The sequence below is a fragment of the Peribacillus sp. Bi96 genome (assembly GCF_918698115.1).
Taxonomy (GTDB): domain Bacteria; phylum Bacillota; class Bacilli; order Bacillales; family DSM-1321; genus Peribacillus.
On the sequence record NZ_CAKKLV010000004.1, the window covers coordinates 1 to 57,671 of the forward strand.

A 57,671-nucleotide genomic window follows, 5' to 3' on the forward strand; every position below is an offset into this window, starting at 1 on the left:
TGTACAGCGGTCTCGTTGATTGATGCCCCATATTCGTTCATATATTTAAGTACCTCTAGTTTAAAGGGCAGAGTGTAATTTGTATAGGATGAAGCAAGTCCTTCCATCCCATGTTTTAGATAGCGAGCGACCCATCTTTTCAGAGGGGATAAACCTACATTTCTTTCTTGTGCAATGGATTTATAGGATTTTTTCCCTTCTAAGTACTCTAAAACTGCATGTAATTTTTCGTCTATCGTATATTTAGTCAAAAAAACTGCACCTCCAATTGTTAGATGTTGTCTAACAATTGGGGTGCAGTTCATTCATGGGTTCCTTTTTTATTTATAAAGCGATGAAAAGTGAGATTAAAGCAGTCTCCTTTTTTACTTTTTACTTGATTTCGTCTATAGTTTTAGTTAAAGCAACAGGATTCTTTTAGAAGCTTAAGATTCATTGGAAAGTGGGGAAGGCATTGGGATTTAAAGAGGATTATTTGTTTTGGGAGACAGTAAGGGAATTGTCAGCCCATTATGATTATCGAATGATCACTGTCACGGAAAACCATCAGGAGATTTGGCTTGAAAGCGATAAGAATAAGGAATTTCCTGTCATCAGACTCATTCGGCATGATTTGGATTGGGCTAATTGGCTTAAACGTGATATTGACCGAACATTGCAGAATGGGGAAAGGATCAGAAGGAAATTATATAAAAAGCCGATAAACATATTAAGTATCTATGTAAGTAAATTTGCCCCGGTCGATGATTATGACTTTAGTTTGCAGGTGGCTTCTTTTAAAAAAACAAAGGTTAACACGTTTATTCTAACCTGTGAAACCATTCATGATTCGTTGCAAAAGCTTGAGCATGTTTTGAAAAAACCACTTTCAATTCAGGTTCTTCAAGAAGATGAAATAGATGAAGAAAGTATTCTCGCATTAAAGAAGGACGCAATCTCGGAGTCAGTCAAAAAGGCTAAGGCTGAGCAGAAGGTTTTTCAAAATGCCAATAAGCCAATCTTTACATATATATTCATGGCGATACAAATAGCTGTGTTTGTCTTGATGGAGTTTAATGGAGGCAGCACCAATTCCAAGACTTTGATTGAGTTTGGGGCTAAATTTTCTCCTTATATCATTGAAGGGGAATGGTGGAGGTTCTTTACCCCAATGATCGTCCATATCGGGTTCGTTCATTTACTGATGAATACATTTTCATTGTATTTGATCGGTGCTGAAGTAGAAAGGATTTACGGTAATGCCAGGTTCCTTTTCATTTATATATTTGCTGGTTTCGCCGGAACTCTAGGCAGCTTCATCTTGACCCCGAATCTTTCGGCAGGAGCGAGCGGAGCCATTTTTGGCTGTTTTGGGGCACTGCTGTACTTCGGAATTGTATATCCGAAATTATTTATGCGTTCGATGGGCTCTTCGGTCATCGTGTTAATTATCATTAACTTAATATATGGTTTCAGTGTTTCGGGCATCGACAATGCAGGACATATCGGAGGTTTGATAGGAGGGTTCTTGGCCGCTGGGGTGGTCCATCTTCCAAAATCAAAAAACCTCTTGCGTCAGTTGGCTTTTTTAATTGGAACGGCGGTTCTGACCCTATGCCTGCTACAATTCGGCTTCAACCATCAGAGCAGTGCTGCTATAGATGATAATACGATGGCCATGCTAGCCCAAAAGTATATTGATCATGAAGAAGAAGATAAAGCGGAAGAGATGTTATCCAAATATGTGGATGAAAATCCTGACGCACCCCTATCACTTTTTATTTTAGGAAATTTATCTTATGAAAAAAAAGACATCTCCAAAGCTAAGGATTATTATGAAGAAGCAATCGAAAGGAATCCGGATTTACATGGGGCCCATTACAACCTTGCCTTAGTCTACATGAATCTGGGATCATTCGATCAAGCGAAGGAGCAAGCAAAAAAGGCCATTGAGCTTGCCCCGGAGAATAAGTCATATACTAAACTTCTCAAAGAAATTGAAACTCGACTATAGCTTTTGACGTAGCATGATGGGGGTACCGTCTTTCAGTGTAAACATGACAAGTATTTCACTTTGATTCTTCGCCAATAGCAATCGGGGGATGGTGCTACCTTGTGAACTCATAGTGGAACCATCCTCCTTTTTTATTCCTAACACATAATTTTTATAAAGTCCTTCCCATAGCTTTCCAACGACTTCTTCACGCTTGAATTGGGGGAAGGCAGAAAGCCATTGGTTTTTTTTTGATGGCAGGTCGGTTAATGAGATGATTTTGTACTGCTCGAGATTAATGTGAAATGCTTGAGCGGCTTTCTCCAAACCGTTTTGAACCGTTTGATCGGTTAAGCTGTCCAGCGTTTTTTTCCATTGATTATGTTCTTCGGAAAGAGGACGATGGAAATATTGGAAAGATGGTGTCGTTACTATATAAAGTTTATCTTTACTAAGCTGCTGGGCACTGGTGAAAATGGTGTCACTTGGATGAACCTCTGCATAATGAAATGTTACCGCTTCGTAACGTCCACTTTCACTTTCTTTAGATTTCGCTTTTTGAGAAAGCTCTTGTTTATTTTGCCGCCAATTTTTTAAAGCTCCTGTCAATTTTCCATTTTTGTATAAAAGGGATACATCTTGACGTAGGTAGGCAGGCTGGTCTAATGCAGAATTTACCTTCCAAGTGATAGTATAGGTGGAATCCCCGGTTCCCTTTGGTATTAGATGAGTGGAAGCTTGGTCAAAATGGAGCGAGGAATCGATGGGAAAATAAATGATGGTTTCCTCAACCCGTTTATTATTTGAAAAATAAATGATGAAAAATATGGTAAGTAAGACTAAAAAAACGGTATACTTCAATTGTAATTTCATTTTTTCCCTCCGTTTTAAAGCATGATGACTGGTTTAAAAATATTAGGCTATTTCAAATTTTGAAATCAAATCGAAAGAGTCCAAATTTGGCGTTCACTATCCTGTTATTTCATCATATGAATAGAGTTGGACATGTATGAGGGTGGTGGGGAAAAATATCAAGAGAGGAAATGGTCGCTTGGTACAAAGCGGCTGATTCGTTATACTTTCCTTTAGAAAAGAGTAAAGAGGCTTATTATGAAAACATATTATGATCTTCAACAATACTTGAAAAGATTCGGTACATTTATCTATATTGGTGATCGCTTAGCCGAGCTTGAACTGATGGAAGCTGAAATCAGGGAAATCCACAGTATGCAGATGATGGATACGAAAGATTATCAAACGGCGATCCTTTTAATTAGGCAGCAATTGTCTCTTGAAAGGGAGAAACAGAAAAAAATCGATAAAAAAGGTGAGAGATGATGGAAAAGTGGCTGATGGGTGTCGATTTAGGCGGTACAACTACCAAACTAGCTTTGATCAATTCATACGGAGAGATTCTTCATAAATGGGAAATCAGCACGGACATCTCCGAAAAGGGCAAATTCATTACGATTAATATTGCCAAAGCGATTGATGCGAAGCTTGTGGAACTTAATGAACCGAAGAGTAAGATAGTAGGGATAGGAATGGGGGCCCCAGGTCCTGTGAATTTTGTTAATGGTTCCATTTATGAAGCCGTCAATCTAGGGTGGAAAGACTATCCTTTAAAAGATTTATTGGAAGTGGAGACTTCCCTTCCTACGGTAATCGATAATGATGCCAATATGGCCGCTTTGGGAGAGATGTGGAAAGGTGCGGGTTATGGTGCCAAAGACCTCGTTTGTGTAACACTTGGAACGGGTGTAGGCGGCGGGATCATCCATAATGGGCAAATCGTTCATGGAACAAGTGGAGCCGCTGGGGAAATAGGGCATATAACCGTTGTAACGGACGGTGGGGCACCGTGCAATTGCGGCAAGACAGGTTGTTTGGAAACGGTTGCTTCCGCAACGGGAGTCGTTCGTTTGGCTTTAGAGGCCTTGAATACATCCACTGAAACGTCCATGCTTCAGCAGAAAGTCGACGAAGGGATTGTGGTTTCTTCCAAATTGCTATTCCAATGCGCTGAGGCAGGGGATCCCCTGTCAAAAGCTGTGGTTGCTAAGGTAGGCGATTACTTAGGGCTAGCACTATCACATGTTGGGAATGTCATGAATCCAGATAAAATCGTCATTGGAGGGGGCGTTTCACAAGCTGGGGACATATTGCTTGATACTGTCCGTTCGGCTTTTGAAAAGTATGCTTTCAAACGGGTTAGTAAATCGACGAAAATCAGCCTTGCAACATTAGGCAATGATGCAGGGGTAATAGGTGGGGCCTGGCTGATTAAAAGTCATTTGAATACTTGATCCAATCTTGCAGTCTGGGGCAAACAGGGCTGCAAGATTAAATGACGAAATCTTCAAAAAATACCCCGCTTGAAGGGACAGATAGCCATTTGTGCTTTGTTTTTGAATTCAGGGGAGAACTTATGACCCATGATGGAAGCACGCTCTGGATCATGGCTCCAGAGCTTTTTCGATGAGGAGGGACCAGGTTTGAAAGGGGTCTTCAAAAATCAGGGATATTCATTGTTTTGGGTCGTATTTTTATCGCTTTGGCTTAAAACATACATTGCTTATAAAACAAGTTTTGAGATAGATATTGAAAATTGGATCCAGGAATTCATCCTATTGATCAATCCAGTCAGTTTCTTGTTACTTACTCTTGGCATGAATATATTTTTAAAAGAAAATAGACGAAAAGTGTACTTATTGACCATGAGTTTCTTCATCACCCTCGTGCTCTTTGCCAATCTTGTTTTTTACCGCTTTTTTAATGACTTTTTAACCATTCCCGTTCTTTTCCAGACGAGCAATATGAGCGATCTTGGAAGCAGTGTACAAGATTTGATCAATCCGAGTGACCTTTTGTATTTTGCCGATCTTCTGTTCTTGATGTTTCTGACGATATACAAACCAAAAACATTCCATGTACGTTCGTACAATTTGCAGAACCGTAAATTCTTTATCTCAATGGCTTTAGGAGTGACATTTTTTAATTTAGCCTTAGCGGAAGCGGAGCGTCCGGAACTACTGACCCGAACTTTTGACCGCGAAATCCTCGTTAAGAATATTGGTACGTACAATTACCACCTCTATGATGCAATACTACAGACGAAATCATCGGCTCAGCGTGCCCTAGCGGATGGCAGTGAATTGTCGGAAATTGAAAATTATGTCCGTTCCAATCAAAAAAAGGTCAATGATGATTTATATGGTCTAGCAAAGGGCAAGAATGTGATTTTTGTTTCATTGGAATCCACTCAAAGCTTTGTCATCAATAAAACTGTGAACGGAGAAGAAATCACCCCTTTTCTGAATGAATTCATTAAAGACAGCTATTATTTCAATAACTTTTATCACCAAACAGGCCAAGGGAAGACATCTGATTCAGAATTCATCATTGAGAATTCGCTCTATCCATTAGGAAGAGGTGCAGTATTTTTCACACATGCCCAAAATGAATACAAAGCCACCCCTGAAATCTTAACGGAAAATGGCTACTATACAGCCTCTCTGCATGCCAATAATAAAAGCTTTTGGAATCGTGACATGATGTATGATTCTCTTGGGTACCAGCGGTTTTTTAATAGTGATGACTACGAAGTCTCTGAAAAGAATTCCGTCAATTGGGGGTTGAATGATAAATCGTTCTTCCAGCAATCAATCGCTCACCTCGAAGGGATGCCGCAGCCTTTTTATGCCAAATTCATTACGTTAACCAATCATTTCCCATTCACATTGAATGAAGAAGACCGGACATTGGAACCATACGATTCGAATTCCAAAACTTTAAATCAGTATTTTCCGACAGTACGTTATACGGATGAAGCCCTGGAACGATTTATCGCAGATTTGAAACGTGTTGGCCTATATGAGAAATCGATTATTGTAATGTATGGGGACCATTATGGCATTTCGGAAAATCACAATTCTGCCATGAGCCAATTCTTGGGTAAGGAAATCACGCCTTTCGAATCCGTCCAGCTTCAGCGTGTCCCATTGATCATACATGTCCCAGGTCAGAAAGGAAAAACGATTTCCACCGTTTCTGGTCAAATTGATGTAAGGCCAACACTTATGCATTTACTAGGCATAAAAACGGACGATTTTATTGAATTCGGCAAAGATCTGTTTTCGGAAGAGACTATTGAATTCACCGTTCTTCGCGATAGCAGTTTCATCACGAAGGATTATCTCTATACGATGGATACCTGCTACGATAAAAAGACAGGAGCGATGACGGAAAGGGATCCATGTGAGAATTATTTGGAAAAGGCGAAGCAGGAGCTTGAATACTCAGACAAAATCATATACGGGGATTTGCTCCGTTTTTATGAGAAAAAAAAGATGAAAAAAGAAAGAAACTTGGCGCAATTCAGTTTTTAGACTGTAGACAAACTTTGATAATAATGGAGTTTGTCTACAGTTTTTTTAGGTTTTTAAAATTTGACCGTTGATTTCCCCTCCAGGCACTCGCTTTCCGCGGGCGGTCCGGAAGCCCCCTCGGCGCCCTGCGGGGTCTCCCCTTGGACGCGCATTCCTGCAGGAGTCTCGTACACCCGCTCCAATCCACTTTGTCATAAAACTAAAATGGATCCCATTTGCCCAAAGTTTTGTTAAGGTTTTATACTCCATGATTATAAAGAAGATGCCAACTGGACTTGGTGAGTGCCAGAAATGGCCTAAAATCAAAAAGGGTTTCGGACTGAGACCATTCCGGAACCTTTTGTCTACAAACTGGAAACCTGACGCAATCCAGATTTTTTTTGTTTTTTTAGCAGATTTATTTCCATTCAGGTGAAGCGCCATCCAATTATGAAACACGAAACTTCCTGAACATCTTTCTGTTGATCGTTTCATAAAATCAAACAATGAAAGGGGCGGAGGCTTTAATGAAAGTCGTGAGCAGAAACGGGGATAATTTGGCATATTACAGTGAATTGTTCGAAATTCCTAAAATTTTGATCGAGGATGCGAATCCGACCATTACTGGCGGAGTTTTGCCGACCGGCATGGAAGTGCAAATACCGGGGTTCGTTGTTCAGAAAGAGCCTCGGGTAGATAGCACATTAGCCGATATCGCTTTACAGTATCACTTGCCTCTCGATGCGATAATATTAATGAACCAAGTTGAAGAAAAACCCTTTTCCGTACCCGTTCGGGTCATGTACCCTTTCCTTGTCACCGAAAAGCCCTATGATTATCAATCACTACTTGATGACCTTGAAATTCTATCTTTTCATTACCCCTTCATTAAAATCGAATCGATAGGGAAGAGTGTATTAGGAAAAGAGCTCTTAGAAGTAAGAATCGGTCAAGGTGATAAGGTTATACATTATAATGGTTCATTCCATGCAAATGAATGGATCACTTCGGCGGTCTTGATGAAATGGCTGAATGATTTGCTGCTGGCATTAACGAATGATTGTACACTATGCGGGTTGGATTGTATGCCCTACTATCACGATGTGACCATTTCGATGGTTCCGATGGTTAATCCGGATGGAGTCGAGCTAGTCCTAAAGGGGGAGCAGGCAGCAGAGGGGAAAGTCGATGTCCTAAAAATAAATAACGGCAATCCCGCCTTTTATGCTTGGAAAGCCAATATCCGTGGAGTAGATCTGAATAACCAATATCCGGCCAATTGGGAGATCGAAAAGCGAAGAAAGATTCCAAAAGCTCCAGCCCCGAGGGATTTTCCGGGAGAGACCGCTTTATCAGAGCCAGAAGCATTGGCCCTGAAGGAGTTGGCTGAAAAACGGAACTTTGAAAGAGTGCTGGCACTTCATACACAGGGAAAGGAATTCTATTGGGGATATGAAGGACATGAACCCGAACAGGCAGCAAGTATTGCGCGGGAGTTTGAGGAGCGAAGCGGATATCGGGCCGTTCAATACGTTGATAGCCATGCCGGGTATAAAGATTGGTTCATTCAGGAATTCAAGCGGGGTGGATTCACAATCGAGCTGGGAAAGGGAATTAATCCACTTCCATTATCCCATTTACCTGGAATTTATGAAGATTCCATTAAGATTTTGATGGCAGGCTTGTATATGTGACGTCATTTTCATAAGGCATATACTTCCATAAAAATATAAGATAATTATTCGCCACTTTTGCTCTTTTTTACTTTATAATGAAAGTCGTAAGGGTTCGATTGGTTAATCCTTACACTCTTTCTAATGTCTCGCTCACATATGCCAGGCGTTTTAGTTTTGAAGTGGGAGGTGTGTGGAGATTAAAGTATCCAAAGCGGCACTTTGTATGCGGCTTTCCATTTGTAAGATGTTGTGTTTCGTCCCATTATTTATCTCCACTATCCTTCTTATCTCGGCTTGTGAGCCTTCCAAGGACCTTAGTAAACCCGTAAATGATACGGAAAAAGAACACTCCCAATCTACCCTGGAAACTTCAGTAAGTAAATTAAAGGTCCCGACTGCAGAAACGGAAAAAATCGAAGCCATTTATGGATGGCTTGATTCTAAAACCATTTTATATTCTGTAAAGCGGGATGGTAGTGAAATATCCCAGCTGATGGCATGGAATTTGGAAACGAATGAAACCTCCATTTTTTATCAGCCGGCTTTTGCGTTTTCTGAAGTGTCAATCAGTCCGTCTGGTACGCATATATTGGTATCGTCCTTCACTTCTTCTGGTAAAGCATCAATCACAATACTCGATCACACGGGAAATCCACTTTATACTGTAGCGATTCCTGCCTATGAATTATCTTATGTGTGGAATACATATCAAGATGGCGTGTTGTTTTTATCGAGTTTTTATGAAGATTGGACGTATAGCAGTTATGTGTTGAATCCAGATGATCAAACAATGGAAACACTGGACTTTCCACAGCCCTTTGCTCAATGGGCAAGTGAAAAGGAATTGATGTTTCTTGATTGGGATAGGGAAGAACCTGCTTTGACGGCTCCCTTAGAAAGAAAAGCGCTGAATGATGATGGAGCGGATAGCCTTATGCTCGATGTCATTCACTTCAAGAAAATGAAACAAGCGCTGATGACGATTCAAGTGGAGACAGAAAAACAAGATCGGGGTACATACGCATTTTATGATCAAGCAAACCAACCGATCCACTCTTTTTCCGTGCCACTATTGAAAAACTTTACAGATTGGGTGATTCCATCTTACGATTTCAATGAAAAAAACAAGGAATTCATAACGTTTATTCCTAATGAATCAAAAGATGCGGACCAATATGAAGGAAGGTTTACCTTAACTAAATTAAATTGGGAAAAAGGCACACAAGAAGAATTGATGAAGGACATGGAAAATGAACCATTAAGCTGTTCGCTTGATGGCAACCTCTGCTTATATGGATATCAATTTGAGAAAATCATTGATATGAAAACCCATCAAATACAAAGATTATTTAAACAAACATAATGAACTAAAACAAAAGCTCGCCGGTTGGCGAGCTTTTTTCTTTAATGTGCAACAGGAAAACCGCTGTTGATGACAGTCATAACAGTAAACCAGCCAAACACGACTGCACTGCCGGCTGCAAAAATGAATCCTAAGAAGTTTCTCTTTTTTAATGAAGTAAATACAGCGGCTACTCCTAAGATAGCCACAAGTCCGAAAACAACCATTAATATCATAGCAAAACCCCCTTTTTCGTAATGAATACCTCATCTCTAATAATATACCCAGAGAATAAGGCAACTACCAAAAATATGTAGAAAAGATTGCATTTGTTAATATTTTAATATTTTTTCAAATATTTGTCGAGGTTTAAAAGGTGACACTTGTATGGCTTAAGTAAACTGGATTAACATTAGCAGCTTGAATTGGTGTAAGATGGAGATAGAAAATTATATTGGAGTTGATGAAATGAAATGGACACAAATTCCTCTAGGCCCGCTGCAAACGAATTGTTATGTCGTTTCAAATGAAAAGGATTGCATCATTTTCGATCCGGGTGAAGAGCCTCAAAAAATCATTCAGTACATACAAACAAAAAAATTGAGGCCGTTGGCTATTTTATTGACACATGCACATTTTGATCATATTGGTGCTCTGGATGCCATTCGGGATTATTATGAGATACCTGCCTATATCCATGAAAAAGAGGCCAAGTGGCTACTTGATCCCGCTTTAAATGGTTCCCAAAACTGGTTTCCTGAAAACCCAATGCGCATGAAGCCGGCTGATCATATCCTGGCAAATGAGCAGGAACTTATTATTGGTGAGTTCACTTTCGAGGTATTTGAAACCCCTGGACACTCACCAGGCAGCGTTTCGTATTATGCAAAGGAAGAACGTCTCCTCTTTTCAGGGGATGTCTTGTTCCAGGGAAGCGTTGGCAGAACGGATTTAATAGGCGGGAGCGAGTCCGTGCTGTTAAAAAGCATTGATACGAAACTGCTGACACTTTCTGATGATACTATTGTTTTTCCTGGTCATGGGCCAGTCACGACAATTTTAGATGAAAAGAATACAAATCCCTTTTTGAGATAAGAACCTTTGCAGGTGCCATTTGGCACCTGCTTTATTTTAAGTTCTTTACATGTAAAAATATTGAAAAAAGACATTTTCGCAACTATACTGATTATGCTTCGTAATAAATTGAATGTTTTGTGAACTTTGAAATATAGTTCGTGTTATTTTCTGTAGATTGTCAATAAAAAAACTTATTTTTGACCATGTAGCTAGTACACAAAATTAGGACAAGGATTAATTTCTAAATATGATGGCGGAGGCGGAGGCATTGTGTTGAAAAATCACTTGATTGAATTGATTGAAAGCAGCTCCCAAAAGAGAATTTCCTATCATGACTATATGGATGCTGTTTTATATGCGCCAAATATTGGTTACTATGTAAGGGAAAAAGAGAAAATCGGCTCAAGAGGGGATTTTTATACGTCTGGAAATGTTGGGGATGCATTTGGGAGGACACTTGCCAGATGGTTCATTTATTTGATAAAAGTGTGCGGAGTTTCACCGAGAATCGTTGAAATCGGTGCAGGTGACGGCAAGTTGGCTTATGACATCCTCGGTTTCATTAAAGAAACGGAACCGCTGATATGGGACTCTTTAACGTATATTCTTGTGGATAGCAGTCCGTATCACAGAAAGATTCAACAGAAGCGACTAGGGATGTTCAAACAGGCAGTTTTTGCTACCAGTTTAGAAAAATGGAAGAAAATAAATGGAATCGTCTTTTCAAATGAACTATTCGATGCTTTACCTGTACATGTGATTGAAAAGAATAATGGAGCCCTTGTAGAGGTGTTCGTAGCTGTGAAAGAAGGCCATCTGGTAGAAGTGAGGGAACCTTTGGTAAACCCTGACATTCTATCTTATCTAACAGAGAGGGCCATCATAATAAAAGAAAAACAACGATACGAAGTTCCGCTAAAAATGGTTGATGAATATGAGAAAATCGCTTCAAGTATCATATCGGGTATTTTCCTTACAATTGATTATGGTTATACCGAAAAGGAATGGAAGGAGCCAGCTCATCTTCAAGGGAGCTTGAGGGGCTATTATCAGCATGAAATGATTAAAGATGCCCTTATGCATCCTGGTGAAATGGATTTGACGACACATATCCATTTTGACACATTAATCGAAAGTGGAAAAAGAAAGGGTCTTTCCGATGAGGGGCTTTATCCGCAAAATGAATTCCTGCTTAAAACTGGGATACTTGAGGAATTGAAGGAACACCAAGAGACCGATCCATTCTCCAAAACGGCAAAACGCAATCGTGCAGTTCGGGGGTTAATCGTACCAGGGGGATTTAGTGCACATTTTAGAGTGTTGCTTCAATCGAAGAATTTATCTCAAGAAGTAAAGTTCTTTCCTTTATAAGGACAAGTAAAAACCCATGAATCAAAATTCATGGGTTATGTAAATTGCTTGTTCTTAATGCGCAGTACCCGGAGTCATCATAAATACGCTCCAGTAGGAAAATCCTGCAAAGAAAACGGTAAGATAGGCGCCAAAAACATAAATATACATGCGCTCAGATAATTTCAAATAACTTAAAAGTACAAAAAAGATAGTTTGTGCAAAGAAAAGTAAAGAAGTTTGATGCATATGGCCGAGATAAAAGAAAATTGCCATAATTCCTGTCCAAAATCCACATACTCTGAACATTCGTTCCATCCGAATCCCTCCTTATGACTGTCGTGTACATTCCAAATAATTATAAATGAAATTGTAAGGTAATGTAAAGGATGCCTTTTGTTTCTATGTGAGAACAGAAACCTGATAAGAACATGTTGCGCAATTGGACATCATATTTTCTATTTCCACAATATGTACATTGTCAAACAAGGCTTCGAACATCCCTTTTAAAAATGAATTGTGCATGGAACACATTGTATTTGGCTCTACTGCAGTAACTTCCTTAAACGGACAATTGAAGATACGAAAGGAAATTTTATTTTCTACTTCGCTTGCTTGTATTTCAGGTGAGAAGCCTGCAATGGTAGCCGCATTTTTAAGCATGTCGACTTTTTCCGAAAAAGCAAGTCCATCAATCGGTGTTGAGTTCAATGATAGTTGCTCTTTGATCAATTCCTCTCCGAATAATTTTCCCGTTTCATAAAGAGCCTGTTTCCCTTGCTCTCCTAATGTCATCATCGTCTGGATTGCAATCCTTGATAGCAGCTGATAGTCCCTATATGGAAAATGAAGCTGAATGACTTTATTAGACAATCGATAAAGCCTGCTGGGCCGTCCGCCTTTCCCCGTTTTGCGAGCATCCGAAGTGAGCATATCAACATCCTCAAGTTTTGATAAATGTAAACGGGCAACATTTGGATGGATTTTAAAAGATTCGGCGATTTGCTGTACAGATACATCTCCATGGTTGTTCATAATAAATTGATAAATATAAAATCGGGTTGGATCTGCTAACACGTTTGTTATTCTTAAAGTTTGTTCCATTTATACCCTCCTGCTGTAACATAGTTAATTATACCCATTATAATACAGGCAGAAAAAAATGGAATAACAGAAAGGGCAAACTCCCTTTAGTTTAAAAAAAGTTCACATTTTAAACAGTTTTATAGTGCAAAAAGATATACAACTATTATACAAATGTTATACAATCATTACATAGAGTATATATATACAAAATGTGAACAGGGGAGTGTTTGTATGGAACATTTAACTTTCTTTTCGTACCCAAGTTGTACATCTTGCCGAAAAACAAAAAAATGGTTAAAAGCCAATCATATTTCCTTCGATGAGCGACATTTATTCAGAGAAACTCCAACTGAAGTAGAGTTAAAAAGAATTCTTGCATTGACAACGGAAGGCCTTGATGAAGTTTTAGCAACAAGAAGTGAAGCATACAAAGGCTTACATGTTAATATTGACGAAATGTTGCTTTCTGATGTCATCCAATTATTGACAAGAGAACCGAAGTTATTAAGAAGGCCCATCCTTATTGATGGGGAAAAATTAGTGATTGGTCACAATGAAGATGCATTAAGAAATTTGGTCTCACAAAAGTTGGCTTTGAAAATGAGTATGTAAGTTGATTCTCGAAATTTTTTTCGGGGATTTTTTTAATTTGAAGCAGGAATTTGTCGTGAGTTGTCGAATTTCTACTAACAAGAATCATAGGAGGTGATGAATGATTTGATATCGATTGAAAAGACAGCAGAAAAAATACTTACCCGGGCCATTCAGGTATCGGCATCGGATATCCACATTTTTTTTCGTAAGGAGGGGCCTCTCATCCAATTCAGGGTAGACAATAAGCTCGTTCCTCAGGAAACATTAACGCTCTTCGAAGCTGAAAGGCTCATAGCCCATTTGAAGTTCCTTGCCGCTATGGATATAGGGGAGAAAAGGAGACCGCAGAGTGGCGCAATCACCATCAATTTAGCTAACCAAGTGGTTGGTCTCCGTCTCTCCACATTACCCACTGCCCATCTCGAAAGTTTGGTCATCCGCTTAATACCCCAACAGAATATCCTTCCTCTAGAACAGTTATCCTTATTTCCAAACACCATTCAAAAATTGATTGCACTTCTGAAGCACTCCCATGGCATGCTCATATTTACTGGTCCTACTGGTAGTGGGAAAACCACGACACTATATTCCCTCCTTCATCATGCGCATGAGTTGATCAATCGAAATATCATTACACTTGAAGATCCCATTGAAAATGTATCCGAAAAGGTTCTGCAAGTCCAAATCAATGAAAAGGCGGGCATTACGTATTCTGTCGGATTAAAAGCAGTGCTAAGGCATGATCCCGATGTGATTATGGTTGGGGAAATCAGGGATTCCGAAACGGCGAAAATTGCAGTGCGTGCCGCATTGACCGGTCATTTGATCCTTACGACCATGCATACTAGGGATGCACGAGGAGCCATCTCCAGGTTACTTGAATTCGGTGTCAGCATGCTAGAGATAGAACAGAGTTTGATTGGCGTGACAGCACAACGGCTGGTTGAGTTGAGATGTGTTCCCTGTAAAGGTGACTGTGCGCGAGCTTGCCAGATGACTGTAAGGAATAAAAGGGCTAGTGTGTATGAATTGCTATATGGAAAAAGCTTGGCTGAGGTTCTCCAGATGTTGGGGGGAAAAAGAAAGACTTCAATAGACTACCGTCAATTAAAGGATGAAATAGGAAAAGCGGTTGTATTGGGCTATGTGGATTCACATGAATTTGAACGGTTGGTATACCATGAAGCTAAAGAGTAAATGGAAGATAAAAGAACAAGCAGTCTTTATTTCGAAGTTAGGGGAATTATTGAGTCATGGCTATCCCTTGGCAGATGCTTTACATTTTCTCGAGTTTCAGGAATCAAAGAAGAAAGCGGCGGATTTCACTAAGGCTATACAGGATTTAAGGAACGGATATCCGTTGCATCAAGTATTGACCCATCTTTATTTTCATCCACAACTTGTAAGTTATATTTTTTATGGAGAGCAATATGGCGACCTGGATCGGGCGTTGAAAGAAGGAGGGCGATATTGGAAGAAAAGAACGGAAGATATGGAAAAAGTAAAAAAGTTAATGGTGTATCCCTTGTTTTTGATGTTTTTTATAAGTATCGTGTTTTATATTCTGCAGAGTGTCCTCCTTCCTGAATTTCAGACCATTTTTTTCACGATGGATGTTGATCAGAATATCTTCCTCAAAATATTGTCAGCTTCTTCGTTCATTCTCCCTGTTATCCCCTTCATTTTGCTCGGATTGCTCCTATTCATGTATGTACTCAAACGATTTTGGTTTAACGGATTATGCCCATTAAGACAGAGAAGGATTTTAATGAGCATTCCGATATCAGGGACCTTCATCAAGTTATATGAAACGTATTTTTTTGCAAGCCAATTAAGTGGTTTACTTTCCGGAGGGCTATCCATTAACGAGAGCATTAAATTGTTCTCTAAAAACCAGCAGCAGCCTTTTTATCAAAAACTATGCTCGATCATTAAGGATGATCTTACCGAGGGAAGATCGCTCGAAATGATCTTTCGGGAGCTCCCTTATTTTGATGCGAATTTACCAGTTGTAGCTGCAAATGGCCAAAAATATGGCAGACTTGATGCGGAGCTGCTTCATTACAGTCGTTTTTTGCTGGAGAGAATTGAAGAGAGAATGAATGCAATTTTGAAAACCATCCAGCCTCTTATGTTTTCTTTGATAGGTCTTTTGATCGTTTCCATTTATTTAGCTGTTTTGCTGCCGATGTTCTCTCTGCTAGAAGGTATATAGTTATTAATGAATTCTGGAGGTGAATCTGCTCATGAAACCATCTGGAACCTGATGGTTTCATGGGTAGGGAGATATGAAGAAAGTGATGAATGAAAAAGGTTTTACACTAATTGAGATGCTTATTGTTTTGCTTGTCATATCCATTCTTCTAATTATTACAATCCCCAATATCACAAAGAATCAATCGACGATCCACTCTAGAGGATGTGAAGCATTCGTGAAGATGGCTCAAGCCCAGGTGCAAGCATATGAGATTGACAATGGAAAACTGCCTATAAATATCGATGAATTGGAAAGTCAAGGGTATCTTAAACAGACTTCCTGTCCAAATGGAGATGATATTAGTTTGGATAACAAAGGAAAGATTACGGTTGTTCAGTAGGAGAAACGCGAATGTACAGCATTCCAATGGGGGGTATACCCTGACCGAAACCCTTATTGTCCTCTTCATTTTTGTACTTCTGATTTCCATCAGTCCCAATTTATATCCTAGCTTCACGAAAGGAATGGAAAATAGGCTTTTTCTTTCTCAATTGCATGACGACCTTTTCTATGCACAACAGTATGCCATCAGCCATGAAAGCTTAGTTTACCTCCATTTTGATAATACGAACAAGATTTATACCGTTTCATCATTTTATGATGGAATCGTTCTAGAGAGAAAGATTCCAAAGGATATACACTTTTTAAGTGGCACATTAGGGTTTAGCTTTCATTTCAATCAATATGGAAATGCTTCAAAAGCCGGAACGCTGACGATTGACACTTCAAAAGGAAATTACAAATTGGTGCTCAATATCGGTAAGGGGAGGTTCAGGATTGAGAAATTGTAAGGGATATGTCTACCTTGAGCTGATAGCAGCCTTTTCTGTTTGTATTTTCTTAATCCTTTCCATTTTACCGATTCTTGAGGAGTTAATGATACATCGGGAAAATGTTGTCATAAGGACAGAGGCCCATCATTTACTATATGAAAGATTGACGGCATTCGTGGATGGGGAAATTCAAGCACTTGAACAGGAAATCATTATCCAAAAAAGATCGTATGTATTGATTTGGAAGGACAACGGGGAATTACCGGGAATGATTGAAGGGTGTGTACGTTATGAAGATGCATCAGGTAAAAGTGAATCCATTTGTGATGCTGCGAAAAAATGATGGCTTTACAATGATCGAAATGCTTTTTTCTTTAATGATTTTAATGACGACATCTCTATTTGTCTTACAGCTTTTTTCAATCATTCACACCCAGATTGGGTCAAGCGAGAAATTGCACCCTAAAGAGTGGGAGGTCTTTACTATGCAAATGCAGCAGGAGGTCAGGAGTTCTAAAGTTCAGGATGTAATGGGAAATAAATTATATTTGCTATCGGGCGAACAATTATCATCCATTGAGCAATATGAAGATATGGTCCGCAGGCGTGTGAATGGTATGGGACATGAGGTCATCTTGCAAAATATTTCGGAATTCCAGGTAAAAAAGGATGGCAGTTTCATTGTTATCCATATAACGGATAAAGCAGGGACTACTTTCAGTCGAAGATTTCATCCTTTTCTTAGAAATGAGAAGAAAGTCGATGAATAATCAAAAAGGAGTCGTTTTCCCGATGGTCATGATTGTAGCGAGTGTTTTTATCATGTTCACGATATTAATGATCGATCAATTTATCATCGATAAAAAATTTTATAAAGAAGTGGAAGAATCGTTGGTGGCAGATCATCTTGTCCATCTTGCCGTAAAGGATGTGACAGCAGAGTGGGTAGGAGAAATCCCCAAGATCACTCAAGGGGAGATTTCATACCCAAATGGTGTGGTGCGGTATTCCTTGACGAAACAGGATGGACCTTATGTTTATATTGAATTTACTTCCACAACTATAAATGACCGAGTGGGCAGGGTCATCATTCAGTACGATACAGAAGTGGGGAGAGTGATAGAATGGATAGAAAAACAGGCTGTGTGATGTTCTAGGCCAACAGTCTTAGTTTACTCATATTAAAAGAGCCTGAAGGGTGAGGGATGTGTTTATGAAACACATGAGGGATAAAAGTGGCGTATACCGGGCATACTTTGCATAGGGTGATGTTATATGTCTACAAATGCTTATATTAAATATCTGACTCAACAGCTTGTTGAATATTTCAATCTGACTAAAAAAGAACGTAAAGAAAAGCGCCGACATAGAAAAGAGGATAAAAATCATGGTATATCCCATTGGTTTGGCATTGTCCCTTTCGCTTTGTCGATGTTCGTAAGGAATAATATCAAAAAATAAAACAGATGTCCTGATCCTAGGACATCTGTTTTTTTTATTATGCAACGTTTACCTATCCCAACGCTCTATCTGAAAGGTAAAATAATCCTCCGTTAATGATGGAGATTCTAATGTTCGGTTCATATTGCGCTTTTAATGCCTCTTTTTCGGTATAATAGCTGTCACTTTTTTCATCCATATCTTTGTAAAAATGCTCCAATAAATTCAAGTCATTCTGCCAGCGCAATATGGCTTCTTCCGCCCAAGAATGGTCATCCCCTTCGAAACTTCTTCTGATGTATGTATCCAGTCTTGCCAATCCACTCTTTGGCATGATTAGCGGTGAAAGTGTATAGGAGTAATCCGGTATTTTTGGGGTGACCTTAACCGGTAAAACCCGATGGTGAAAACCTTCCATGATCTCGCCTGAGATTAAATTCAATCCGATCGACATAAAGGTATCTTTTTTACGATCGCATTGATAAGATATCTTCACATTCATGGTTAGCCAGGGGTACAATGGATTATTCCCACCTTTTGATTGAGTTGTATTCTCAAAAAGCCGAGTATACCCTGCAAGCTTTTTTGTTGATTGAATGATCTGATGTAGGCGAGGAGATCCAAAATGAATCATTTCTCCCTTCAAATCTGGTGGAGCTTGTTCTGGATTGGTAATGAAAGTAATCTTGGCTGGATTCGGAATGCCACCTGTTTTTTCTAGATAGTGCCAATAAAAGGGACGGTTCATTAATTCTTTATCCATTTCGATCGTCAATTGGACTGTTAGGTGGGCTGGTGTATTTTCTAGTATTTCACAATCATTGGCATTAAAGTATGTTAGTAAAAAATCATGAATTTCCTGTTGCTGCATGGACCTCACCTTCTTTCATCGATTGAGCGAATTGAATTAACGACGAAAAATTATCCATCTTGATTTTCATTTCGCCCTCTGTCTTGGATTCACCGACCACATCAATTAAATATTCTTCAATGTTGCTAATATCCAGTTTGGTTAGGATATCATCCAATTCACCAATTACTTTTTCAAATAAATTAATTTTTTCGTAAAGTAACTTCATAATATGTTCTTCCACTGTATTTTTCGTGGCAAAGTTATAAATCATCACATCTTCTTCCTGACCAAGCCGATGAATCCGCCCAATTCTTTGCTCAAGTCTCATGGGGTTCCATGGCAGGTCAAAATTAATCAAGTGATGACAAAACTGAAGATTTATTCCTTCCCCGCCAGCTTCTGTTGCAATTAGTACCTGTATATTCTTTTGGAATAATTCTCGCATCCAGTCTTTCTTTCCACGCTTAAAACCGCCTCGGAAAGGGACTGAGGAAATTCCATTTTGTTGTAGATACCATTGCAGATATAGCTGAGTGGCCCGGTATTCGGTAAAGATAATCACTTTGTCATCAATTTTCTTGATCAGTTCCAAGGCTTTTTCAGCCTTGGAATTCTGAACCGTTTCATTCACTTTAGTAAATAAATCATCAAGCTTTGCCAAAAAGTCAGGCGAAGGTTGTTCGTATTTAGCTTTCATATTCTTTAATGTATAAAAAACCGCCTCTCTGCTGCTGCATGCTTCCCTTTGGAGGGTGAGAGCCGAAAAGGCGCTACCTTTTGATCCATCCGAAATCGGCTTGAATTGGGAAACGGCGTCGTACAAGGCCTGTTCAGTTGGGGAAAATTCAATGGTGATCGTTTCCACATGCCTTTTTGTCCATTCAATACCAGTATCGGCCCGCCGATTTCGAATCATAACAGTGTTGACCAGTTCCTTTAGGTGTTCATCTTCAATTATGTTCCTTCCTTTCCCTTTATATTTTTCTGAAAAGAGTGAGGCATTTCCCAAGTGTCCTGGTTTCAATAACGAAACAAGATGAAAAATTTCTTCTACTTTATTTTGAATCGGAGTTGCTGTCAGGAGCAAACAAAATTTCTTTTTCAGATTTTGGACGAACTCATAATTCTTCGTCTTATTATTTTTAAGTTTGTGAGCTTCGTCAATAATGATGAAGTCATATTCCTGATTGAAAATAATATCACGATGTGGAGCGCGTTTCGCTGTATCTATGGATGAAATGACCACATCGCAGGAGTCCCAAACATAACTTTTTCGCTGAACGACTGCTGGAATATGAAACTTGGTATTCAATTCAAAAGCCCATTGTGTCACAAGGGAGGCCGGTACAAGGATCAATACTTTTTTTACAAGGCCTCTAATCATATACTCTTTTAGGATCAAGCCAGCCTCGATTGTTTTTCCGAGCCCTACCTCATCGGCTAATATGGCTTTGCCATTCATCTTTTCCACTACTTGTTTTGCTGCTTCCAATTGGTGGGGAAGCGGGGTTAACTGCGGAAGGTGCTTGGGCGCCTGTAAACCTTCAAAATCTGGGATGATGAGATTTTCCTCCATTTGAACAGCCAGCTTATACAGCTCCCAATTTCCCCATGGACCATCATTCTCAATCTTTTGTAGAAACTCGTCATTCCATTCAGAATTGAAGGATATATTGATTTTCATAGAAATAACTCCCTCTTAAATCATAAATTCCTTAATATAAGGTCAAAATCCGAACATTACATATGTAAAGTAAGAAAAATATTTATCTTCAAAAGATATTGCAGAGATAAGTTTCTTAGGGTAGGATATAAGTATATTTAGAAAATTCTAATTTACAAACGCTAAAAATGAATCGTTTTATCTCGATTTTGCAGTTCGCGTGCTCTTAGTATGAGCTATAGGCTCCTGCTTTATCCATGATAACTGAAGGAGATCATTCAATTGGTTCCGGAAAGTTTTTGGAGTGTGGGGTCTTTAAATGCTTCCGATGCTTTACTAATGGTTGGGAGTGATTCACTTGCTTTCATTGGTAGACATTTATATGCGGGTGAAGATAAGGGGAGAGACTACGGATGTAGCGCCGAAGGAGCAAACTTAGCAGTGAATCTCTCAGGCAAAAGAACTCTTATTGGACGCAACTCTGGAGAGCGCCGCCCGTATTGGGATGGCCACCAAAGGGGAAAACCTATTATATAGGTAAACTTTCAGGTTTCAGGACAGAGAAAAAGCTCAAACGGGCTTTCTCTGTCCTTTTTTGTGCTTTTTTTACATCATGACTCAGGATTTCTGATGGGTATGACAAGAAGCTTTTTGAAGCCGATTTAAATTTTAAAAAATCCGAGGGGGGTCATTTTTTGACCAATTTAAAAAGAACACCACTATTTGAGGTTTATCGTGAATGCGGAGGGAAAACGATTGATTTTGGCGGCTGGGAACTTCCTGTCCAATTTTCGGGTATCAAGGATGAACATGAAGCCGTACGTACTAAAGCGGGTTTATTCGATGTTTCCCATATGGGGGAAGTGGATGTTAAGGGTCCTGGAAGCCTTTCTTTTTTACAGAAGATGATGACCAATGATGTATCAAAGCTGCAACAGGGTGGTGCCCAATATACGGCTATGTGTTATGAAAACGGAGGCACGGTAGACGATCTCATCGTTTATAAAAGGGCTGAGGATGATTACCTGCTAGTAGTCAATGCAGCGAATACAGAAAAAGATTTCAATTGGCTGCAAGCTAATCTTTCGGAAGATGTCCAAATTACGAATGTATCGAGTGACTATACACAGCTAGCACTTCAAGGACCATCTGCAGAAAAGATATTGCAAAAACTATCAGAAAATACTGCCTTAAGTGAAATTGGATTTTTCAAGTTCAAGGAAAATGTCATGATAAATGGTATCTCCACGATGGTATCCCGTACTGGATATACGGGTGAAGATGGTTTTGAAATATATAGCCGCAGTGAAAATGGCCCGGCCCTTTGGAAGGCAATTCTTGATGCTGGCAAGGAAGAGGGGATACAACCGATAGGTTTAGGTGCCCGTGATACCCTGCGTTTTGAAGCAAAACTGCCGCTTTATGGGCAGGAGCTTTCAGCGGACATCACCCCAATAGAGGCCGGGATTGGCTTTGCGGTTAAAGTGGATAAGGAAGCTGACTTTTTCGGAAAAGCAGTTCTTGCTGAGCAAAAGGAGAACGGGACTTCTCGCAAGCTTGTAGGAATTGAAATGATTGACCGTGGCATTCCTCGTCATGGTTATAAGGTTTACAGCGGAGACAAAGTCATTGGCGAGGTCACCACTGGTACCCAATCTCCAACATTGAAGAAAAATGTTGGATTGGTACTTATCGATAAGGAATTTTCGGTACTGGATGCCGAAGTCGAAGTGGAAATCCGTTCCAAACGATTGAAAGCCGTTATCATACAAACACCTTTTTATAAAAAACCACGTAAATAGAGGGGAATGGTCATTAGATGAAACATCGTTATTTACCCATGACAGAGCAAGATAAAAAAGAAATGTTAGAAGTGATAGGGGTACCTACTGTTGAAGACCTTTTCAATGATATCCCTGAAAGTGTTCGCTTTCAAAGAGAATATGACATCAAACAAGCTAAATCAGAGCCTGCACTAATGAAAGAATTATCGAAGCTTGCTGCCAAGAATGCGGATCTTAAAAACTATGCATCATTCCTTGGCGCGGGTGTGTATGACCATTATGCACCAGTCATCGTCGATCATGTTCTTTCACGTTCTGAATTTTATACGGCTTATACACCCTATCAGCCTGAAATTTCACAGGGGGAGCTGCAGGCCATCTTTGAATATCAAACGATGATCTGTGAATTGACGGGAATGGATGTAGCCAATTCCTCCATGTATGACGGAGGAACGGCGCTAGCTGAAGCAGCCATGCTAGCTTCAGGCCATACACGCCGTAAAAAGATTCTCATTTCAGGAGCAGTACACCCTGAATCGAGGGAAGTCGTGAAGACCTATGCAAAAGGCCAACGCGTTGAAGTGATCGAAATTCCTTATAAAGACGGTGTGACGGATATGGCTGCTTTAAGGGAATTGGCCAATGAGGACGTTGCGGGAGTGATTGTGCAATATCCTAACTTTTTTGGACGCATCGAACCATTGAACGAAATGGAAGAAATCATTCATGGCGTTAAGTCCATGTTTATCGTTTCCAGTAACCCGCTTGCACTGGGAGCCTTGACATCACCAGGTACACTCGGCGCAGATATCGTAACAGGAGATGCCCAGCCATTCGGCATTCCAGCTGCTTTTGGTGGCCCCCATTGTGGATATTTTGCAGTCACGAATAAACTTGTTCGCAAAGTGCCGGGCCGTCTCGTCGGTCAAACGGTGGATGAAGATGGAAAAAGGGGATTTGTGCTGACGCTCCAAGCACGTGAACAGCATATTCGCCGTGATAAGGCCACGTCCAATATTTGTTCCAACCAAGCTTTGAATGCCTTGGCAGCTTCTGTTGCAATGACCGCGCTTGGGAAAAAGGGAGTCAAAGAAATGGCCGTGCAAAATATTCAAAAAGCACATTATGCAAAAAAAGCTATTAAGGAAAAAGGGATAGAACTGATGTTTGATGGTCCATCGTTTAATGAATTTGTGATTAAACTTCCTTCTTCGTTTTCAGAAATCAATAAAAACTTATTTGAAAAAGGAATGATCGGCGGCTTTGATTTAGGTACCGTTTATCCTGAGCTGAAAGACCATATGCTTGTCGCAGTAACGGAACTTAGAACAAAAGAAGAAATTGATGCACTTGCGCAGGAATTGGGGGATCAACATGAATAATCAAGATCAAGATCAATCACTCATTTTTGAAATCAGTACATCCGGTCGAATCGGATACAGTCTGCCAGAAATGGATGTGGCAACTATTCCGCTCGAAGAAATTCTTCCTGCCGACTACATCCGTAAAGAAGAGGCACAGCTTCCTGAAGTATCTGAACTGGATATCATGCGTCACTATACGGCACTCTCCAAACGTAATCATGGGGTGGATTCGGGTTTTTATCCGCTTGGTTCATGCACGATGAAATATAATCCGAAAATAAATGAAAATGTGGCCCGTTTTAACGGTTTTGCCCATATCCATCCATATCAAGATCCGACTACTGTTCAGGGAGCTTTGGAGCTTTTGTTTGATTTACAGGAACATTTAACGGAAATCACAGGGATGGATCAAGTGACGCTGCAGCCTGCAGCAGGTGCTCATGGTGAATGGACAGGGCTAATGATGATTCGTGCTTTTCACGAGGCGAATGGTGATACAGCACGGACGAAAGTGATTGTACCTGATTCTGCACATGGTACGAATCCAGCTTCTGCCACTGTTGCCGGACTTGAAACGATAACAGTGAAATCCGATGAAAATGGATTAGTCGACCTTGAAGATTTAAAGCGTGTGGTGGGATCGGATACGGCGGCATTGATGCTGACGAATCCAAATACGCTGGGATTGTTTGAAGAGAACATTTTGGAAATGGCACAACTTGTCCATGATGCTGGTGGGAAGCTTTATTATGACGGAGCCAATCTGAATGCAGTTCTTTCGAAAGCCCGCCCGGGTGACATGGGCTTTGATGTGGTTCACTTAAATCTCCATAAAACGTTCACAGGCCCGCATGGCGGCGGCGGTCCGGGTTCTGGCCCTGTTGGGGTAAAGGCGGATTTGATTCCCTACTTGCCTAAACCACAGGTGGTCAAACAAGATGAGCAATTTGTACTGGATTATGATCGCCCGCAATCCATCGGCAGGGTAAAACCTTATTATGGAAATTTCGGAATAAATGTAAGGGCATATACGTATATTCGTTCAATGGGTCCTGATGGTCTTAAAGCCGTCACCGAGAATGCTGTCATCAATGCCAATTATATGATGCGAAGGTTAGAACCATTTTTTGACTTACCATATAATCGCCATTGTAAGCATGAATTCGTATTAAGCGGACGTCGCCAAAAGAAATTGGGGGTCAGGACTCTCGACATAGCCAAAAGGCTGCTTGATTTCGGTTATCATCCGCCAACCATTTACTTCCCGTTGAACGTGGAAGAAGGAATGATGATAGAACCGACTGAAACGGAGTCAAAAGAAACACTTGACGCTTTCGTCGACGCAATGATCCAGATAGCCAAAGAAGTGGAGGAAACTCCGGAAGTCGTTCAGGAAGCTCCACATACAACCGTTATAAAGCGGCTTGATGAAACTCTAGCAGCAAGAAAACCGGTTCTGCGTTATCAAGTCTAACCTGATAGCCTACATGAAAAAATCCCTGCCTGCCGGCGGGATTTTTTTCATGTTATGTATTTTGTGAAAGAATTCATCAAAGTCGATGAGCTAACTTTCATTTTTTTACATGAAGGCATTTTAATTAAAAAGAGCCCATGCGATGGGGTCTTATTTCTTTGCTTTGATTTTCCCGGTCCACATTTTGAAACCGCCCTTTAGATGAAATAGTTCCCTGTAGCCCTTTTTGTATAGCATGGCTGCAGCTCTTCCGCTGATGATTTCGCTTTGAGCGTACAAGTATACAGGCTTGTCCGGCCTGATTTCGACCAAGCGGGTTTTCATTTGCGTCATAGGGATGTTTCTTGCGCCTAAGATATGACCATTATCAAAATCATTCGGTTCCCGCACATCGATTAGTTGCACTTTTCTGTAGTTAGCGATAAATTCGTCCTGTGATAATGTTTTAACGATTTTACGCTGGCGGTACCAATTAAAAAGTGAATACACAATAACCGCTCCTACGACGATGAGCAGTGTATATAATAGTTCCAAACATAAAAACTCCCTTCTACCTTAACGAATACAGACAATACTTATTATATAATTGCTTTACTTAATAATCAAAAAGAATTTTCATCAAATTCTCTATCGACTTAATAGCACTTTCTTTTTTAGAGTGTTAAAGTCTGTTAAACTACTACATGTGAGTTTTTTTGGGGGAAAAACAGTCTATTTGAAATGAGGGGTAAGGATGACAAAAGTAAAATGGGGATTTATAGATTCTGGGTATTGTTCACCGGCTTTTAATATGGCGCTGGACGAGGCCCTTTTAAATTGGCAAAGCAAAGGGGAAATTCCGCCAATCATACGCTTTTACGGTTGGGATCCAGCGACATTGTCGATTGGTTATTTTCAAAAGGCAGAAGCGGAAATTGATTTGGAAGAGGTCAAAAGGCAGGGCCTTGGTTTTGTTCGCAGGCCAACTGGAGGACGAGCAGTACTGCACGAACATGAATTGACATATAGCGTAATCGTTCCAGAATCCTATCCGGGAATGCCAACTACCGTTACTGAGGCATATCGGGTCATATCGGAAGGAATATTAATGGGGTTCAGGAACCTTGGATTGGATGCTTATTTTGCCGTGCCTCGAACCGAGCAGGAGAAAGCGGCTTTAAAAGCACCCAAATCATCCGTCTGCTTTGACGCTCCAAGCTGGTATGAACTGGTCGTTGAGGGTAGAAAGGTTGCTGGCAGTGCGCAAACCAGGCAAAAGGGCGTCATCCTTCAGCACGGGGCCATTTTACTTGATCTTGATGAGGAAAAGCTATTTAGCGTATTTAAATTCTCGAATGACAGGGTTAAAGAAAGAATGCAAAAAAACTTAAGGAACAAAGCTGTGGCGATAAATGACATTGCCGGTAGAAAGATTTCCATCCCGGAAGCGAAAGCTGCTTTTGAAAAAGGTTTTGCCGATGGACTATCGATCGATTTAGAGCCATATGTCCTCACTGAACAGCAATTGTTGGAAGTGAAAGCCATTGCTGAAAGCAAATATGAAAGCGATGAATGGAATTTCATGAGATAGAAAAAGCAGAGTGATTAGAATGGAAAATAAAAAATTTTTCAGATTTGTTTGACCAATAAGCTATTCCTTGCAGGGATAAGCCCTAAAAGGGATGGGGAAAAAGCAAGGTCCAAATTAGTTGAAATCTGATGAAAAATTATTGTAAATCGACATTTTCCTCCCTTTTGCTAACTATATTAATTGATTTATCGTTTGACAAAATTAAAAGTTATTCAACTCAAACACAATATATAGTGGTTTAAATATTTAAAGTGACACTATATGTTGATTTTTGAGTTTCGCTATGATAAATTTAGGATACTTGTTAAGCGAAACGGACATGTAAGGCTACATATAGATTTTTGCGGCGGCAAGAACGGATCTTGAAACATATAAAGGAGAGGGAATTATGTCGGTTGTAATAAAAGAAGCTTTAAAGGTTGATCTAGAAAGGTTGAATAAGGATATTTCTTTATTTCCCCAGGTACACCCTGTAACGGCTGATATGAAAATGACGCATAAGGGAGTGTCCCGTCTAGTCATGCTTGACCGCTATTCTTTTAAGGATACTGAAAAAGTCACGCTCTCGGCAGGAGATTTCGTCGTGTTGACGATTAAGGAAGATCCGAAATTCCCGGCACGGGGTCTCGGTTACATCGTTGAAATAGATTGGGAAACGAAAAAAGCCAAGGTATTGGTGGATGATGAATTCCGTGGTGTATTGGATAATCCGGAAGAAGTGGAGACGGGGATTATAAACCGCCCGTTGGATATTATCGAAAAGCCGCTTGAAATATACTATGAACAAATTGCGAAACGTAATGCAACCGGATTGGCTTCAGTTGAAACAACGGAAGAAAAAAGAACGGAATGGTTCAATAAATTCTATGAAGAATTAAAGAACCTTAATTTTGTCCCAGCAGGACGCGTATTATATGGGGCAGGTTCCAATACGGATGTTACTTATTTCAACTGCTATGTGATGCCATTCGTACCGGATTCACGTGAAGGGATTTCCGAACATAGGAAACAAGTGATGGAAATCATGAGCCGCGGCGGCGGAGTGGGTACGAACGGATCGACACTGCGTCCAAGAAACACGCTGGCTAAAGGGGTTAATGGAAAATCCTCGGGTTCAGTATCATGGCTTGATGATATTGCGAAATTGACGCATCTTGTTGAACAGGGCGGAAGCAGACGCGGTGCGCAAATGATCATGCTTGCTGATTGGCATCCGGATATTGCAGAATTCATCATTTCCAAAATGCAAAATCCCAGGATTCTGCGTTACCTAGTGGAAAACACTAGAGATGAAGCCATCAAGAAATATGCGATGGATAAATTGAAATTCACGCCGCATACCGAACAGGAATCGGCTATGTATCAAGGAATCATCAATTATAAAGAGATTCCCGGTCTAGGTGGATTTAGCGAGAAAATCATTAAGGATGCAGAAGAAAAGGTACGTACTGGCGGAACGTACAGTGTCCATAATCCAGATTTTCTTACAGGTGCCAATATCTCGATTTGCTTGACCAAGGAATTTATGGAAGCAGCAGAACAAGATGCAGAATACGAATTGCGTTTTCCTGATGTTGAAAGCTATAATGCCGAAGAAATGGCTACTTATAATGAAGAATGGCATAAAGTCGGTGATGTTCGCGAATGGGAGAAGATGGGTCACAAAGTCCGTGTTTACCGTAAAATCCGAGCTAAAGAGCTTTGGAACTTAATAAACATTTGTGCGACATATTCTGCAGAACCTGGTATTTTCTTTATCGATAATGCTAATGAAATGACTAACGCTAAAGCATATGGTCAACAGGTCGTAGCTACGAACCCATGTGGTGAACAGCCATTGGCTCCATATTCAGTATGTAACCTTGCTGCTGTCAATTTAGCGGAAATGGCTGATAAAGACAACAAAACGGTTGATTTCGAGAAGCTTAAAGTTACCGTTGAAGTCGGTGTGCGGATGCAGGACAATGTCATTGACGCAACTCCTTACTTCTTGGATGAAAACAAAAAACAGGCTCTTGGCGAGCGCCGGGTTGGACTTGGTGTAATGGGTCTGCATGACCTGTTAATTTACTGTGAAACGGAATACGGATCTGAAGAAGGAAATATGCTGGTTGACAAGGTGTTTGAAACGATTGCGACTACTGCTTACAGGGCTTCCGTGGAACTTGCTAAAGAAAAAGGCAGTTTCCCGTTCCTGATCGGGTCAACGGATAAAGAAACCGATGAGCTTAGAACACGCTTCACACAAACCGGATTTATGGAAAAAATGCCGGAAGATATCAGGGAGAGTGTTGCTGCACACGGAATCCGCAACTCTCATTTATTGACTGTTGCTCCTACAGGAAGCACAGGAACGATGGTTGGGGTATCAACAGGTCTTGAGCCATATTTCTCCTTCACGTATTTCCGCAGCGGACGACTTGGTAAATTCATTGAAGTTAAGGCTGACATTGTACAGGAATATTTGGACCGTCATCCAGAAGCAGATACAAAAGAGCTTCCAAAATGGTTCATTTCCGCAATGGAATTAGCGCCTGAAGCACATGCTGATGTTCAGTGCATCATTCAACGCTGGATTGACAGCTCGATCAGTAAAACGGTCAATGCTCCTAAAGGATATACTGTTGAACAAGTTGAAAAAGTATATGAACGTCTATATAAAGGCGGAGCAAAAGGTGGTACGGTGTATGTGGATGGCAGCCGTGACAGTCAGGTTCTTACGCTCAAAGCGGAAGAAAACCAAATGGACGAGCAGCTTGAAATGGACGAATTGAATGATGTGGAAGTTAAGAAAAAAGTCGTATTGGTCGATACGATAAATGAACTGCGTTCGACGAATGTTACAATTGGATCGGAAGTAGGCAACACGTGTCCAGTCTGCCGTAAAGGCGAAGTACAGGAAATGGGCGGATGTAACACTTGCACGAATTGTGGAGCACAATTAAAGTGCGGGCTATAAACTGAAAGAACAAAGGTCGTTAAGTGCGCTGGAAAGTTAATCTTAACGGGGTTATATAAAAAATCAAAAGTTCAAGCAAGACAAAAAGTATAGGTAATGAAGAGAAGACCGAATCCTAGGATTCGGTCTTCTCTTTGCATTACTCAACCATTTTCATTTTGCTGGGCTATTTCCTTTTCGGCTAAGTATTGGTTCCCATCTTTCAATACGGAAAATTTATCGACAGAGTCTCCAGGGATATTCCTCGGATTTGGATATTTATTATCGGTTTGGACGGTCATTACTTGTTTTCCCATACCATTTGTCAAGAATTCTTGTTTATTAGCCATTTTGCATCTCCTTCATTTGATTTTCCCAATTAAAAACAATCATGAGGATAACAGAATAAAGAAAAACTATCCTTATTGATTAGATTGTCTAGTTTGATTGAAAATATGACAAATCCACAAAAGAATGGAGAACAAAATGAAGCCTTTTATCCCACAGTTAGTATATATCGAGCCTAGGGCATTGGATTACCCGCTTGGACGGGAATTGAAAAAGAAATTCGAGGATATGAATATTGAAATCCGTGAAACCACATCACATAATCAAATTAGGGATCTTCCTGGAGAAAATGATTTACAAAAATATCGTGTCGCCAAGTCGACTCTTGTGGTCGGGATCAGAAAAACATTGAAATTCGATTCATCTAAGCCCTCTGCTGAATATGCCATCCCGTTGGCTACTGGTTGTATGGGGCATTGTCACTATTGTTATTTACAGACAACACTTGGGTCAAAACCATATATTAGGACATATGTGAATCTTGATGAGATTTTCGAGGCAGCCGAAAAATATATTAATGAGAGAAAGCCTGAAATTACCCGTTTTGAAGCAGCCTGTACATCCGATATCGTCGGAATTGACCATTTGACACATTCATTAAAAAGGGCTATCGAATATTTTGGGAAAAGTGAATATGGAGTTCTCAGGTTCGTAACGAAATTTCATCATGTCGATCACCTTTTGGATGCTGAACATAATGGAAAAACAAGATTTCGGTTCAGTATAAATTCACGTTACGTGATAAAGAATTTCGAGCCCGGCACTTCGAGCTTTGAGGAAAGAATGGAAGCGGCGCGTAAAGTGGCAGGCGCCGGATATCCCTTAGGTTTTATCGTAGCTCCAATTTATCGTCATGAAGAATGGAAGGCAGGCTACCATGAATTATTCGAACGGTTAAGTGATTCATTAAAAGGGGTGGATATTCCGGATTTGACTTTTGAACTAATCCAGCATCGGTTCACTGGTCCAGCAAAAAAAGTGATTCAAAAAAACTATCCGAAAACAAAACTGGAACTGGATGAAACGAAGCGTAAATATAAATGGGGCCGATATGGAATTGGTAAATATGTTTATCAAACCGAAGAAGCCGCAGAACTGGAAACGACCATTCGAGGGTATATAGCGGAATTTTTCCCTAAAGCGGATATTCAGTATTTTACCTGATGAAGGGAATTTCTATATAAAACTGTCATAAATCGCTCTAATCCTGCTTAGAAATGTAAAGACCGGATTAGGGGAGGGCAGCTATGATTATTGACGGCGTTTTTTCCGGAGGCGGGATTAAAGCCTATGGTTTAGTGGGGGGCCTGCAGGAATTAGAGGAACGGGGTTTTGTATTCCATAGGACAGCGGGTACAAGTGCAGGATCCATCATTGCCGCTTTCGTAGCCGCAGGATACACGGGTAAAGAAATGGAAGAGGTTTTTTTTGATATAGATTTAAGCAGCCTGTTGGATAAAAGGCGTGGTCTTTTACCTATCCCGCTTGCCAAATGGCTCCTTGTATACTGGAAACTAGGCCTCTATAAAGGGGATGCTTTGGAAGCATGGATTGCCGGGAAGCTTTCCGAAAGGAATGTAGTCACTTTTAAGGATATCCGACCGAATTCCCTCCGTATCATAACCTCTGATATTACGAATGGTAAATTGGTGGTACTTCCTGATGATTTACCGAACTATGGAATTGATCCGATCACGTTTCCAGTCGCCAAGGCAGTAAGGATGAGTTGCAGCATTCCTTATTTCTTTGAGCCCGTAAAGCTTGATGTTGGGAAAAGCACATTCCTTTTCGTTGATGGCGGTGTGTTAAGTAATTTTCCAATGTGGTTATTCAATTCAGATCATGTAAGAAAGGAACGGCCAGTCATAGGGCTGCGCCTTAGTGTCGATGAGATATGGAAACCTCACGAGGTTGATAATGCGCTTGAATTGTTCTCCGCTCTATTCAAGACGATGAAAGACGCCCATGATGCACGTTATATTTCCAAGAAACACGTACAGAATATTGTGTTTATCCCGATGAAGGGAATTTCAGCATTGGATTTCAATCTGAATGATGAAAAAAAGGGTGAATTGATGAATCGGGGCAGAGAGCGTACGAAAGAATTCCTAAAGCATTGGACATATTGAATAAAAAGAAAAATCGGGCTCTTAAAAAGAAGCCCGATTTTTCTTTTTATTCTTTTTCCCTTCGATGACAGTTAAGTGACTATCGCTTTTCTTTCTCACTTTAAATTTTTTTGATGTTTTTGCTGCTGAGAAGCTAGCCACATTATCCTTTTTCGAAGTTCGGCTTTTTAGCCTTTTTTTCGATTGGAGGGCAGCCTTTCGGAATGCTTGCTGCTCTTTTTTTACTGGTTTTCCCTTTGTTAATCCGGTATAAATCATATAAATAATCCCTGCGACAATGGCTATTATGAGAATGTTTCTAAAAAAGCCAATCGGGTCATTAAATAGTCGGCTCATTAGTCCGAGGACTCCGAGGGCGATGATTCCGTATATCATGAAAGATATGAAACGTTTCAACAAAGACACCTCCTTAAGAGCATCATAAGCATTTTTTGCTTATTTTAAACATTCTTCAAGTGAAATTTTTGAAAAAAACGAAGATCATTCCTTTAGGTAGTATATGCAATTTCATAATCAGAATGTGTATGATGTTTTACACAATTACATCCGATTCTAAACCTTTTTCGGTGTTTTTTTCCATCCTTAACAATTCGCTGAAGGATGCCAATGCGACCTCGACTTGATCGTCGGAAGGAGCTTTGGTTGTCAATAACTGAAGCCAAAGGCCAGGATAGCCAAGGTAACGCAGAACAGGTATATCTCTAACTTTGTTGGTCAACTGCAATACCTCGAAGGCTATGCCGAGAACCACGGGGATAAGCAAAACGCGATCCACGACACGGAGCCATAATGGATCGGTCGGAACAAGCATGTAGACAAACATACCTACAATGACAGTAAATAAAATAAAGCTGCTGCCACAGCGATAATGAAGGCGTGAACTTGCCTGCACATTTGCTACGGTCAATTCTTTTCCGCTTTCAAAGCAATTGATCACCTTATGCTCAGCTCCGTGATATTGAAAGACCCGCTTGATCAAAGGTGTCATGGATACGACGTAAATGTATACGAGCAATAATAACAACTTGAACAAGCTTTCAATTAAAACCTGGGCCATATGGCCACTGAAAACGGGCCTTGTCAATTCGGCAAGAAAGACAGGAATCAAAGTGAAAAGCAACTTCCCAAATAGGAAGGAGAGAACACCGATTACGGCAACTCCCAGCCATACGCTTAATTTAGATGATTCCTTTGTTTCTTTTTTCTCTTCGTCCTGCTTTTCCTCGTTTTCTTGTTCATACTGTTCAGTGGAAAAGTTTAAATGTTTCGAACCGGTAGCACTCGACTGAATCAGTGCTACGATTCCCCGTAGAAACGGGACTTTTTTCAAGCGGTTTACAGCAGGTTTCGATTCACGCGGTAAATGATAATAGACAATCGTTGAATCTTTGCGGCGGACCGCAGTGACTGTGTGATGCTTGCCGCCGAACATGACGCCTTCCACAACAGCCTGCCCTCCATAAACGGGTTTTTGGACCTCAGACATTTCTACACCAACCTAATAGTTATTCACGTAGCTCTCTCATGGGTGCTAACATGTTTATTATCAAGTATCACAAGGGCTAATGACGCGCTTCAAAATGAATCGCACTTTTATCCTTGCAAATACTTTATGAATGTTGAATCACAGGAAGGTAGCATTATCCTGTGTACATTATAAACTTCAACAGAGGATGGATATTTTCCTCTGAAAAAAGCAGATTATTTATGATTTAATCATACAGAATAAATCATAAAACCTCTAGTGATTCTCCTCCTCAAGAATAAAAAAAATAGTTCTATTTAACAGAGGGCATACTATGTAGCGGAGGTGTTTGATATGTCTTCTAATGAAAATGGACAAAATCAACAGGAAAATCAAAACGTGTTAATCTATGATGTATTAGCTATCGGTTTTGTTGGGGGGGCAGCAGCGAGTATAGCCGGAATAATCACGCATTATGTTAATTTTATGGATTTCAGCCCCAAATTCATCCTTACTTCTTGGTCGAATATGACCTGGATTGATCACTGGCTTGGTACGGTCATGACCATACTTGTGTTTGGAATGATATCCGTAGGTATTGCTTTAATATACTATGGTCTCTTTAAAAGGATGAAGAGTATTTTTTCAGGTATTATTTTTGGAGTGGTTTGCTGGGTTTTGCTGATATTTGTCTTAAAACCAATGTTCTCCGATTTGCCAACCGTTTCGAAAATGTCGTCAAATACAATTATAACCAGTATATGCATTTTTATTTTATATGGTCTTTTTGTAGGATATTCAATATCATACGACCACCAGGAATATATACGTCAAAAAAGCAAAGCCGAAAAGCAGTCGGAAAGCTGAATGCTTCTTGGTTGTAAAAAAGTAGTAAGACAATTTGTAATTATGATAGAATGTTCATGGAAAGCATTCTTTTAATTATGAGCAGGTGTTTAGTGATGATAAAAATCTTATTAATCAATGGTCCGAATTTAAATCGCTTAGGGAAGCGGGAACCTGCACATTATGGATCCTCGTCGCTTGCGGATTTGGAAGCTCTATTACAAAAGCAAGCTCAAGGTTTAAATGTGGCATTGACCTCTTTTCAATCCAATCATGAAGGAGCGATTATCGACAAGCTCCATTGGTCGGAAGATCATGGGTTTGACGGGATTATCATTAATCCTGGAGCTTTTACTCATTATAGCTACGCGATTCGTGATGCAATTGCCGGAATTGATGTTCCAGTTGTGGAAGTGCACATTTCGAACATCCATGCCCGTGAAAGCTTTCGGCATGAATCAGTGACCGCGCCTGTATCGGCGGGACAGATTGTCGGCTTGGGGATACACGGATATGAATTGGCGTTGCAGGCGATCACAAAGATTGCAAAGGGGGAGAAATTATATGAATAAACTTACGCGTTTAAGAGCCTCAATGGAAAAGGTGGGCATTGATGGTTTTTTGATTACCAGTACATATAACCGCCGTTTCATGACCAATTTTACGGGAAGTGCAGGTGTTGTCCTGATCTCCCAAAAAGAAGCTAAATTCATCACTGATTTCAGATACGTGGAACAAGCCGGCAAACAGGCGACGGACTATGAAATCGTACAACATAAAGGAACCATCATCGAAGAAGTCGGTAAACAGGCTAAAGAAATGAATATCGGCACACTGGGCTTTGAACAGGAACATCTGACTTTTGCGACATATAAGGCATACGAAACGGGCATTGAAGCCCAACTTAAGCCTGTGTCTGGAATTATTGAGAATTTACGCTTGATAAAGACTTCATCAGAGATTAAGATATTAAAGGAAGCGGCCGCTATTGCCGATGCTGCCTTTACACATATTCTGGATTTCATCCGCCCAGGGGTTACAGAACTGGATGTATCCAATGAACTTGAATTCTTTATGAGGAAACAAGGGGCAACTTCTTCTTCCTTTGATATTATTGTAGCCTCTGGCATAAGGTCTGCTCTTCCACATGGAGTGGCTACGGATAAAATCATTGAAAAAGGCGATTTTGTCACATTGGATTACGGAGCATATTTTAATGGATATGTTTCAGATATAACTAGGACATTAGCAGTTGGCAAGCCGAGTGAAGAACTTATTAACATTTATGACATTGTTTTAGAAGCTCAACTGCGCGGAATGGCTGGGATTAAACCTGGGATGACGGGCAGGGAAGCGGATGCACTAACTCGTAATTTAATTGAAGAAAAGGGATTTGGGCAGTATTTTGGACATTCGACTGGGCATGGAATCGGTCTTGAAGTCCATGAAGGTCCAGCATTATCCTTAAGGTCCGATATCATTTTAGAACCAGGTATGGCCGTGACCGTTGAACCAGGCATTTACTTGCCGGGTGTTGGCGGAGTGCGGATTGAAGATGATACAATCGTTACAATTGAAGGTAACGAATCACTTACTCATTCAACGAAAGAGTTAATCATTCTGTAAACATGTACATGTAGGAGGACAATTTTATGATTTCTGTAAACGATTTTCGCACGGGTGTAACGATTGAAGTAGATAATGGAATTTGGCAGGTTATCGAGTTCCAACATGTTAAACCTGGTAAAGGTGCTGCATTTGTACGTTCTAAACTTCGTAATCTTCGTACAGGTTCAATCCAAGAGAAAACATTCCGTGCAGGTGAAAAAGTTGCGAAAGCACATATCGAAAACCGCAAAATGCAGTACCTTTATGCAAGCGGAGATAGCCATGTATTCATGGATAACGAAACATATGACCAAATCGAGCTACCAGCTTCAAGCATTGAACGTGAATTGAAATTCCTAAAAGAAAATATGGAAGTGCATATCATGACTTTCCAAGCCGAAACACTTGGGGTAGAACTTCCGAACACAGTTGAACTTGAAGTGGCTGAAACTGAGCCGGGAATAAAAGGCGATACATCTTCGGGCGGAACGAAATCAGCCGTACTTGAGACGGGCCTTTCAGTTCAAGTTCCATTCTTCATCAACCAAGGTGACAAATTATTGATCAATACAAATGAAGGTTCATACGTATCACGCGCATAATTGGAAGAAGACCGAGATTAATATCTCGGTCTTTTTTTTTGTTCTTTTTTGGTGCTTGACGTGATAAAAAATCAATAAAAGTCCAGTTTCTTTTTTAGCTTGTCATCATTTCGATCTGATCTGCATATATTTTATTGCAAGTGGTGTATACAGGAGGATTGTCAAAATGGAAACGATTCTTTCTTTTTTACCGAAAAAATTATACGAGCAGCTCCGGGGTATGACACCGATGATGATCGAAAAAATGGAAGAGCTGCGGATTCGAGTCGGAAGACCGCTTGAGGTCATTGTAGGAGGGGAACCTTTCTTCTTTTCCTATCAAGTGAGCCAATCGGATGCAGATCAATTATTGAATCAAATAGGTCAATTTTCGTTATATACGCTGGAGGAAGAATTAAAGCGAGGATATATAACCATAGCGGGCGGACATCGTGTAGGTCTTGCCGGGAAGGTGATTCTGGAAAATGGGTCTGTCAAAGCGATCAGGGATATTTCCTCATTCAATATTCGGATTGCACGTGAAAAAATAGGGGCGGCAGAACCACTCATTCCTTATTTATTCAATGGAGAATGGAAACATACAATGTTGATCGGTGCACCCCAAACAGGAAAAACGACCATATTACGTGATATTGCAAGAATGATATCCAGTGGAAATGAAAAAAGAGGCATTGCCCCTCAAAAGGTGGGAATAGTGGACGAGCGTTCAGAAATTGCCGGATGTGTTCATGGAGTGCCTCAGCTTGAATTTGGAACAAGGGTGGATGTGCTCGATGGATGTCCTAAAGCGGAAGGGATGATGATGATGATCCGTTCGATGTCCCCGGATGTATTGGTCGTTGATGAAATAGGACGCGCTGAGGATACACAAGCTGTGCTAGAAGCAGTAAATGCAGGTATTAAACTCATGATAACTACACATGGCCATACTCTGGATGAAATCAAGAAGCGGCCCTTTATCGCAGAAATATTAAAGCAAAACATCTTTGAACGTTTTATAGAATTGCAAAGAAGTAAATCAGGAAAGAGGAGCTATAAAGTCCTTGATGCAGCGGGAGTTCCTTTATTCTTGAGTGAAAGTGTGAACCCACATGTTTAAGATAATTGGAGCAGCCATCATTATTATAACCACGACATGGGCAGGCTTCGAGGCAGCGAAAAAATTAAGCATGAGGCCACGTCAACTGAGGCAGCTGAAAGTCGCCATGCAATCGCTTGAAGCTGAAATCATGTATGGTCATACACCTTTGAAAGAAGCAGCCAGGAAACTTTCTAAGCAGCTGGCCAAACCTTTATCCATCTTTTTCGAAACATTTGCAAATCGACTCGAATCGGGTGAGACCACCGTCAAAGAAGCATGGGATGAAAGTTTGAAGAAAATATGGCAATCCCTTGCTTTAAAACAGGGAGAGTTCGAGATTCTTTCACAGTTTGGGGAGACGCTTGGAAAAAGTGATAAATATCATCAGCAAAAGCAAATCATGCTAACGATGGCACACTTGGAACGGGAAGAGATCGATGCGCTCGACCGACAGGGGAAATATGAAAAAATGATGAAAAGTCTTGGTTTTTTAACAGGCCTATTATTAATTATTTTGTTGATGTAGGAATATGTGGGGGGAATGAAAATGGGCATTGATGTGGACATCATATTTAAAATAGCGGGTGTGGGGCTTGTTGTTGCATTTCTTCACACGATACTCGATCAGGTTGGGAAGAAGGAATATGCCCAGTGGGTGACACTATTCGGATTCATCTATATTTTATTCATGGTAGCTTCGGTTGTAGAGGATTTATTTCAAAAAATTAAATCTGTATTCCTATTTCAGTAAGGGGGGATTCGCGATTGAAATCATAAAAATCGTGTCCATTGCCCTGGTCGCCACCTTTTTGGCCCTGGTCGTCAAAGAGCAAAAACCAAATTTTGCTTTCCTGCTAGTCGTTTTTGTAGGCTGCTCCATTTTTCTTTTTTTAGCGGATAAAATATATGAAATCATTCTAATGTTAGAAAAAATTGCAGTTAATGCGAATGTAAATTCGGTATATCTAGAGACCATCTTAAAAATAATCGGAATTGCCTATATTGCTGAGTTCGCTTCTCAAATTACAAAAGATGCAGGGCAGGGATCGCTTGCTTCCAAAATAGAATTGAGCGGAAAAATCTTGATTCTGGCGATGGCGATTCCGATTTTGACGGTCATTATCGAAACGATTATACAAATGCTCCCAAGTTAACGGATTATTCCTACTAGTCAATGAGGTGAATGTATGAAGCAGCGGATGCCTTACTTATCCATTCTATTCGTTTTACTCTTTTTTTTGCATACATCTATTGGACAAGCTGCCGAAAATCCTGAAAATGGTGAAATCGATCAAGAACCAATCATGCAGTCTGAACTGGTACAAGCCCAAATAGAAAGACTGGGTGTTGATGAGCTTAAACAATATTGGGATGACATTGTCACGGAATATGGAGGATTCCTACCGGAAAGCCAGAAAGGAAGCTTCATGGATTTTGTAAGTGGTGATAAGAAATTCTCCTTTGACCAATGGATAAAGGGAATTATTAAATTCATTTTTCATGAACTGCTCGTGAATGGCAAACTGCTGGGATCACTCATCTTGTTAACCGTTTTCAGCATGTTCCTGCAGACTTTGCAGAACGCTTTCGAGCAAAGCTCGGTAAGTAAGGTTGCTTATGCAATCGTTTATATGGTGTTGATCATTTTGGCACTTAACAGTTTTCATGTCGCGATTGAGTATACAAAAGACACGATAGATTTGATGATTTCATTTTTAATGGCGCTGATCCCTTTGCTCCTGGCTTTAATAGCTGCTTCAGGTGGACTTGTATCAGCAGCATTCTTTCACCCGGTCTTAATGTTTTTAATGAATACCAGCGGCATCTTGATACAGTATATCGTCCTTCCGTTATTATTCTTTGCAGCGATTTTAAGCATAGTCAGCACACTGACCGAACATTACAAAGTGACACAGCTGGCACAACTTCTCCGTAACTTTGCCATCGGGATACTAGGGGCATTCATGACGATTTTCCTTGGTGTCATTTCCGTTCAGGGAGCATCCTCCGCTGTAGCAGATGGAGTGACGATCAGAACGGCCAAGTTTGTGACGGGTAACTTTATACCGGTAATAGGGCGCATGTTTACTGATGCAACGGATACGGTCATAAGTGCCTCCGTTCTTCTGAAAAATACAGTTGGCTTGTCAGGCGTCATTATTCTCTTGCTCATAACCACATTTCCCGCCATCAAAATCTTAATGATTTCTTTGGTCTATAAATTGGCAGCAAGTCTTTTGCAGCCTCTTGGTGGGGGGCCTGTAATAAAATGCCTTGATATTATAAGTAAAAGCATGATTTATATTTTCGCTGCCTTGGCCATTGTCTCACTCATGTTCTTTTTAAGTATCACCGTAATCATAGCCTCTGGGAACATTACACTGATGGTTCGGTAGAAAGGAGGAGGGCTAGGTGAGTTTTTTAGCTGGCTGGGTATCCAATATTATCGTATTTGTTTTGCTGGCTACTGTTATCGATATGCTTCTTCCCAATTCAGCTTTACAGAAATATGCCAAATTGGTGATCGGGCTTTTACTGATTGCGATCATCATCACTCCTATATTGGGATTATTCAATAAGGATTTCGACGAAATTCTGTCTGTGGCTACAAGTGAATTTGAAAGTCAGAAAAAAAAAGATTTAGGAAATTTGACAGAAATGAAGAAAAAAGAAATACAAGCTACCCAGGGTGCATATATTTTAAAACAAATGGCTGTTGACTTACAGGCAGAAGTAGAAGAGGAGCTGATGGTGGATTATAACATGAAGATTAGTTCTATTGATGTTGGAGTCAAGAATGAGGAAGAACCAAGCGTTGATGATTTGCAAAACATTACGATTTCATTGGAAAAGGCAGAAGTAAAAGAAGACTCGGAGATAGAGGCCGTAGCGAAGGTTGAAATTAATTCAAAGACACCGTCCTCTACCAATGTAGCCAATTTCGATGCTGTCAAAAGGTTTCTCGCAAAAAGTTGGTCTGTCGATGAAGAAATCATTGAAATCGCCGGGGAAAGGAAGTGACTGAGTATTGAACAAAGACAAAGGTCCATTATCCTGGCTGCAAAAACTATTAAATAAAGACCCTGACCAAAAAGAGCCTAAGGAAAAAAAACCTTCCCTGTATGTTTATGCTTTAATAGTAGTCCTTTTGGGAGCGGGAATTATGATGGTCGGGAATTTGTTAACCACCAACCAGACGGGACAAACACCTGAAGCAAAGACGGTTTTCAATAATAAACAGGAAGATGAGGGCAATGATGTAGAAACATTCGGCCAGAAGAATCAATCTGAATTCAAGACGACAAAAGATTATGAGATATATCTTCAGAATGAAATGAAGGAAGCGCTTGAATCCATCGCGGGTGTCAAGGACGTAAAAGTCGTAATCTACGTGGATGCATCCGAGAAAAAAGTATATGAAAGAAATAAAGTCACCCAAAAACAAGTCACCTCAGAAACTGACCAGGAAGGAGGCAAAAGGACGGTAGAAGATACATCGGTCGATGAACAGCTTGTTTTGGTCAAAAGCGGTGAAAAAGAAGGGCCGATCATTTCGGAAACAAAAAAACCTAGTGTGCGAGGAGTCCTGGTAGTCGCTAAAGGAGCCGAAAACATTCAAATAAAGAAGTGGATCGTCGAAGCTGTCACACGATCACTAGATGTACCAAGTCATAGGGTTTCTGTCATGCCTAAAAAATAAGGGGGAAAATCTACATGTTATTAAAAAAACAAACCGTTTGGTTATTGACTATGCTAAGTTTGGTCGTTGTACTTTCAGTCTATTATTTAACCGCTCCTGAAGAAAATGCCGCCGATATGACGGCGACCGAACAGAAGGAACAGGCAGAGAATAAAACAGAAAGTAAAACCGAAAGCAAAGCGGACACAAAAAGTGAAAATAAAAGTGGAAAAGAAACGTCCAAAAATGCAGAAGGTTCTTCTGTAACCATTGCATCAGGGGATGAGTTCGAATCGTTAAGGATGCAGATTGAAGATGAACGGGCAAAGCTGAATGAAGAATTGACAGCAAAGATGGGCAACACAGACCTTTCCGCTGAAGAAAGAGACGAGGCTTATGCGAAAATCGAACAATTAAGTGAAACGAAAGTAAAAGAAAATATCATCGAAAACTTAATTGTGGCCATGGATTATAATGCAGCACTGGTTCGAGTGGATGGAACGGATGTAAAGGTAAGTGTCAAGGCTGATAAACAAACTAAAACAGAGGCCAACAACATTATCCGCCTCGTAAGAAAAGAAGTGAGCGATGCACAAAATGTAGTGGTCGATTTCCAACCTGAAAAGTAAACTCACCTATAGTAAAAAAGAGCTGATACACAACAGATCAGAGCTGAAAAAAACTTGAAGGTCCCTCTTTATAAAAAAAAGGGGTCTTTTTTATTTGTATTTTTTCTAATATCATAAAGGCGGGAAACTTTAGAGGAAAAGTTTTTTTATGCCAAATGATATGGTGAACTCAAATAGAAATGGTGATTACACTTCTCCTTAATATTTCAAAAAAGTAATAATAGTAGGGGTTTTTACTGTTTTTCCAATCGGAATTGGTAAATTTCAAGGCGAAGTGCTATGGGGTACAAGATGAAAAAAATTCACAATATTATAATAAAGGTGTAAGATAGAAGTATGGATATCAAGTTCCAACTAATCTATCATTGAATTTGCATAAGCTAATATTGTATGATGTTAGAAGCTGGTCATAAACTTTTCAATTCTTTAAAGGAAACAATATTTTGATAAAGTGAAATATCTGTTATAATACAGATGAGGTATGCATTCAGTTTATTTGCAATCGTATGGAAAAAGCGGCTCGATTGTGCAGAATTGGACAAGTTATGGATAAGCTACGGGTAAAGGATTACATAAAATATCATTGCCTCAAAAACTCATATTAAATTAGACAAGGGGTGCAACAAAATGAAAGTGCAAGAAATTCGTGAAATTATTAAGCTAGTCGATCAATCCAATATCAGTGAATTCGTTTTTGAAAATGAAGGAACGAAAATTAAATTGAAAAAAACAGAAACGGGTACAGTATTACACCAAGCAGCTGCTCCAGAAGTTGTTCAAGCCAATGCAGCAGTAGAAGTCAAGCCCGCAGCGGCCCCTGCCTCTGTAGTGCCGAAAGCTGTTGAACCTGCTAAACCGGCTGCAGCCGTCACTGAACAGGAAAATTTACATAAAATCACTTCTCCAATGGTAGGGACATTCTACCAATCTCCAGCACCGGATTCACCTGCGTACGTAAAAACAGGTGATAAAGTAACGGGAGATTCAATCGTCTGCATCGTGGAAGCTATGAAACTTTTCAATGAAATCGAGGCTGAAGTAAGCGGTGAAATCGTTGAAGTCCTTGTAAAAGAAGGTCAACTTGTGGAATATGGTCAACCATTATTTTTAGTAAAGCCGGAATGAGGAGCTGTTTCTAAATGATTAAAAAGGTATTAATTGCCAATCGTGGGGAAATTGCTGTCCGAATCATCCGGGCATGCAAGGAATTAGGAATCGAGACTGTTGCGGTCTATTCGGAAGCAGATAAAGAAGCATTACATGTTCAAATTGCGGACGAAGCATATTGCATCGGTCCTAAATTATCAAAAGACAGTTATTTAAATACAACGAACATCATCAGTACAGCCAAGAAAACGGGATCGGATGCGATTCATCCTGGATATGGATTCCTTGCTGAAAATGCCGATTTTGCTGAGCTATGCCGAGAATGTAATATCATTTTCATCGGTCCAAGCCCAGAAGCCATCAATAAAATGGGAACAAAGGACGTAGCAAGGGAAACCATGCGCAAAGCTGATGTACCGATCGTTCCAGGTTCTAAAGGCATAATCAAAGATACGGATGAGGGTGTAGCCCTTGCTAATGAAATGGGCTATCCAGTCATCATCAAAGCAACTGCCGGCGGTGGCGGTAAAGGTATCCGCGTCGCAAGGACCGAAGAAGATCTCATTAAAGGCATAAGCATCACGCAACAGGAAGCCGCGACTGCATTTGGTAATCCAGGTGTGTATATTGAAAAGTTCATCGAGGACTTCCGTCACGTTGAAATTCAAGTCATGGCTGATAATCATGGTAACGCGATCCATTTAGGAGAGCGTGATTGTACGGTTCAACGACGTTTGCAAAAACTTGTTGAAGAAACTCCATCTCCTGCACTTGATGGTGAAATGCGTGCGGAAATGGGACAGGCTGCAGTAACGGCTGCCCTTGCCGTTAACTATTCAGGTGCCGGTACAGTTGAATTTATTTATGATTATGTGAATAGAAAATACTACTTCATGGAAATGAATACACGTATCCAGGTTGAACACCCAGTTACAGAAATGGTAACGGGCGTGGATTTGATTAAAGAACAGATCAAAGTTGCTTCAGGAGAAAAACTATCACTTTCACAAGCAGATGTCACTTTTAATGGCTGGTCTATCGAATGCCGGATCAATGCGGAAAATCCAGAAAAGAATTTTATGCCATCGGCAGGTAAAATTCACATGTATTTACCGCCAGGAGGCTACGGAGTACGCGTAGATTCTGCTGCATACCCTGGGTACTCGATACCGCCGTATTACGATTCCATGATTGCTAAATTGATCGTCCATGCACCGACGAGAGAAGAAGCGATTGAGAAGATGAAACGCGCTTTAGGTGAGTTTGTCATAGAAGGTGTCCATACGACAATTCCTTTCCATATTAAGTTACTTCAGCATGAACAATTTGTTTCCGGAGAATTTAATACCAAATTCCTTGAAATATATGATGTAATGAACTCATAATGTAAAGGAAGACAGGAGGTGCTTTTGAATGAGTGAAATGGAAGGCCAATTACTCGAAATGAATGATTATAATAGTGGACTGGGCAAAGTGGAGATTGCGCCTGAGGTGATAGAAGTAATTGCGGGTATAGCTGCATCGGAAGTTGAAGGTGTTGCACATATGCGCGGGAATTTCGCTACAGGTGTAGTTGAAAAGCTTGGTAAAAAGAACCACGGTAAAGGCGTGAAAGTGGACTTAACGGGAGAATCCATCAAAGTGGAACTTTATTGTGTCATGAAATTTGGTGTCTCAATTCCGAAAGTCGCTCAGGAAGTGCAAGACAACATTCGCGAAGCTTTGTTGAATATGACCGCTATCGACGCGGGTGAAGTGAATATTCATGTAGTGGGCATAGCGTTTGAAAACGCGAAACAAGAAGCGGATTACGAACAAGAAGTGTAAGTGGCATCATTCGATTCACACCTGCAAAAACCCGGCAAAAAGCCGGGTTTTTGTTTTTTTAATGTATACTCGCTGATACACCGCTTTTGGAACCTGCTTATAATATTAAATTTAAATGAACATAATAAGGCGGTGTCTGGAAGTTTCCCTTTAATTCAAGGGTGATTTCTGTTAGAGTGTAAAAGGTGAAATATGAGCATGAAAGCTAGGCATGAGCTTTTTGACACTTTTTTTATTGGCCGTTTAACTAAGAGGAGCATCCTGGGGATTGTTGTCTGCAAAAATCCAGATGTTTGAGGTTTTTGGCCATTGTTTTAATGAGATTGAGCTTGATTATGAAAGAATTCAGCGAAAATCTTAATATTTTCGAAAAAATGTTATTTAATGTTCGTTTGTTCTAGCATTTTCATATATAATAGTAGATGTTAAAGGAGTAAGATTATGAAAAGAAGAGTAGCCCGTGAAAAATCCCTTCAAGCACTATATCAAATAGATATTGCCAAGTCGAATGCAGAAGAAGCAATGGAAAGCGTACTGGATGGTGCTCCTACTGATGAATATTTCAAGAATTTAGTAATGGGGATAACGGAAAATCGTGAACAACTTGATGGAATGATCAGGGACAATTTAGAGAACTGGACGCTGGAAAGACTGGCGAACATTGATCGGAATTTGCTGCGGATCGCGGTTTATGAAATGGTTCACAGTGAAGATGTTCCTGTAAGTGTTGCAATGAATGAAGCTATTGAAATTGCTAAGAAATTCGGTGATGATCAATCGAGCAGCTTTGTAAATGCCGTTTTATCCAAAATAAAGGTGAAAATCGGCAGCTGAAGCTGCAGCCTTGAACTTGGATTCTCTCAGCAATTTCTTTAGCAAAAATCAACTTGGGAGGAATATACACATGTCAGCTCAAATCATTAATGGTAAAGAAATTGCAGAGGCAGTTAGACAGGAAATCAGTAAGGAAGTTCAACAATTACGTGAAAAAAACATCGTTCCGGGTTTGGCTGTAATTCTGGTGGGCGATAACCAAGCATCACAAACTTATGTGCGCAATAAGCAAAAAGCTTGTGAGGATTTGGGCATGCATTCTATATTAATTAAAAAGCCTGCGGAACTCTCTCAGGAGGAATTAATTCAGAACATTGATGAATTAAACCAGGATGACAGCATTCATGGTATATTGGTGCAGTTGCCATTGCCTGGACATATTCAGGAAAAAGCGATCATTGAAGCGATTTCCCCTGAAAAGGATGTTGATGGATTCCATCCGATTAACATCGGGCGGATGATGACGGGCCAGGATGCTTTTTTACCTTGTACGCCTTACGGGGTAATGGTGATGCTAGAGCATATCGATTATGACCTTGAAGGTAAGCATGTGGTCATCGTAGGCAGGAGTAATATCGTCGGAAAACCAGCCGGACAATTGTTTTTGAATGCGAACGCAACCGTAACATATTGCCATTCAAAGACAAGGGACCTTGCTTATTATACCAAGCAAGCAGATGTCGTTGTGGCAGCTGTCGGAAAGAGGGACACGATCACGAGTGACCATATTAAAGAAGGTGCCGTTGTCATTGATGTTGGAATGAACAGGAATGATGAAGGAAAGCTTTGCGGTGATGTGGCGTTTGATGATGTGAAAAATAAGGCTTCATACATTACACCAGTTCCAAAAGGTGTTGGTCCCATGACAATTACAATGCTTATGAAAAATACGGTCAAATCTGCTCAAAAAACATTGAACAGGATTAGCCAGCACTAAAAAGCTGAAAAAACGTTAAATTATTTTAAAGAAGCGGACCTCTTGTTTTATAATAACGGGAGACCGCTTTTTTCCATGCATAGATTTAATCAAGTTTTAAGTGTAACCTATAGGTGAGCTTTCTTTATATCCGATTTCCGTCGGAAGGAGACAATATATGAGCAACCAACAATATTTGAGCGTGTCGGCTTTGACGAAGTACATTAAAAGGAAGTTTGATGCCGACCCCCATTTGCAAAATGTATACATAAAAGGCGAAATATCTAATTTTAAACAACATACAAGCGGACATATGTATTTTACGCTAAAGGACGAGAAGGCCCGCCTCCTCTCCGTTATGTTTGCCGCTAATAACAAAGGGATGAAATTTCAACCCGAAAATGGAATGAAAGTCCTTGTAAAGGGTGATATTTCATTATACGAAGCGGGCGGACAGTATCAGCTTTATGTGAAAAGCATGGCCCCGGATGGTGTGGGGGATTTGTATCTTGCTTATGAACAGTTGAAGAAAAAGCTAGAGGCGGCCGGTTTGTTTTTGTCCGAACATAAGAAAACGATTCCACAGTACCCCAAGACTGTAGGCGTCATTACATCTCCGACCGGAGCTGCACTAAGGGATATCTTGACAACCATTAAGCGGAGATACCCAATTGCCAAAATCATCGTGTACCCAGCTCTTGTACAAGGGAATAATGCCGCTAAATCGATTGCTAAGGCAATATCAAAGGCTAACGCAAGGGCGGAGAGCGATGTACTCATTGTCGGAAGGGGCGGTGGGTCGATCGAGGAGCTATGGGCCTTTAATGAGGAGATAGTGGCTGAATCGATCTATGATTCTGATATACCGATAATTTCTGCTGTCGGACACGAAACCGATTTTACAATTGCTGATTTCGTCGCTGATATGCGTGCTCCGACACCAACTGGGGCAGCAGAGCTAGCGGTTCCTCACCTGAATGAAATACTCGAACGTCTGATGAACCGTAAGAATCGCTTGACCCGCTCCATTCGTGAAGGAGTGAATTTTGAACGGACCCGATTGACAAGGATGGAAAGATCGTATGCTTTCCGCTATCCACATAAAATGTATGAACAGAAGCTTGAGCAACTAGATAAGACGATGGACAGGTTAGGGAAAACAAGCACGCGATATTTCGTGAAAAAGAGAGATGAGCTTAAGCAGCTGAACGATATTCTGAAAAAGCAGCATCCTGAACAAGCGGTGAAAAATTCAAAAGATGAATTGCAGCAGCAGGAAAAAGGTTTGAGGAGGGGCATGGAAGCCATCTATCGGCAGAAATCTCAGCAGTTCGTTCATCTTACTGCCACTTTGTCAGCTCTCAGCCCATTAAAAATCATGGAACGGGGCTATGGATTGGTTTTTGCTGAGGATGAGACGTTAGTGAAAAGTACACAGCAAGTATCAAAAGGGGATAAAATAGCCGTTTCCATAAAAGATGGAACGCTTGAATGTGAAATTAAAGAAATAAAGGAGCGAATTGAACCATGACAAAAAAACAGGAAGCTACATTTGAAGAAGCAATGGAGAATCTTGAGAAAATCGTAGAACAGTTGGAAGAAGGCGATGTGCCCTTGGAAGAAGCCATTTCCATTTATAAACAAGGAATGGATTTATCAAGGCTTTGCCACTCCAAGCTTAAGGCGGTTGAAGATCAGTTGACTCAAATCTTACGCGAAGACGGGGAACTTGAAAACTTCGTTGTACAGGAGGAAGAATAACATGGGTACTGCGTCTTTTGAAATGTTTTCTAAAGAATATAAGGCGATTATAGAACGGGAAATCGTGGAATATGTCAATAAACTTAATGCGCCGGCAGTGGTCAAAGAAGCCATGAACTATTCATTGGAGGCAGGCGGTAAACGGATTCGCCCGTTATTGGTCTTTGCGGTTCTGGAGGCCTTTGGGAAAAACTTGAGGATGGGGATTCCTGCAGCGGCTGCCATTGAAATGATCCATACATATTCTTTGATTCATGATGATCTTCCGGCGATGGATGATGATGATCTCCGCCGCGGAAAACCGACGAACCATAAAGTGTTCGGAGAGGCGATAGCGGTACTGGCAGGTGATGCTCTCCTTACATATAGCTTTCAATTGGTGACGGATATGATTGATCCCGAGGTAACGGCTGAAATGAAACTGGACCTTGTAAGTGAAATTGCTAAGTCTGCCGGAGCCGAAGGGATGGTTGGAGGTCAAGTTGCCGATATGGAAGGTGAAAATAAACAGTTGACCCTTCAGGAATTGGAATATATCCATGAACATAAAACAGGGAAGTTAATGACTGCAAGCATCCTTTCCGGTGCTATATTAGCCGGAGCGAATGAAGAACAGCATCTGCATTTACGGGACTTTGCATACCACCTGGGGCTTGCTTTTCAAATTCGGGATGATATTCTGGATATTGAAGGGTCAGTCGAGTTGATCGGCAAGCCGGTTGGCAGTGATGTAGGAAATCACAAAAGCACATATCCTTCTTTACTTACGCTTCAAGGGGCGAAGGAAAAGTTGGAACATCATGTTGGACTTGCTCATGCCGCGTTAGGAAAAACAAACTTACAAACGGGTTTGTTGAATGAACTAACTGATTTAATAGCGAACCGTAACCATTGATTTGTGGCTAAATTTGTTATCAATTGAGGTTTTATGGTATACTCATTGTGCAAAAATATGTGAAAATCAACATGAATTTTTTTATTGAGATACGTGATAAAATAGGTATATTAAGCCGCCGAAATCACCTGGGTGTTGGCGGCTATTTTTTAACTTAAAACCAATTTTTCGGTCAAGTCTTCCATAGCCCTCTTTCATGAGGCTTTGTCTATGCTTACAACCGAGAATGACAGAAAGTGAGTGGTCCTGTTTGGATCTTCTATCTATAAAAGACCCTTCTTTTTTGAAGAAGATGAATAATGAAGAACTAGTCGAGTTAAGTGCCGACATACGTAAATTCCTTGTGGAAAAATTATCGGTTACCGGTGGGCATATTGGTCCCAATTTAGGTGTAGTTGAATTGACTATAGCCTTGCACAAAGAATTCGACAGTCCGAATGATAAAATTTTATGGGATGTCGGGCATCAATCATATGTCCATAAAATCCTGACTGGCAGAGCTGGAGAGTTTGATACCTTAAAGAAATATAAAGGTCTTTGCGGCTTTCCTAAAATGATTGAAAGCCCTCATGATGTTTGGGAAACCGGTCACAGTTCCACTTCCCTTTCAGCTGCAATGGGAATGGCAGCTGCACGTGATATCAAAGGTGAAAAAAGTTTTATTTTACCTGTAATCGGGGACGGAGCCCTTACAGGTGGAATGGCGCTTGAAGCTTTGAATCATATCGGGGATGAAAAAAAGGATATGATCGTTATCCTGAATGATAATGAAATGTCGATTGCCCCTAACGTAGGTGCCCTGCACACGATTTTGGGAAGATTGAGGACAGCGGGTAAATATAAATGGGCAAAAGATGAGATGGAGTTGCTTTTGAAAAAAATCCCTGCAGTTGGAGGGAAACTTGCGGCTACTGCTGAACGGTTGAAGGACAGCATGAAGTACTTATTGGTCTCGGGGATCTTTTTCGAAGAACTCGGTTTCACATACCTTGGACCAGTCGATGGTCATAATTATGAAGAACTGTTAGAGAATTTAAGATATGCCAAGAAAACGAAGGGGCCCGTTCTGCTGCATGTCATCACGAAAAAAGGAAAGGGCTATTCCCCGGCCGAGTTGGATACAACCGGGAATTGGCATGGGACAGGCCCATACAAAATCGAGACAGGCGATTTCGTGAAATCCCCTAGTAAAGGTCCTGCTTGGAGCGCTCTTGTAAGCGATACGGTCAGCAGACTCGCACGTGAAGATGAGCGGATTGTCGCGATTACCCCTGCAATGCCCGTAGGTTCGAAATTGGTTGGCTTTTCACGAGAGTTCCCGGAGCGTTTCTATGATGTAGGAATTGCCGAGCAGCATGCTGCCACTTTTGCAGCCGGATTGGCAACGCAAAAAATGAAACCATTCCTTGCCATTTATTCAACCTTCCTGCAAAGGGCGTATGACCAAGTGGTGCATGATATATGTCGTCAGAATTTAAACGTATTCATAGGGATTGACCGTGCCGGATTGGTTGGTAACGATGGCGAAACGCATCAAGGCGTTTTTGATATTGCTTTCTTACGCCATATTCCGAATATGGTTTTGATGATGCCGAAGGATGAAAACGAAGGTCAGCATATGGTCAATACGGCCCTAAGCTATAATGATGGCCCGATTGCTATGCGTTTCCCTCGTGGTAATGGTTGGGGAGTGGTAATGGATACCGAATTGCAGCAGATACCAATCGGTTCATGGGAAGTTTTGAAAGAAGGAACGGATGCTGCCATCTTAACTTTCGGCACAACGATTCCAATGGCTCTTGAAGCGGCAAAACAGCTAGAGAAAGAGGATTATTCCGTTAAGGTGATCAATGCCCGGTTCATCAAGCCATTGGATGAGAACATGTTGAGCAGTCTCCTTGGTGAGAAAATGCCTATCTTGACTATAGAAGAAGCGGTTCTTCAAGGTGGCTTTGGCAGTTCTGTACTTGAATATGCTCATGATCAAGGGTTCTATGGGGCTATTATCGATCGCATGGGCATCCCTGATTATTTCATTGAACATGGCAGTGTCGATGAACTTCTTGAAGAAATCGGTTTAACGACTGAGACCGCCATTAAAAAGATTAAAATGATAACACTCAAAAAAGAAAAAAGGGCCTGACAATATGAAAGTAATGAAAGAAAGAGTAGATGTATTACTTGTAGAACAAGGATTGGCCGATACACGTGAAAAAGCGAAGCGTATGGTTATGGCCGGTCTTGTCTACGCGAATGAAGAGAGGTACGAAAAACCGGGGGAAAAAGTTCCGGTCGATCTCGAATTTACGATCAAAGGTAAAGTTATGCCTTACGTTTCAAGAGGTGGACTTAAACTTGAGAAGGCCTTAAAAGAATTCGACTTACAGGTGAACGGGAAAATCCTCCTAGATATCGGATCCTCGACAGGGGGATTCACGGATTGCGCCTTGCAAAATGGTGCCACCATGTCCTATGCACTGGATGTAGGCTATAATCAACTTGCCTGGAAGCTTAGGCAGGATGAGCGGGTAAAAGTAATGGAACGGACCAATTTCCGCTACGTTACACCCGCTGACCTGGATGGGGAGATGCCAAACTTTGCAAGCATTGATGTTTCGTTCATCTCGCTCACATTAATTTTACCGGTGCTAAAAACCCTGCTTGTTCCGAAAAGCGACGTCGTTGCCCTAGTTAAACCGCAATTCGAAGCCGGGAAGGATCAAGTGGGTAAAAAGGGGATTGTTCGCGATCCCAAAATCCATAAACAAGTGTTGGATAAGATCATTTCCTTTGCAAAAAATGAAGGCTACGATATTTTGGATGCCTCCTTCTCACCGATCACCGGCGGCGATGGAAATATTGAATTTTTGCTTCACTTATACTGGGAAGGGTCAAAAGAAGATGGAGCAATATTGCTTTCGAAAACGATTGATGACATCGTTGGAGAAGCCCATGCCCAGTTTAAAAAAGAATAGCTGGAACTTTGTATGGCTCCTTTGGCTGATTGGTTGGCTAAAAGGAGCTTTTTACCTTTAAATGAGGGTTGTAAGCACTCGAATGATTTGAGGAAGCTACACAGGTAGGTAAGAACAAAAAATAGTCTTGTTATGCAAATTAGAGAAAAAGTTGTACAATTGCATAAAAATCCGATAACATTAATATTAACCACTTATGAGAGCGGTCTATTTGCACGTACGGATGAACCGAAGCAATCCCATATTGGTCAGCCTGCCTAAGCATGTTATGAAATGGATAATTTTTATAATTAAATGAGCAACAGTTGAGAAGAGGTGCTTCTACTTATGAATAAAGGACAACGACATATAAAAATAAGAGACATTATAACGAACAACGATATTGAAACCCAGGATGAACTGGTTGAAGAACTGAAATTTGCTGGGTACAATGTAACTCAAGCCACAGTATCAAGGGATATTAAAGAGCTTCACCTTGTAAAGGTTCCGTTAACGGATGGAAGGTATAAATACAGCTTGCCTGCCGACCAACGTTTCAACCCACTTCAAAAATTAAAGAGAATCCTGGTTGATGCTTTTGTACGCATCGATGCGGCCAATAATTTGCTGGTTATGAAAATGCTCCCTGGTAATGCACAGGCGATCTGTGCATTAATTGATAATTTAAATTGGCAAGAAATACTCGGGACGATCGGCGGCGATGATACTTGTTTAATTATCTGCCGTTCTGAGGAAGATGCAAAGATCATTTCCGGCAAATTCTTGGACATGCTCTAATAATTTTGTGAGGTGACCTAGTTTGTTAACAGAACTATCGATTAGGAATTTTGCGATCATAGATAGCCTGTCCGTATCTTTTGAGAAAGGCTTGACTGTCTTGACCGGAGAAACTGGGGCAGGGAAATCAATTATCATAGATGCCGTTCATCTTTTGGTTGGGGGACGTGGCTCGGCAGAGTTCATTCGGCATGGTGAGTCGAAGGCCGAAATAGAAGGATTATTTCAGATTGAAGATGAGTCGCATCCCGTCTTTGCTAAGGCAGTAGAATTTGGCTTGGATATGAATGATGGGATGGCCATTCTTCGAAGGGATATCTCACTCAGCGGCAAAAGTGTATGCAGGGTAAATGGTAAACTTGTAACGATTGCCATTTTACGCGAAATAGGACGGACACTGATTGATATTCATGGTCAGCATGAACATCAGGAATTAATGGATGAACGACTGCATCTTCCGCTGCTGGATCAGTTCGGCGGTGAAAAAATTGCCTCGGCACTCACTGAATACCAAAAACTATATAAACGTTATGAAACCGCTTCTAAACAATTGAATGGTTTAAGCCAAAATGAACAGCAAATGGTCCACCGCCTTGATTTGATTCAATTTCAATTCGATGAAATCCATAAAGCTGATTTGAAACTTCACGAAGATGAAGAATTGATGGAAGAGCGGAAAAAAATTAATAATTTCGAAAAAATCCATGAAGCGCTGCAAACCAGTTATAATGCTTTAAATGGTGAGCAACATGCAATTGATTGGCTTTCCGTAGCCATGAATAACCTGGAGGAAGCGGCAGGGCTTGATGAGGGATTAAAAAACAGCTCCGAGACCGTTTCAAATAGTTACTTCCTTCTTGAAGAGGCAGTGTCGAACATCCGGGATCAATTGGACTCTTTGGATTATGATACCGAACGTGTTGAATTCATTGAAAGTCGCCTTAATGAAATAAATCAATTAAAACGTAAATACGGGAGGACCATCGAGGAAATCCTGGAATATGGTGCTGGTATCGAAGAGGAAGTTGAAAAACTGCAAAATAGGGAAACCCATATTGCGAAGCTTGAAAAGGAAATAAAATCGATTAAGGCTGATTTAATTGTTGAAGCAAAGAATCTGTCTGATCTTCGTCAGACATTCGCTTTGCAGTTAACAAAAAAAATTCATCAGGAATTAAAAGATTTATACATGGAAAAAACAATTTTCGAACCACATTTCCTTCAAACGGCTTATACTTTCGATGAGTTGTCAGATCGGGGCATTAATCAAACAGGCCTGGATAATATGGAATTTTATATTTCCACCAATCCAGGAGAACCGTTGAAACCTCTTTCTAAAATTGCATCGGGTGGAGAGTTGTCGAGGATCATGTTGGCTTTGAAAAGCATTTTCTCCAAGCATCAGGGCATTACGTCCATTATTTTCGATGAAGTGGACACCGGTGTAAGCGGACGGGTTGCGCAATCCATTGCCGAAAAGATCTATAAAGTGGCAACGGGATCTCAAGTGCTGTGCATATCCCATCTACCACAGGTGGCAGCAATGGCGGATACTCACCTTTTCATTGCGAAAAATGTGAAGGCTGGGCGGACGAATACCTCTGTTAAACCACTTATAGAAACGGAAAAAATAAAAGAAATCGGCAGGATGATTTCAGGTGTCGAGATTACGGACTTGACGAAGCAGCATGCCAATGAATTAATTCAGCTGGCCAAAAGGCTGAAGATCACATCTTGATAGGCTCACAAGAAGATTATTTAAACTTCTCATAAGCATTCATTGTAAAGCTATCCAAAAACGGATAGCTTTTATTTTTTGCTCCTGTTATAAATGACTGTCATGAGGGCTAAATTAAAGGTGTAGCCATAAAGTTTCAGAGAGCGAGGAGAGTGAATGGATTGAAATTTTTATGGATAAACAGGATCATCGGTGGAATTCTCCTTGTTTCGCTATTAACATTAGGGTTATACCAGCCATCTCGTGAATATTTTTTAATTCCAAATCATCTTGTACTATTTGAAGGAAGTCAATATAGTATTTCCAAATCATTACCTGTTTCTGCAAAAGCTTCGGGATCAAGTGATGGGATTTCGCTTCATGATGAACAAGCTTCGATAACGCTAGGTGCCGAGAAACCAGGTACGAATGAAGTTTTACTTGATGTAGCAGGCCTGCCTGCCAAAAAGGTTGACATTAGGGTGTTAAAAGACTTTAAAGTCATGCCTGGAGGACAATCCATTGGCGTTAAGCTTAATACTCTCGGAGTGCTCGTAGTAGGTCATCATCTTATTGATACTACACAAGGGAAAAAATCACCAGGAGAGAAAGCGAAAATTGAAATTGGTGATATTATTACAGAAATCAATGGTCAGACGATAAAGAAGATGGGGGATGTAACCCCTTTTGTTCAGCAGGCAGGTGAAAAGGGAGAAGCGTTGAATCTTGTCATCAATCGGGATAATGAAGTGCTTCATAGTACCCTTTTACCTTTAAAAGATAAGAATGAAGGAACATACAAATTAGGTTTGTATATCCGTGATTCGGCAGCTGGTATCGGAACGATGACGTTTTATCACCCGGATTCAAAAAAATATGGGGCATTGGGACATGTCATTTCCGATATGGATACAAAAAAGCCGATTGTTGTAAAGGACGGGCAGATTGTTCAATCGACAGTCACTTCCATTGAAAAGGGAAGCAATGGTGATCCGGGAGAAAAATTGGCACGCTTTTCTTCTAATAAAGAGAAAATAGGAAATATTAATCGCAATAGTCCCTTTGGGATTTTTGGGAAATTAAATCAAGATTTTAAAAACGGGGTTAATGACAAGGCACTCCCCATCACCCTTTCCCATGAGGTAAAGGAAGGACCAGCAAAGATCCTGACAGTGGTGGATGGTTCTAAAGTAGAGGAATTCGATGTGGAAATCGTCAGTTCCATTCCACAAAAGTTTCCTGCGATCAAAGGAATGGTCTTAAAAGTGACGGATAAAGAATTGCTTCAAAAAACGGGTGGGATCGTTCAGGGTATGAGCGGCAGTCCTATCATACAAAATGGGAAATTAATCGGTGCAGTCACCCATGTATTTGTTAATGATCCTACTAGTGGGTATGGAGTCCATATCGAATGGATGTTAAACGAAGCCGGTATTAATATATACGACAAAGATAATTATGAAAAGGCAAGTTGAAGAAACCGGGTATCCCTTTGGATGCCCCTTTTTAATGGGGAGCGGTGATTGGCAATAATAATGTTCTTTTAAGGGTTTGGCAATGGTTTAATAAAAAATAGAGGATTTTTTGAAACGATGTGATAAAATGATAACGAAATGAAGATTTTTCGACAATCGGTTTATTCGAATAGCAAACGAAGTCGAAAACAAGAGATATCCGGAGAATAATATTGAATTCCTTATATTTTTTCAAAAATAAAAGGAATTTAGTTTCCATTGTCGAAAAGTTCAATTACAATAGAATTTAGTCATATAGAAAAAAAGACCAATTGTAGTTGAGGAGGAAATCAAGCGTGAAAAAAATTAAGGTGTGCGTTGTAGACGATAATAGAGAACTTGTTGGCCTTCTGGAAGAATACATTTCAGCACAGGAAGACATGGAAGTGATTGGGGTGGCACATAACGGACAAGATTGCCTGGGGATGCTTGAAAGCGTTGATCCGGATATATTGATCCTCGATATTATCATGCCTCATTTAGATGGGTTAGGTGTACTTGAAAAACTTCGTGAAGTAAAACGGGGTGCTATGCCTAATGTAATTATGCTTACTGCCTTTGGTCAAGAAGATGTCACGAAAAAAGCAGTTGATTTGGGCGCGTCTTATTTTATCCTGAAGCCTTTTGATATGGAGAATCTAGCCAATCATATTCGTCAGGTGAGCAGTAAAGGCCAGGCTGTTTTAAAAAATCATAGTCAATTTAGCTATCGTCCCCAAAATGAACCAAAGCCGAAAAACCTCGATGCCAGCATCACAAGCATCATTCACGAAATTGGAGTGCCTGCACATATTAAGGGCTATTTGTATTTAAGGGAAGCCATATCCATGGTGTACAATGATATTGAACTATTGGGCTCGATCACCAAAGTTTTATATCCGGATATCGCCAAAAAATACAATACAACGGCAAGCCGAGTTGAACGTGCGATCCGACATGCAATTGAAGTGGCCTGGAGCCGTGGCAATATAGAATCCATTTCATCTTTATTCGGTTATACGGTCAGCATGACTAAGGCTAAACCTACAAATTCCGAATTCATAGCAATGGTTGCCGATAAGCTTCGCCTTGAACATAAAGCATCTTGACAGGGGTAGGGGCGTTGATTTGACGGCAATTTGGACGGGAATTTAACCGTGAATTTATCGCCAACTCCGGTAAACCTTGCGGTGGAATACCAATAAAGACTGATCGTATTTGGCGGAAACTCGGCACACTACGAGTCAGTATATAGGAAAATTCCGCAGTCGTCCAAACTGGGCGGCTATTATTTTCGCGTAAGGGGTTGGTACTTATGTCCATCCGTAATCGATTGAATGTATTACGTCATGATCTTCGTATGACCCAAACGGAATTTGCCGCATTTATAGGGCTCTAAGCG

At 40.5% G+C, this 57,671-nt stretch carries 62 protein-coding genes and 1 riboswitch; of the genes, 50 read left to right on the top strand and 12 right to left on the bottom strand.

Annotated features, from left to right (window positions below):
* Positions 1 to 251: transposase (locus LQ203_RS06570; protein WP_230155323.1), on the bottom strand; the 251-nt coding region annotated here is incomplete at its 3' end.
* 203 nt (positions 252 to 454) lie between these two features.
* Here LQ203_RS06570 and LQ203_RS06575 point away from each other — a divergent pair.
* Positions 455 to 1,993, top strand: coding sequence for a rhomboid family intramembrane serine protease (locus LQ203_RS06575; RefSeq protein WP_230156736.1), 1,539 nt, complete (start codon positions 455 to 457; stop codon positions 1,991 to 1,993).
* Here the strand turns inward: LQ203_RS06575 and LQ203_RS06580 are convergent.
* The gene (locus tag LQ203_RS06580) at positions 1,988 to 2,845 is read right to left on the bottom strand and encodes a hypothetical protein (protein WP_230156737.1); all 858 of its coding nucleotides are present in this window, start codon (positions 2,843 to 2,845) and stop codon (positions 1,988 to 1,990) included. The genes LQ203_RS06575 and LQ203_RS06580 overlap by 6 nt on opposite strands.
* Before the next feature lie 237 nt (positions 2,846 to 3,082).
* Between LQ203_RS06580 and LQ203_RS06585 the strand changes: the two genes are divergently transcribed.
* From LQ203_RS06585 to LQ203_RS06595, 3 genes are all read left to right on the top strand, one after another.
* Positions 3,083 to 3,310, top strand: a complete 228-nt coding sequence (locus LQ203_RS06585) for a YqgQ family protein (protein ID WP_230156738.1) — start codon at positions 3,083 to 3,085, stop codon at positions 3,308 to 3,310.
* The gene (locus LQ203_RS06590) at positions 3,307 to 4,278 is read left to right on the top strand and encodes an ROK family glucokinase (protein WP_230156739.1); all 972 of its coding nucleotides are present in this window, start codon (positions 3,307 to 3,309) and stop codon (positions 4,276 to 4,278) included. Before LQ203_RS06585 ends, LQ203_RS06590 begins: the two co-directional genes overlap by 4 nt.
* A 129-nt stretch (positions 4,279 to 4,407) precedes the next feature.
* Positions 4,408 to 6,360, top strand: coding sequence for an LTA synthase family protein (locus LQ203_RS06595; RefSeq protein ID WP_230156740.1), 1,953 nt, complete (start codon positions 4,408 to 4,410; stop codon positions 6,358 to 6,360).
* Positions 6,361 to 6,405: 45 nt separating this feature from the next.
* Here LQ203_RS06595 and LQ203_RS06600 read toward each other — a convergent pair whose 3' ends face one another.
* Positions 6,406 to 6,798: a hypothetical protein gene (locus tag LQ203_RS06600; RefSeq protein WP_230156741.1), complete on the bottom strand. Its 393-nt coding sequence runs from the start codon at positions 6,796 to 6,798 to the stop codon at positions 6,406 to 6,408.
* 68 nt (positions 6,799 to 6,866) lie between these two features.
* Here LQ203_RS06600 and LQ203_RS06605 point away from each other — a divergent pair, with 68 nt between their 5' ends.
* On the top strand, positions 6,867 to 8,033 hold the full coding sequence (locus LQ203_RS06605; protein ID WP_230156742.1) for a M14 family metallocarboxypeptidase: 1,167 nt from the start codon (positions 6,867 to 6,869) through the stop codon (positions 8,031 to 8,033).
* A gap of 172 nt (positions 8,034 to 8,205) precedes the next feature.
* Positions 8,206 to 9,378, top strand: coding sequence for a hypothetical protein (locus LQ203_RS06610; protein ID WP_230156743.1), 1,173 nt, complete (start codon positions 8,206 to 8,208; stop codon positions 9,376 to 9,378).
* A gap of 41 nt (positions 9,379 to 9,419) precedes the next feature.
* Here the strand turns inward: LQ203_RS06610 and LQ203_RS06615 are convergent, their stop codons facing one another.
* Positions 9,420 to 9,593 carry a DUF2759 domain-containing protein gene (locus LQ203_RS06615; RefSeq protein WP_034308396.1) on the bottom strand — a complete coding sequence of 58 codons (174 nt, stop codon included), beginning with the start codon at positions 9,591 to 9,593 and terminating at the stop codon, positions 9,420 to 9,422.
* A 232-nt stretch (positions 9,594 to 9,825) separates the two neighbouring features.
* Between LQ203_RS06615 and LQ203_RS06620 the strand changes: the two genes are divergently transcribed.
* Together LQ203_RS06620 and LQ203_RS06625 are read left to right on the top strand one after the other, a co-directional pair.
* Entirely contained in the window at positions 9,826 to 10,452 is a 627-nt protein-coding gene (locus LQ203_RS06620; protein ID WP_230156744.1) for an MBL fold metallo-hydrolase, read from the top strand.
* A 255-nt stretch (positions 10,453 to 10,707) separates the two neighbouring features.
* On the top strand, positions 10,708 to 11,805 hold the full coding sequence (locus LQ203_RS06625; protein WP_230156745.1) for an SAM-dependent methyltransferase: 1,098 nt from the start codon (positions 10,708 to 10,710) through the stop codon (positions 11,803 to 11,805).
* A 54-nt stretch (positions 11,806 to 11,859) separates the two neighbouring features.
* Here the strand turns inward: LQ203_RS06625 and LQ203_RS06630 are convergent, their stop codons facing one another.
* Positions 11,860 to 12,102 carry a DUF2626 domain-containing protein gene (locus tag LQ203_RS06630; RefSeq protein WP_076365317.1) on the bottom strand — a complete coding sequence of 81 codons (243 nt, stop codon included), beginning with the start codon at positions 12,100 to 12,102 and terminating at the stop codon, positions 11,860 to 11,862.
* Between the two features lie 84 nt (positions 12,103 to 12,186).
* Positions 12,187 to 12,888 carry a helix-turn-helix domain-containing protein gene (locus LQ203_RS06635; protein ID WP_230156746.1) on the bottom strand — a complete coding sequence of 234 codons (702 nt, stop codon included), beginning with the start codon at positions 12,886 to 12,888 and terminating at the stop codon, positions 12,187 to 12,189.
* A 213-nt stretch (positions 12,889 to 13,101) separates the two neighbouring features.
* Between LQ203_RS06635 and LQ203_RS06640 the strand changes: the two genes are divergently transcribed.
* The 9 genes from LQ203_RS06640 (at position 13,102) to LQ203_RS06680 (ending at position 17,955) form a co-directional block, all read left to right on the top strand.
* Positions 13,102 to 13,482, top strand: coding sequence for a Spx/MgsR family RNA polymerase-binding regulatory protein (locus LQ203_RS06640; RefSeq protein WP_230156748.1), 381 nt, complete (start codon positions 13,102 to 13,104; stop codon positions 13,480 to 13,482).
* Positions 13,483 to 13,587: 105 nt separating this feature from the next.
* The gene (gene comGA, locus LQ203_RS06645) at positions 13,588 to 14,661 is read left to right on the top strand and encodes a competence type IV pilus ATPase ComGA (protein ID WP_230157085.1); all 1,074 of its coding nucleotides are present in this window, start codon (positions 13,588 to 13,590) and stop codon (positions 14,659 to 14,661) included.
* Positions 14,645 to 15,679, top strand: coding sequence for a competence type IV pilus assembly protein ComGB (comGB, locus tag LQ203_RS06650; protein WP_230156749.1), 1,035 nt, complete (start codon positions 14,645 to 14,647; stop codon positions 15,677 to 15,679). Before comGA ends, comGB begins: the two co-directional genes overlap by 17 nt.
* Before the next feature lie 73 nt (positions 15,680 to 15,752).
* Positions 15,753 to 16,061 carry a competence type IV pilus major pilin ComGC gene (gene comGC, locus LQ203_RS06655; protein WP_290370539.1) on the top strand — a complete coding sequence of 103 codons (309 nt, stop codon included), beginning with the start codon at positions 15,753 to 15,755 and terminating at the stop codon, positions 16,059 to 16,061.
* Entirely contained in the window at positions 16,051 to 16,512 is a 462-nt protein-coding gene (comGD, locus tag LQ203_RS06660) for a competence type IV pilus minor pilin ComGD (protein ID WP_230156750.1), read from the top strand. The genes comGC and comGD overlap by 11 nt, the downstream gene beginning before the upstream one ends.
* Complete coding sequence (locus tag LQ203_RS06665) at positions 16,499 to 16,837, top strand: hypothetical protein (RefSeq protein ID WP_230156751.1); 339 nt, start codon at positions 16,499 to 16,501, stop codon at positions 16,835 to 16,837. The genes comGD and LQ203_RS06665 overlap by 14 nt, the downstream gene beginning before the upstream one ends.
* Positions 16,785 to 17,264: a competence type IV pilus minor pilin ComGF gene (gene comGF / locus LQ203_RS06670; protein WP_230156752.1), complete on the top strand. Its 480-nt coding sequence runs from the start codon at positions 16,785 to 16,787 to the stop codon at positions 17,262 to 17,264. The genes LQ203_RS06665 and comGF overlap by 53 nt, the downstream gene beginning before the upstream one ends.
* Positions 17,257 to 17,643 (top strand): competence type IV pilus minor pilin ComGG, encoded by a 387-nt coding sequence (comGG, locus tag LQ203_RS06675; RefSeq protein ID WP_230156754.1) that lies wholly within the window; start codon positions 17,257 to 17,259, stop codon positions 17,641 to 17,643. Before comGF ends, comGG begins: the two co-directional genes overlap by 8 nt.
* 126 nt (positions 17,644 to 17,769) lie before the next feature.
* Positions 17,770 to 17,955: a YqzE family protein gene (locus LQ203_RS06680; protein ID WP_230156756.1), complete on the top strand. Its 186-nt coding sequence runs from the start codon at positions 17,770 to 17,772 to the stop codon at positions 17,953 to 17,955.
* A 52-nt stretch (positions 17,956 to 18,007) separates the two neighbouring features.
* On the opposite strand, the gene LQ203_RS06685 is transcribed toward LQ203_RS06680, so the two are convergent.
* Together LQ203_RS06685 and LQ203_RS06690 are read right to left on the bottom strand one after the other, a co-directional pair.
* A complete protein-coding gene (locus tag LQ203_RS06685) occupies positions 18,008 to 18,805 on the bottom strand; it encodes a YqhG family protein (RefSeq protein ID WP_230156758.1) in 798 nt (265 codons plus the stop codon).
* Positions 18,783 to 20,471 (bottom strand): SNF2-related protein, encoded by a 1,689-nt coding sequence (locus tag LQ203_RS06690; protein ID WP_230156760.1) that lies wholly within the window; start codon positions 20,469 to 20,471, stop codon positions 18,783 to 18,785. Before LQ203_RS06690 ends, LQ203_RS06685 begins: the two co-directional genes overlap by 23 nt.
* 367 nt (positions 20,472 to 20,838) lie before the next feature.
* Positions 20,839 to 20,926, top strand: a riboswitch (glycine riboswitch).
* Between the two features lie 219 nt (positions 20,927 to 21,145).
* Here LQ203_RS06690 and gcvT point away from each other — a divergent pair.
* From gcvT to gcvPB, 3 genes are read left to right on the top strand one after another with little or no spacing between them, the layout of a single operon-like run.
* A complete protein-coding gene (gcvT, locus tag LQ203_RS06695) occupies positions 21,146 to 22,252 on the top strand; it encodes a glycine cleavage system aminomethyltransferase GcvT (protein WP_230156762.1) in 1,107 nt (368 codons plus the stop codon).
* A 17-nt stretch (positions 22,253 to 22,269) separates the two neighbouring features.
* Complete coding sequence (gene gcvPA, locus LQ203_RS06700; protein WP_230156764.1) at positions 22,270 to 23,616, top strand: aminomethyl-transferring glycine dehydrogenase subunit GcvPA; 1,347 nt, start codon at positions 22,270 to 22,272, stop codon at positions 23,614 to 23,616.
* A complete protein-coding gene (gene gcvPB / locus LQ203_RS06705) occupies positions 23,609 to 25,072 on the top strand; it encodes an aminomethyl-transferring glycine dehydrogenase subunit GcvPB (RefSeq protein WP_230156766.1) in 1,464 nt (487 codons plus the stop codon). Before gcvPA ends, gcvPB begins: the two co-directional genes overlap by 8 nt.
* A gap of 150 nt (positions 25,073 to 25,222) precedes the next feature.
* On the opposite strand, the gene LQ203_RS06710 is transcribed toward gcvPB, so the two are convergent.
* A complete protein-coding gene (locus LQ203_RS06710; protein WP_230156768.1) occupies positions 25,223 to 25,606 on the bottom strand; it encodes a rhodanese-like domain-containing protein in 384 nt (127 codons plus the stop codon).
* A 199-nt stretch (positions 25,607 to 25,805) separates the two neighbouring features.
* Here LQ203_RS06710 and LQ203_RS06715 point away from each other — a divergent pair, with 199 nt between their 5' ends.
* Positions 25,806 to 26,642 carry a biotin/lipoate A/B protein ligase family protein gene (locus tag LQ203_RS06715; RefSeq protein WP_230156770.1) on the top strand — a complete coding sequence of 279 codons (837 nt, stop codon included), beginning with the start codon at positions 25,806 to 25,808 and terminating at the stop codon, positions 26,640 to 26,642.
* Positions 26,643 to 27,030: 388 nt separating this feature from the next.
* Positions 27,031 to 29,601, top strand: coding sequence for a vitamin B12-dependent ribonucleotide reductase (locus tag LQ203_RS06720; protein ID WP_230156772.1), 2,571 nt, complete (start codon positions 27,031 to 27,033; stop codon positions 29,599 to 29,601).
* 143 nt (positions 29,602 to 29,744) lie between these two features.
* Here LQ203_RS06720 and LQ203_RS06725 read toward each other — a convergent pair whose 3' ends face one another.
* Complete coding sequence (locus LQ203_RS06725; RefSeq protein ID WP_230156774.1) at positions 29,745 to 29,930, bottom strand: hypothetical protein; 186 nt, start codon at positions 29,928 to 29,930, stop codon at positions 29,745 to 29,747.
* A gap of 136 nt (positions 29,931 to 30,066) precedes the next feature.
* Between LQ203_RS06725 and splB the strand changes: the two genes are divergently transcribed.
* Positions 30,067 to 31,092, top strand: coding sequence for a spore photoproduct lyase (gene splB / locus LQ203_RS06730; protein ID WP_230156776.1), 1,026 nt, complete (start codon positions 30,067 to 30,069; stop codon positions 31,090 to 31,092).
* Positions 31,093 to 31,175: 83 nt separating this feature from the next.
* Positions 31,176 to 32,057: a patatin-like phospholipase family protein gene (locus tag LQ203_RS06735; RefSeq protein ID WP_230156778.1), complete on the top strand. Its 882-nt coding sequence runs from the start codon at positions 31,176 to 31,178 to the stop codon at positions 32,055 to 32,057.
* A 21-nt stretch (positions 32,058 to 32,078) separates the two neighbouring features.
* Here LQ203_RS06735 and LQ203_RS06740 read toward each other — a convergent pair whose 3' ends face one another.
* Both LQ203_RS06740 and LQ203_RS06745 read right to left on the bottom strand, forming a co-directional pair.
* Entirely contained in the window at positions 32,079 to 32,453 is a 375-nt protein-coding gene (locus tag LQ203_RS06740; protein ID WP_230156780.1) for an SA1362 family protein, read from the bottom strand.
* A gap of 136 nt (positions 32,454 to 32,589) precedes the next feature.
* Positions 32,590 to 33,543: a DUF1385 domain-containing protein gene (locus LQ203_RS06745; protein WP_230156782.1), complete on the bottom strand. Its 954-nt coding sequence runs from the start codon at positions 33,541 to 33,543 to the stop codon at positions 32,590 to 32,592.
* 333 nt (positions 33,544 to 33,876) lie between these two features.
* On the opposite strand from LQ203_RS06745, the gene LQ203_RS06750 reads away from it, so the two are divergent.
* The 26 genes from LQ203_RS06750 to spo0A all read left to right on the top strand — a co-directional run bounded on the left by LQ203_RS06750 (position 33,877) and on the right by spo0A (position 57,378).
* Positions 33,877 to 34,389 carry a YqhR family membrane protein gene (locus LQ203_RS06750; protein WP_230156784.1) on the top strand — a complete coding sequence of 171 codons (513 nt, stop codon included), beginning with the start codon at positions 33,877 to 33,879 and terminating at the stop codon, positions 34,387 to 34,389.
* Positions 34,390 to 34,484: 95 nt separating this feature from the next.
* Positions 34,485 to 34,940 carry a type II 3-dehydroquinate dehydratase gene (gene aroQ, locus LQ203_RS06755; RefSeq protein ID WP_230156786.1) on the top strand — a complete coding sequence of 152 codons (456 nt, stop codon included), beginning with the start codon at positions 34,485 to 34,487 and terminating at the stop codon, positions 34,938 to 34,940.
* A complete protein-coding gene (locus LQ203_RS06760; RefSeq protein WP_230156787.1) occupies positions 34,933 to 35,994 on the top strand; it encodes a Xaa-Pro peptidase family protein in 1,062 nt (353 codons plus the stop codon). Before aroQ ends, LQ203_RS06760 begins: the two co-directional genes overlap by 8 nt.
* Positions 35,995 to 36,020: 26 nt before the next feature.
* On the top strand, positions 36,021 to 36,578 hold the full coding sequence (gene efp / locus LQ203_RS06765) for an elongation factor P (RefSeq protein WP_034308328.1): 558 nt from the start codon (positions 36,021 to 36,023) through the stop codon (positions 36,576 to 36,578).
* A 166-nt stretch (positions 36,579 to 36,744) separates the two neighbouring features.
* Positions 36,745 to 37,677 carry a stage III sporulation protein AA gene (spoIIIAA, locus tag LQ203_RS06770; protein ID WP_230156788.1) on the top strand — a complete coding sequence of 311 codons (933 nt, stop codon included), beginning with the start codon at positions 36,745 to 36,747 and terminating at the stop codon, positions 37,675 to 37,677.
* Entirely contained in the window at positions 37,670 to 38,185 is a 516-nt protein-coding gene (gene spoIIIAB / locus LQ203_RS06775) for a stage III sporulation protein SpoIIIAB (RefSeq protein WP_230156789.1), read from the top strand. Before spoIIIAA ends, spoIIIAB begins: the two co-directional genes overlap by 8 nt.
* 21 nt (positions 38,186 to 38,206) lie before the next feature.
* Positions 38,207 to 38,410 carry a stage III sporulation protein AC gene (spoIIIAC, locus tag LQ203_RS06780; protein WP_034308319.1) on the top strand — a complete coding sequence of 68 codons (204 nt, stop codon included), beginning with the start codon at positions 38,207 to 38,209 and terminating at the stop codon, positions 38,408 to 38,410.
* 22 nt (positions 38,411 to 38,432) lie between these two features.
* Positions 38,433 to 38,813, top strand: coding sequence for a stage III sporulation protein AD (gene spoIIIAD, locus LQ203_RS06785; RefSeq protein WP_230157089.1), 381 nt, complete (start codon positions 38,433 to 38,435; stop codon positions 38,811 to 38,813).
* Positions 38,814 to 38,846: 33 nt separating this feature from the next.
* Complete coding sequence (gene spoIIIAE, locus LQ203_RS06790) at positions 38,847 to 40,055, top strand: stage III sporulation protein AE (RefSeq protein ID WP_230156790.1); 1,209 nt, start codon at positions 38,847 to 38,849, stop codon at positions 40,053 to 40,055.
* A gap of 16 nt (positions 40,056 to 40,071) precedes the next feature.
* Complete coding sequence (gene spoIIIAF / locus LQ203_RS06795; protein WP_230156791.1) at positions 40,072 to 40,680, top strand: stage III sporulation protein AF; 609 nt, start codon at positions 40,072 to 40,074, stop codon at positions 40,678 to 40,680.
* Between the two features lie 7 nt (positions 40,681 to 40,687).
* Positions 40,688 to 41,359 carry a stage III sporulation protein AG gene (gene spoIIIAG / locus LQ203_RS06800; RefSeq protein WP_230156792.1) on the top strand — a complete coding sequence of 224 codons (672 nt, stop codon included), beginning with the start codon at positions 40,688 to 40,690 and terminating at the stop codon, positions 41,357 to 41,359.
* Between the two features lie 14 nt (positions 41,360 to 41,373).
* Positions 41,374 to 41,967 (top strand): SpoIIIAH-like family protein, encoded by a 594-nt coding sequence (locus LQ203_RS06805; RefSeq protein WP_230156794.1) that lies wholly within the window; start codon positions 41,374 to 41,376, stop codon positions 41,965 to 41,967.
* Between the two features lie 627 nt (positions 41,968 to 42,594).
* Positions 42,595 to 43,092: an acetyl-CoA carboxylase biotin carboxyl carrier protein gene (accB, locus tag LQ203_RS06810; protein ID WP_230156795.1), complete on the top strand. Its 498-nt coding sequence runs from the start codon at positions 42,595 to 42,597 to the stop codon at positions 43,090 to 43,092.
* Positions 43,093 to 43,106: 14 nt separating this feature from the next.
* Positions 43,107 to 44,459, top strand: a complete 1,353-nt coding sequence (gene accC, locus LQ203_RS06815; RefSeq protein ID WP_230156796.1) for an acetyl-CoA carboxylase biotin carboxylase subunit — start codon at positions 43,107 to 43,109, stop codon at positions 44,457 to 44,459.
* 28 nt (positions 44,460 to 44,487) lie between these two features.
* Entirely contained in the window at positions 44,488 to 44,901 is a 414-nt protein-coding gene (locus LQ203_RS06820) for an Asp23/Gls24 family envelope stress response protein (protein WP_034308298.1), read from the top strand.
* 441 nt (positions 44,902 to 45,342) lie between these two features.
* Positions 45,343 to 45,735: a transcription antitermination factor NusB gene (gene nusB, locus LQ203_RS06825; protein ID WP_230156797.1), complete on the top strand. Its 393-nt coding sequence runs from the start codon at positions 45,343 to 45,345 to the stop codon at positions 45,733 to 45,735.
* Positions 45,736 to 45,805: 70 nt separating this feature from the next.
* Positions 45,806 to 46,672 (top strand): bifunctional methylenetetrahydrofolate dehydrogenase/methenyltetrahydrofolate cyclohydrolase FolD, encoded by an 867-nt coding sequence (gene folD, locus LQ203_RS06830; protein WP_230156798.1) that lies wholly within the window; start codon positions 45,806 to 45,808, stop codon positions 46,670 to 46,672.
* 157 nt (positions 46,673 to 46,829) lie between these two features.
* The gene (gene xseA, locus LQ203_RS06835; RefSeq protein ID WP_230156799.1) at positions 46,830 to 48,182 is read left to right on the top strand and encodes an exodeoxyribonuclease VII large subunit; all 1,353 of its coding nucleotides are present in this window, start codon (positions 46,830 to 46,832) and stop codon (positions 48,180 to 48,182) included.
* Positions 48,179 to 48,412 (top strand): exodeoxyribonuclease VII small subunit, encoded by a 234-nt coding sequence (locus tag LQ203_RS06840; protein ID WP_230156800.1) that lies wholly within the window; start codon positions 48,179 to 48,181, stop codon positions 48,410 to 48,412. The genes xseA and LQ203_RS06840 overlap by 4 nt, the downstream gene beginning before the upstream one ends.
* A gap of 1 nt (position 48,413) precedes the next feature.
* Positions 48,414 to 49,307, top strand: coding sequence for a polyprenyl synthetase family protein (locus LQ203_RS06845; protein ID WP_230156802.1), 894 nt, complete (start codon positions 48,414 to 48,416; stop codon positions 49,305 to 49,307).
* A gap of 250 nt (positions 49,308 to 49,557) precedes the next feature.
* Entirely contained in the window at positions 49,558 to 51,450 is a 1,893-nt protein-coding gene (gene dxs, locus LQ203_RS06850; protein WP_230156804.1) for a 1-deoxy-D-xylulose-5-phosphate synthase, read from the top strand.
* 4 nt (positions 51,451 to 51,454) lie between these two features.
* Positions 51,455 to 52,282, top strand: coding sequence for a TlyA family RNA methyltransferase (locus tag LQ203_RS06855; RefSeq protein WP_230156805.1), 828 nt, complete (start codon positions 51,455 to 51,457; stop codon positions 52,280 to 52,282).
* A gap of 327 nt (positions 52,283 to 52,609) precedes the next feature.
* Positions 52,610 to 53,059, top strand: a complete 450-nt coding sequence (gene argR / locus LQ203_RS06860) for a transcriptional regulator ArgR (RefSeq protein ID WP_230156806.1) — start codon at positions 52,610 to 52,612, stop codon at positions 53,057 to 53,059.
* 22 nt (positions 53,060 to 53,081) lie between these two features.
* The gene (gene recN / locus LQ203_RS06865; RefSeq protein ID WP_230156807.1) at positions 53,082 to 54,797 is read left to right on the top strand and encodes a DNA repair protein RecN; all 1,716 of its coding nucleotides are present in this window, start codon (positions 53,082 to 53,084) and stop codon (positions 54,795 to 54,797) included.
* Between the two features lie 161 nt (positions 54,798 to 54,958).
* Complete coding sequence (spoIVB, locus tag LQ203_RS06870; RefSeq protein ID WP_230156808.1) at positions 54,959 to 56,251, top strand: SpoIVB peptidase; 1,293 nt, start codon at positions 54,959 to 54,961, stop codon at positions 56,249 to 56,251.
* A 335-nt stretch (positions 56,252 to 56,586) separates the two neighbouring features.
* Positions 56,587 to 57,378, top strand: a complete 792-nt coding sequence (spo0A, locus tag LQ203_RS06875; protein WP_230156809.1) for a sporulation transcription factor Spo0A — start codon at positions 56,587 to 56,589, stop codon at positions 57,376 to 57,378.
* The last annotated feature ends 293 nt before the right edge of the window (positions 57,379 to 57,671 follow it).

Bases quoted from the DNA above. Each gene is read 5' to 3' on its own strand.
- LQ203_RS06580 (WP_230156737.1), bottom strand. From the start codon at position 2,845: ATGAAATTACAATTGAAGTATACCGTTTTTTTAGTCTTACTTACCATA.
- LQ203_RS06585 (WP_230156738.1), top strand. From the start codon at position 3,083: ATGAAAACATATTATGATCTTCAACAATACTTGAAAAGATTCGGTACA.
- LQ203_RS06590 (WP_230156739.1), top strand. From the start codon at position 3,307: ATGATGGAAAAGTGGCTGATGGGTGTCGATTTAGGCGGTACAACTACC.
- LQ203_RS06595 (WP_230156740.1), top strand. From the start codon at position 4,408: ATGATGGAAGCACGCTCTGGATCATGGCTCCAGAGCTTTTTCGATGAG.
- LQ203_RS06605 (WP_230156742.1), top strand. From the start codon at position 6,867: ATGAAAGTCGTGAGCAGAAACGGGGATAATTTGGCATATTACAGTGAA.
- LQ203_RS06615 (WP_034308396.1), bottom strand. From the start codon at position 9,593: ATGATATTAATGGTTGTTTTCGGACTTGTGGCTATCTTAGGAGTAGCC.
- LQ203_RS06620 (WP_230156744.1), top strand. From the start codon at position 9,826: ATGAAATGGACACAAATTCCTCTAGGCCCGCTGCAAACGAATTGTTAT.
- LQ203_RS06630 (WP_076365317.1), bottom strand. From the start codon at position 12,102: ATGGAACGAATGTTCAGAGTATGTGGATTTTGGACAGGAATTATGGCA.
- LQ203_RS06635 (WP_230156746.1), bottom strand. From the start codon at position 12,888: ATGGAACAAACTTTAAGAATAACAAACGTGTTAGCAGATCCAACCCGA.
- LQ203_RS06640 (WP_230156748.1), top strand. From the start codon at position 13,102: ATGGAACATTTAACTTTCTTTTCGTACCCAAGTTGTACATCTTGCCGA.
- comGB (WP_230156749.1), top strand. From the start codon at position 14,645: ATGAAGCTAAAGAGTAAATGGAAGATAAAAGAACAAGCAGTCTTTATT.
- comGC (WP_290370539.1), top strand. From the start codon at position 15,753: ATGAAGAAAGTGATGAATGAAAAAGGTTTTACACTAATTGAGATGCTT.
- comGF (WP_230156752.1), top strand. From the start codon at position 16,785: ATGAAGATGCATCAGGTAAAAGTGAATCCATTTGTGATGCTGCGAAAA.
- comGG (WP_230156754.1), top strand. From the start codon at position 17,257: ATGAATAATCAAAAAGGAGTCGTTTTCCCGATGGTCATGATTGTAGCG.
- LQ203_RS06680 (WP_230156756.1), top strand. From the start codon at position 17,770: ATGTCTACAAATGCTTATATTAAATATCTGACTCAACAGCTTGTTGAA.
- LQ203_RS06685 (WP_230156758.1), bottom strand. From the start codon at position 18,805: ATGCAGCAACAGGAAATTCATGATTTTTTACTAACATACTTTAATGCC.
- LQ203_RS06690 (WP_230156760.1), bottom strand. From the start codon at position 20,471: ATGAAAATCAATATATCCTTCAATTCTGAATGGAATGACGAGTTTCTA.
- gcvPA (WP_230156764.1), top strand. From the start codon at position 22,270: ATGAAACATCGTTATTTACCCATGACAGAGCAAGATAAAAAAGAAATG.
- gcvPB (WP_230156766.1), top strand. From the start codon at position 23,609: ATGAATAATCAAGATCAAGATCAATCACTCATTTTTGAAATCAGTACA.
- LQ203_RS06715 (WP_230156770.1), top strand. From the start codon at position 25,806: ATGACAAAAGTAAAATGGGGATTTATAGATTCTGGGTATTGTTCACCG.
- LQ203_RS06720 (WP_230156772.1), top strand. From the start codon at position 27,031: ATGTCGGTTGTAATAAAAGAAGCTTTAAAGGTTGATCTAGAAAGGTTG.
- LQ203_RS06725 (WP_230156774.1), bottom strand. From the start codon at position 29,930: ATGGCTAATAAACAAGAATTCTTGACAAATGGTATGGGAAAACAAGTA.
- splB (WP_230156776.1), top strand. From the start codon at position 30,067: ATGAAGCCTTTTATCCCACAGTTAGTATATATCGAGCCTAGGGCATTG.
- LQ203_RS06735 (WP_230156778.1), top strand. From the start codon at position 31,176: ATGATTATTGACGGCGTTTTTTCCGGAGGCGGGATTAAAGCCTATGGT.
- LQ203_RS06745 (WP_230156782.1), bottom strand. From the start codon at position 33,543: ATGTCTGAGGTCCAAAAACCCGTTTATGGAGGGCAGGCTGTTGTGGAA.
- LQ203_RS06750 (WP_230156784.1), top strand. From the start codon at position 33,877: ATGTCTTCTAATGAAAATGGACAAAATCAACAGGAAAATCAAAACGTG.
- aroQ (WP_230156786.1), top strand. From the start codon at position 34,485: ATGATAAAAATCTTATTAATCAATGGTCCGAATTTAAATCGCTTAGGG.
- LQ203_RS06760 (WP_230156787.1), top strand. From the start codon at position 34,933: ATGAATAAACTTACGCGTTTAAGAGCCTCAATGGAAAAGGTGGGCATT.
- efp (WP_034308328.1), top strand. From the start codon at position 36,021: ATGATTTCTGTAAACGATTTTCGCACGGGTGTAACGATTGAAGTAGAT.
- spoIIIAA (WP_230156788.1), top strand. From the start codon at position 36,745: ATGGAAACGATTCTTTCTTTTTTACCGAAAAAATTATACGAGCAGCTC.
- spoIIIAB (WP_230156789.1), top strand. From the start codon at position 37,670: ATGTTTAAGATAATTGGAGCAGCCATCATTATTATAACCACGACATGG.
- spoIIIAC (WP_034308319.1), top strand. From the start codon at position 38,207: ATGGGCATTGATGTGGACATCATATTTAAAATAGCGGGTGTGGGGCTT.
- spoIIIAE (WP_230156790.1), top strand. From the start codon at position 38,847: ATGAAGCAGCGGATGCCTTACTTATCCATTCTATTCGTTTTACTCTTT.
- LQ203_RS06805 (WP_230156794.1), top strand. From the start codon at position 41,374: ATGTTATTAAAAAAACAAACCGTTTGGTTATTGACTATGCTAAGTTTG.
- accB (WP_230156795.1), top strand. From the start codon at position 42,595: ATGAAAGTGCAAGAAATTCGTGAAATTATTAAGCTAGTCGATCAATCC.
- accC (WP_230156796.1), top strand. From the start codon at position 43,107: ATGATTAAAAAGGTATTAATTGCCAATCGTGGGGAAATTGCTGTCCGA.
- LQ203_RS06820 (WP_034308298.1), top strand. From the start codon at position 44,488: ATGAGTGAAATGGAAGGCCAATTACTCGAAATGAATGATTATAATAGT.
- nusB (WP_230156797.1), top strand. From the start codon at position 45,343: ATGAAAAGAAGAGTAGCCCGTGAAAAATCCCTTCAAGCACTATATCAA.
- folD (WP_230156798.1), top strand. From the start codon at position 45,806: ATGTCAGCTCAAATCATTAATGGTAAAGAAATTGCAGAGGCAGTTAGA.
- xseA (WP_230156799.1), top strand. From the start codon at position 46,830: ATGAGCAACCAACAATATTTGAGCGTGTCGGCTTTGACGAAGTACATT.
- LQ203_RS06840 (WP_230156800.1), top strand. From the start codon at position 48,179: ATGACAAAAAAACAGGAAGCTACATTTGAAGAAGCAATGGAGAATCTT.
- LQ203_RS06845 (WP_230156802.1), top strand. From the start codon at position 48,414: ATGGGTACTGCGTCTTTTGAAATGTTTTCTAAAGAATATAAGGCGATT.
- LQ203_RS06855 (WP_230156805.1), top strand. From the start codon at position 51,455: ATGAAAGTAATGAAAGAAAGAGTAGATGTATTACTTGTAGAACAAGGA.
- argR (WP_230156806.1), top strand. From the start codon at position 52,610: ATGAATAAAGGACAACGACATATAAAAATAAGAGACATTATAACGAAC.